Annotated in this window: 52 protein-coding genes and 1 tRNA gene (2 of these 53 only partly in view); 29 read left to right on the top strand and 24 right to left on the bottom strand. The window is 48.1% G+C overall.

The features are described 5' to 3' along the window. The 4 genes from aphA to R5268_RS02840 all read left to right on the top strand — a co-directional run. On the top strand, positions 1-441 hold the 3' portion of the coding sequence (gene aphA / locus R5268_RS02855) for an acid phosphatase AphA (protein ID WP_317418717.1). 273 nt of this gene lie to the left of the window's left edge; only the last 441 of its 714 coding nucleotides appear in the window; its start codon lies off the left edge, out of view; its stop codon occupies positions 439-441. A gap of 315 nt (positions 442-756) precedes the next feature. After that, a complete protein-coding gene (gene ldtD, locus R5268_RS02850; protein ID WP_182104900.1) occupies positions 757-2,490 on the top strand; it encodes a L,D-transpeptidase in 1,734 nt (577 codons plus the stop codon). 455 nt (positions 2,491-2,945) lie between these two features. Next, entirely contained in the window at positions 2,946-3,494 is a 549-nt protein-coding gene (locus R5268_RS02845) for a YcbK family protein (protein ID WP_046893857.1), read from the top strand. Between the two features lie 38 nt (positions 3,495-3,532). Further along, positions 3,533-4,180, top strand: a complete 648-nt coding sequence (locus tag R5268_RS02840) for an MBL fold metallo-hydrolase (protein WP_046893858.1) — start codon at positions 3,533-3,535, stop codon at positions 4,178-4,180. A gap of 48 nt (positions 4,181-4,228) precedes the next feature. Here the strand turns inward: R5268_RS02840 and R5268_RS02835 are convergent, their stop codons facing one another. From R5268_RS02835 to pncB, 5 genes are all read right to left on the bottom strand, one after another. Beyond that, positions 4,229-5,101, bottom strand: a complete 873-nt coding sequence (locus R5268_RS02835; protein ID WP_317418718.1) for a hypothetical protein — start codon at positions 5,099-5,101, stop codon at positions 4,229-4,231. An 89-nt stretch (positions 5,102-5,190) separates the two neighbouring features. Then, the gene (locus R5268_RS02830) at positions 5,191-6,381 is read right to left on the bottom strand and encodes an amino acid aminotransferase (protein ID WP_317418719.1); all 1,191 of its coding nucleotides are present in this window, start codon (positions 6,379-6,381) and stop codon (positions 5,191-5,193) included. Positions 6,382-6,618: 237 nt separating this feature from the next. Beyond that, positions 6,619-7,719, bottom strand: coding sequence for a porin (locus tag R5268_RS02825; RefSeq protein WP_182104902.1), 1,101 nt, complete (start codon positions 7,717-7,719; stop codon positions 6,619-6,621). A gap of 293 nt (positions 7,720-8,012) precedes the next feature. After that, positions 8,013-9,413, bottom strand: coding sequence for an asparagine--tRNA ligase (gene asnS, locus R5268_RS02820; RefSeq protein ID WP_046893862.1), 1,401 nt, complete (start codon positions 9,411-9,413; stop codon positions 8,013-8,015). A 225-nt stretch (positions 9,414-9,638) separates the two neighbouring features. Then, a complete protein-coding gene (pncB, locus tag R5268_RS02815) occupies positions 9,639-10,853 on the bottom strand; it encodes a nicotinate phosphoribosyltransferase (RefSeq protein ID WP_052926155.1) in 1,215 nt (404 codons plus the stop codon). 274 nt (positions 10,854-11,127) lie between these two features. Between pncB and pepN the strand changes: the two genes are divergently transcribed. From pepN to R5268_RS02795, 4 genes are all read left to right on the top strand, one after another. Further along, entirely contained in the window at positions 11,128-13,746 is a 2,619-nt protein-coding gene (gene pepN / locus R5268_RS02810) for an aminopeptidase N (protein ID WP_317418720.1), read from the top strand. Between the two features lie 301 nt (positions 13,747-14,047). Beyond that, positions 14,048-15,247: a TPM domain-containing protein gene (locus R5268_RS02805; RefSeq protein WP_317418721.1), complete on the top strand. Its 1,200-nt coding sequence runs from the start codon at positions 14,048-14,050 to the stop codon at positions 15,245-15,247. Between the two features lie 204 nt (positions 15,248-15,451). Continuing rightward, on the top strand, positions 15,452-16,462 hold the full coding sequence (gene pyrD, locus R5268_RS02800) for a quinone-dependent dihydroorotate dehydrogenase (protein ID WP_317418722.1): 1,011 nt from the start codon (positions 15,452-15,454) through the stop codon (positions 16,460-16,462). 187 nt (positions 16,463-16,649) lie between these two features. Beyond that, a complete protein-coding gene (locus tag R5268_RS02795; protein ID WP_046893867.1) occupies positions 16,650-17,195 on the top strand; it encodes a cell division protein ZapC in 546 nt (181 codons plus the stop codon). A 214-nt stretch (positions 17,196-17,409) separates the two neighbouring features. Here R5268_RS02795 and R5268_RS02790 read toward each other — a convergent pair whose 3' ends face one another. Then, entirely contained in the window at positions 17,410-18,480 is a 1,071-nt protein-coding gene (locus tag R5268_RS02790; protein ID WP_410795819.1) for an MOSC domain-containing protein, read from the bottom strand. A gap of 196 nt (positions 18,481-18,676) precedes the next feature. On the opposite strand from R5268_RS02790, the gene rlmKL reads away from it, so the two are divergent. The 6 genes from rlmKL to rmf all read left to right on the top strand — a co-directional run bounded on the left by rlmKL (position 18,677) and on the right by rmf (position 26,776). Beyond that, a complete protein-coding gene (rlmKL, locus tag R5268_RS02785) occupies positions 18,677-20,791 on the top strand; it encodes a bifunctional 23S rRNA (guanine(2069)-N(7))-methyltransferase RlmK/23S rRNA (guanine(2445)-N(2))-methyltransferase RlmL (RefSeq protein WP_317418782.1) in 2,115 nt (704 codons plus the stop codon). An 8-nt stretch (positions 20,792-20,799) separates the two neighbouring features. Then, a complete protein-coding gene (locus R5268_RS02780) occupies positions 20,800-22,719 on the top strand; it encodes an ABC transporter ATP-binding protein (RefSeq protein WP_317418724.1) in 1,920 nt (639 codons plus the stop codon). 33 nt (positions 22,720-22,752) lie between these two features. Beyond that, complete coding sequence (gene pqiA / locus R5268_RS02775) at positions 22,753-24,030, top strand: membrane integrity-associated transporter subunit PqiA (RefSeq protein WP_218455295.1); 1,278 nt, start codon at positions 22,753-22,755, stop codon at positions 24,028-24,030. Then, the gene (gene pqiB / locus R5268_RS02770) at positions 24,020-25,669 is read left to right on the top strand and encodes an intermembrane transport protein PqiB (protein WP_182104910.1); all 1,650 of its coding nucleotides are present in this window, start codon (positions 24,020-24,022) and stop codon (positions 25,667-25,669) included. Before pqiA ends, pqiB begins: the two co-directional genes overlap by 11 nt. Position 25,670: 1 nt before the next feature. After that, complete coding sequence (pqiC, locus tag R5268_RS02765; protein ID WP_046893873.1) at positions 25,671-26,261, top strand: membrane integrity-associated transporter subunit PqiC; 591 nt, start codon at positions 25,671-25,673, stop codon at positions 26,259-26,261. A gap of 347 nt (positions 26,262-26,608) precedes the next feature. After that, positions 26,609-26,776: a ribosome modulation factor gene (rmf, locus tag R5268_RS02760; protein WP_015422581.1), complete on the top strand. Its 168-nt coding sequence runs from the start codon at positions 26,609-26,611 to the stop codon at positions 26,774-26,776. Between the two features lie 234 nt (positions 26,777-27,010). On the opposite strand, the gene fabA is transcribed toward rmf, so the two are convergent. Together fabA and R5268_RS02750 are read right to left on the bottom strand one after the other, a co-directional pair. Beyond that, positions 27,011-27,529, bottom strand: coding sequence for a bifunctional 3-hydroxydecanoyl-ACP dehydratase/trans-2-decenoyl-ACP isomerase (gene fabA, locus R5268_RS02755; protein ID WP_107678256.1), 519 nt, complete (start codon positions 27,527-27,529; stop codon positions 27,011-27,013). An 86-nt stretch (positions 27,530-27,615) separates the two neighbouring features. Beyond that, positions 27,616-29,361, bottom strand: coding sequence for a Lon protease family protein (locus R5268_RS02750; protein WP_046893907.1), 1,746 nt, complete (start codon positions 29,359-29,361; stop codon positions 27,616-27,618). Positions 29,362-29,622: 261 nt separating this feature from the next. On the opposite strand from R5268_RS02750, the gene matP reads away from it, so the two are divergent. Continuing rightward, positions 29,623-30,081 carry a macrodomain Ter protein MatP gene (gene matP, locus R5268_RS02745; protein ID WP_182104912.1) on the top strand — a complete coding sequence of 153 codons (459 nt, stop codon included), beginning with the start codon at positions 29,623-29,625 and terminating at the stop codon, positions 30,079-30,081. A gap of 75 nt (positions 30,082-30,156) precedes the next feature. Here matP and ompA read toward each other — a convergent pair whose 3' ends face one another. Together ompA and sulA are read right to left on the bottom strand one after the other, a co-directional pair. Next, entirely contained in the window at positions 30,157-31,233 is a 1,077-nt protein-coding gene (gene ompA, locus R5268_RS02740; protein ID WP_046893876.1) for a porin OmpA, read from the bottom strand. A gap of 350 nt (positions 31,234-31,583) precedes the next feature. After that, positions 31,584-32,090 carry an SOS-induced cell division inhibitor SulA gene (gene sulA / locus R5268_RS02735; RefSeq protein WP_046893877.1) on the bottom strand — a complete coding sequence of 169 codons (507 nt, stop codon included), beginning with the start codon at positions 32,088-32,090 and terminating at the stop codon, positions 31,584-31,586. A gap of 224 nt (positions 32,091-32,314) precedes the next feature. Between sulA and R5268_RS02730 the strand changes: the two genes are divergently transcribed. Then, a complete protein-coding gene (locus R5268_RS02730) occupies positions 32,315-32,926 on the top strand; it encodes a TfoX/Sxy family DNA transformation protein (RefSeq protein WP_218455296.1) in 612 nt (203 codons plus the stop codon). 44 nt (positions 32,927-32,970) lie between these two features. On the opposite strand, the gene yccS is transcribed toward R5268_RS02730, so the two are convergent. Further along, a complete protein-coding gene (gene yccS, locus R5268_RS02725; protein WP_317418725.1) occupies positions 32,971-35,187 on the bottom strand; it encodes a YccS family putative transporter in 2,217 nt (738 codons plus the stop codon). 155 nt (positions 35,188-35,342) lie between these two features. Between yccS and helD the strand changes: the two genes are divergently transcribed. Further along, a complete protein-coding gene (gene helD, locus R5268_RS02720) occupies positions 35,343-37,397 on the top strand; it encodes a DNA helicase IV (protein ID WP_317418726.1) in 2,055 nt (684 codons plus the stop codon). A 44-nt stretch (positions 37,398-37,441) separates the two neighbouring features. Here the strand turns inward: helD and R5268_RS02715 are convergent, their stop codons facing one another. Then, positions 37,442-37,900, bottom strand: coding sequence for a methylglyoxal synthase (locus R5268_RS02715; RefSeq protein ID WP_046892717.1), 459 nt, complete (start codon positions 37,898-37,900; stop codon positions 37,442-37,444). A 131-nt stretch (positions 37,901-38,031) separates the two neighbouring features. On the opposite strand from R5268_RS02715, the gene R5268_RS02710 reads away from it, so the two are divergent. Next, positions 38,032-38,445: a CoA-binding protein gene (locus tag R5268_RS02710; protein ID WP_107678261.1), complete on the top strand. Its 414-nt coding sequence runs from the start codon at positions 38,032-38,034 to the stop codon at positions 38,443-38,445. Positions 38,446-38,490: 45 nt separating this feature from the next. Here the strand turns inward: R5268_RS02710 and hspQ are convergent, their stop codons facing one another. Then, positions 38,491-38,811, bottom strand: coding sequence for a heat shock protein HspQ (gene hspQ / locus R5268_RS02705; RefSeq protein WP_004235876.1), 321 nt, complete (start codon positions 38,809-38,811; stop codon positions 38,491-38,493). A 201-nt stretch (positions 38,812-39,012) separates the two neighbouring features. On the opposite strand from hspQ, the gene R5268_RS02700 reads away from it, so the two are divergent. Next, positions 39,013-39,291 carry an acylphosphatase gene (locus R5268_RS02700; RefSeq protein WP_107678262.1) on the top strand — a complete coding sequence of 93 codons (279 nt, stop codon included), beginning with the start codon at positions 39,013-39,015 and terminating at the stop codon, positions 39,289-39,291. Between the two features lie 7 nt (positions 39,292-39,298). Here the strand turns inward: R5268_RS02700 and R5268_RS02695 are convergent, their stop codons facing one another. After that, entirely contained in the window at positions 39,299-39,628 is a 330-nt protein-coding gene (locus R5268_RS02695; RefSeq protein WP_046892641.1) for a TusE/DsrC/DsvC family sulfur relay protein, read from the bottom strand. Between the two features lie 191 nt (positions 39,629-39,819). Here R5268_RS02695 and R5268_RS02690 point away from each other — a divergent pair. Then, positions 39,820-39,907: transfer RNA gene (locus R5268_RS02690), tRNA-Ser, on the top strand. A gap of 188 nt (positions 39,908-40,095) precedes the next feature. Here the strand turns inward: R5268_RS02690 and R5268_RS02685 are convergent. The 8 genes from R5268_RS02685 to R5268_RS02650 all read right to left on the bottom strand — a co-directional run bounded on the left by R5268_RS02685 (position 40,096) and on the right by R5268_RS02650 (position 49,776). Then, positions 40,096-40,806, bottom strand: coding sequence for a fimbrial protein (locus tag R5268_RS02685; RefSeq protein ID WP_218455300.1), 711 nt, complete (start codon positions 40,804-40,806; stop codon positions 40,096-40,098). A 281-nt stretch (positions 40,807-41,087) separates the two neighbouring features. Then, the gene (locus R5268_RS02680) at positions 41,088-43,619 is read right to left on the bottom strand and encodes a fimbria/pilus outer membrane usher protein (protein WP_317418727.1); all 2,532 of its coding nucleotides are present in this window, start codon (positions 43,617-43,619) and stop codon (positions 41,088-41,090) included. 42 nt (positions 43,620-43,661) lie between these two features. Next, positions 43,662-44,339: a molecular chaperone gene (locus R5268_RS02675; protein WP_317418728.1), complete on the bottom strand. Its 678-nt coding sequence runs from the start codon at positions 44,337-44,339 to the stop codon at positions 43,662-43,664. Between the two features lie 54 nt (positions 44,340-44,393). Further along, positions 44,394-44,930, bottom strand: coding sequence for a fimbrial protein (locus R5268_RS02670; RefSeq protein WP_052926143.1), 537 nt, complete (start codon positions 44,928-44,930; stop codon positions 44,394-44,396). Positions 44,931-45,603: 673 nt separating this feature from the next. After that, positions 45,604-46,791, bottom strand: a complete 1,188-nt coding sequence (locus tag R5268_RS02665; protein ID WP_247719175.1) for a hypothetical protein — start codon at positions 46,789-46,791, stop codon at positions 45,604-45,606. An 87-nt stretch (positions 46,792-46,878) separates the two neighbouring features. After that, positions 46,879-47,568, bottom strand: a complete 690-nt coding sequence (locus R5268_RS02660; protein ID WP_247715631.1) for an outer membrane lipoprotein-sorting protein — start codon at positions 47,566-47,568, stop codon at positions 46,879-46,881. Positions 47,569-47,701: 133 nt separating this feature from the next. After that, positions 47,702-49,087 carry an ABC transporter permease gene (locus R5268_RS02655; protein WP_107678268.1) on the bottom strand — a complete coding sequence of 462 codons (1,386 nt, stop codon included), beginning with the start codon at positions 49,085-49,087 and terminating at the stop codon, positions 47,702-47,704. After that, a complete protein-coding gene (locus R5268_RS02650) occupies positions 49,087-49,776 on the bottom strand; it encodes an ABC transporter ATP-binding protein (RefSeq protein WP_107678269.1) in 690 nt (229 codons plus the stop codon). Before R5268_RS02650 ends, R5268_RS02655 begins: the two co-directional genes overlap by 1 nt. Positions 49,777-50,282: 506 nt before the next feature. Here R5268_RS02650 and R5268_RS02645 point away from each other — a divergent pair. The 3 genes from R5268_RS02645 to R5268_RS02635 all read left to right on the top strand — a co-directional run bounded on the left by R5268_RS02645 (position 50,283) and on the right by R5268_RS02635 (position 52,443). Then, positions 50,283-50,978 carry a DUF554 domain-containing protein gene (locus tag R5268_RS02645; RefSeq protein WP_046892633.1) on the top strand — a complete coding sequence of 232 codons (696 nt, stop codon included), beginning with the start codon at positions 50,283-50,285 and terminating at the stop codon, positions 50,976-50,978. 233 nt (positions 50,979-51,211) lie between these two features. Beyond that, positions 51,212-52,144, top strand: coding sequence for a nucleoside recognition domain-containing protein (locus R5268_RS02640; protein ID WP_046892632.1), 933 nt, complete (start codon positions 51,212-51,214; stop codon positions 52,142-52,144). 17 nt (positions 52,145-52,161) lie between these two features. Then, positions 52,162-52,443, top strand: coding sequence for a GNAT family N-acetyltransferase (locus tag R5268_RS02635; RefSeq protein ID WP_052926140.1), 282 nt, complete (start codon positions 52,162-52,164; stop codon positions 52,441-52,443). 51 nt (positions 52,444-52,494) lie between these two features. Here R5268_RS02635 and R5268_RS02630 read toward each other — a convergent pair whose 3' ends face one another. Both R5268_RS02630 and R5268_RS02625 read right to left on the bottom strand, forming a co-directional pair. After that, positions 52,495-52,836, bottom strand: a complete 342-nt coding sequence (locus R5268_RS02630) for a DUF1869 domain-containing protein (RefSeq protein ID WP_317418730.1) — start codon at positions 52,834-52,836, stop codon at positions 52,495-52,497. A 7-nt stretch (positions 52,837-52,843) separates the two neighbouring features. Continuing rightward, positions 52,844-53,176: a DUF1971 domain-containing protein gene (locus R5268_RS02625; protein ID WP_107678273.1), complete on the bottom strand. Its 333-nt coding sequence runs from the start codon at positions 53,174-53,176 to the stop codon at positions 52,844-52,846. 136 nt (positions 53,177-53,312) lie between these two features. Between R5268_RS02625 and R5268_RS02620 the strand changes: the two genes are divergently transcribed. The 6 genes from R5268_RS02620 to R5268_RS02595 form a co-directional block, all read left to right on the top strand. Further along, positions 53,313-53,531 carry a hypothetical protein gene (locus R5268_RS02620; protein WP_317418731.1) on the top strand — a complete coding sequence of 73 codons (219 nt, stop codon included), beginning with the start codon at positions 53,313-53,315 and terminating at the stop codon, positions 53,529-53,531. 638 nt (positions 53,532-54,169) lie between these two features. Then, complete coding sequence (locus R5268_RS02615) at positions 54,170-54,490, top strand: helix-turn-helix domain-containing protein (RefSeq protein WP_052926138.1); 321 nt, start codon at positions 54,170-54,172, stop codon at positions 54,488-54,490. A 105-nt stretch (positions 54,491-54,595) separates the two neighbouring features. After that, positions 54,596-55,156: a type 1 fimbrial major subunit FimA gene (fimA, locus tag R5268_RS02610; protein ID WP_317418732.1), complete on the top strand. Its 561-nt coding sequence runs from the start codon at positions 54,596-54,598 to the stop codon at positions 55,154-55,156. Between the two features lie 84 nt (positions 55,157-55,240). Continuing rightward, positions 55,241-55,783: a fimbrial protein gene (locus R5268_RS02605; protein ID WP_182104927.1), complete on the top strand. Its 543-nt coding sequence runs from the start codon at positions 55,241-55,243 to the stop codon at positions 55,781-55,783. A gap of 52 nt (positions 55,784-55,835) precedes the next feature. Beyond that, positions 55,836-56,516: a fimbria/pilus periplasmic chaperone gene (locus R5268_RS02600; RefSeq protein WP_218455306.1), complete on the top strand. Its 681-nt coding sequence runs from the start codon at positions 55,836-55,838 to the stop codon at positions 56,514-56,516. 34 nt (positions 56,517-56,550) lie between these two features. Then, positions 56,551-57,671, top strand: the beginning of a protein-coding gene (locus R5268_RS02595) for a fimbrial biogenesis usher protein (protein WP_410795816.1). 1,513 nt of this gene lie beyond the right edge of the window; 1,121 of the gene's 2,634 nt are visible here — the first part of the coding sequence; it begins with the start codon at positions 56,551-56,553; its stop codon lies off the right edge, out of view.

Below are 57,671 nucleotides of genomic sequence, written 5' to 3'. Positions count from 1 at the left end.
GATTTCAGTTATCTGAAAAACCCGGAATTCTGGGAAAAAATGAATAATGAGTGGGATAAATTCAGCATGCCGAAAAAATCCGGTATGGATCTGGTGCAAATGCATCTGAAACGTGGCGACACCGTGTATTTCATCACCGGACGCAGCAAAACCAAAACAGAAACAGTGACTAAATATGTGCAGGAAGGGCTGCGTATCCCGGCAGATAAAATGAATCCGGTTATTTTTGCCGGTGATGAAGAAGGGCAGAATAATAAAGTCAGCTGGATGCGTGATCACAAACTGAAAATTTATTACGGTGATGCGGATGCGGATATTGCTGCTGCCCGTGAACTGAACATCCGGGGTATCCGGGTATTACGTGCATCAAATTCCTCTTATCAGCCACTGCCGAAAGCCGGTCAGTTCGGCGAAGAAGTGGTTATTAATTCCGAATATTAATTATCATCTTCCGGTCATATAACAACGCCGCCGGAGTGCGGCGTTGTTTGTCTCTGTTTATCTGTACAAAAAACAGCGAATGAGATGTATTTCAGATATTCTGCAACAGCTGTTTATGTAAATAGTGCAGTGTATTCATCTTAAAAAGGCGTATTTGCGCCTTTTTTCTACGATTTTTTCGTTATCCTATTTTCAATTATTCTCTGACAGGTAAAATCAGCAGGGAAGTCATTTACACGATGTATTTACTATACTGATCATAAGTATTAACAATTGTCCGGAACAGACATAATAAAAAAATAAGAGAGGGATGTTATGGTGACGGGAGTTAAAAAAGTTGTTCCCATTTACGCCATGATAGGAACACTGTTACTGACGCCGGTTTCGTGGGCTTCAACAGCTCCGGTAACGCATCTGACAGAAGCAGATGCCAAAGTGGAAAATCTGAAAGTATTTTCACAATCGCCTGAAAATACAGAAACGCAGCCCGCAGAACCGGTGGCCGGTGTGACTGCACTGCCCCTGAACGATGTCGCTGACAGTATCCGCCGTGAAGTCCCGGCGGCAACACCATTACTTTATACCGATACACTGACAAACATTTATGCGGAACATCAGCTGAAGCCGCTGTGGACCGATGAAAAAGCACGTCTGTCTCTGGAAAATCAGCTGGCGGAAGCCGCCCTTGCCGGATTTCAGCCGCAGTTTACTGCCTGGCTGAATGCACTGGCACAGCCGGATCTGACCCCGCTGGCACGGGATATGATTTTAACCGATGCCGCGCTGGGTTATCTCTATTACCTGGACAATGTCGGCACCAAAGGCGATAAATGGCTGTACGGCGCCCGGCCATTCACATTTTCGGCTGTCAGTGAACCATCACTGGCGCGGCTGAATACGGCGGCACATAACGGCACGCTGGCCGCATTTACCGACACGCTGCTGCCGGCGAATAAGATGTATCAGCCGATGCGTAAAGCGATGCTGGCGCAACTGGCCGACACCGCGCCGTGGCCGGAAATGGTGATTAACCGGACACTGCGCCCGGGCGAAAGTCATGAATCTGTCGGCGCACTGCGGGAAATCCTGCACCGTTTTAATCTGATCTCAGCCAATGACATGATGAGCGCCGGTGCAGCGTATGATAAAACGCTGGTGGCGGCGGTTAAGGAGTTTCAGTTACAGCACGGGCTGGAAGCCGATGGTGTCATCGGTAAACAGACCCGCGAATGGCTGAATAAGACACCGCAGATGCGGGCGGCAATAATGGCGGTGAATATTCAGCGTCTGCGTATCACGCCTGACAATCAGCCGACAGCTATCCTGGTGAATATTCCGGATTTCTCACTGTATTTCTATGTGGATAATAACCTGATTCTGGAATCCAGAACGATTGTCGGCCGTGCAGAACGCAAAACGCCGATTATGTCCAGCGCGCTGAATAATGTGGTGATCAATCCGCCGTGGACAGTACCGCCGACCATGAGCCGTCAGGATATTGTGCCGCGCGGCAGGGCTGACCCAAGCTATTTCAGCAGCCGGGGTTATACCATTTATAACGGATGGAGTAATAACGCGTCGGTGATCGACCCGTACAGTATTGACTGGAGTGTTATTACACCGTCAAACTTCCCGTACCGGATCACTCAGGCACCGGGGCCGTCCAACTCACTGGGCCGCTATAAATTCAATATGCCGAACTCAGAGGCGATTTATCTGCACGACACGCCGAATCACAGCCTGTTTAATAAAAATATGCGGGCTATCAGTTCCGGTTGCGTCCGGGTGAATAAAGCCAAAGATCTCGCGGCGATCCTTCTTGGTGATGCCGGCTGGAACGAAACCCGTGTGGATGGTGCACTGAAAGCGGGCAGTACCCGTTATGTCTCTATCCCGAACCGGATTCCGGTTTATCTCTATTATCAGACTGCCTGGGTCAATGCGGAGAATATCCCGCAATATCGTGCGGATATTTACCGCTACGATGACAGCAGTCTGAAAGGTATTGATAAATTAACGGATATCACACCGTTCCTGATAAAAAGCTGATCATATTAAGCCGCTTGTTTATTATCAATAAGCGGCTTTTTTCTTATATTAATATAATTAAAAATTAATGATCATTCGGTTTAAATAATTTCATGTATAACGTTGTACCTCCCATACTATTAATTAACTGAAAGTGATGACAGGGCATCGCCCGGCAAAGGCTTGCTGCGTGTGACATGGCGGATGTACACCTCTGATGTTCATAAATGTCGTCCGGATTTACTTTCTGAGTAAAAATATGCTTTTTTATTTGACTCCGGCGGTATGAATCGGTAAAAAATAGATGGTCAGTTTTGTTTATTGCTGTTTTTTCCCATTTCGACATAAATATTGAAATAACCTGACGGAAATTTACAGAAATAGACAAAACCGATCCGCTGCGGGTCTGAACGGTGAACACAATTATCGCTGTCCGGCCATGTTATATTTAATCAGATAAAGAGTGATTACCGTCAATGGATATAATTGATAACGACCGCCGTAAATGGCTGGGATTTGGTGCGGCGGCGCTGGGACTGGCTTTATTACCGAATCACGCTTTTGCATCCCTGACTACACCCCGGCCGAAGATTTTACGTTTTGAAAACCTCAATACCGGTGAATTTTTAAAAGCAGAATTTTTTGACGGTAAACGTTATAACCGCTCTGAACTGGCCCGCCTGAACAAACTGTTCCGCGATCACCGCAGCAATAAAGTCAAAACCATTGATCCGCATCTGTTTGACCAGATGTATCTGTTACAGGTCATGATGAACATTAATAAACCAATCCAGCTGGTTTCCGGGTATCGCTCACTGGTGACCAATAACCAGCTGCGTAAAACCACCTCCGGTGTGGCGAAGAAAAGCTATCACACCCGCGGCCAGGCGATGGATTTCCGCATTCCCGGTATTCAGTTAAGTCAGGTCCGCAAAGCGGCTATGAAAATGCGGGCAGGCGGTGTGGGATATTATCCGTCCAGTAATTTTGTTCATATGGATACAGGACCGGTCAGAACGTGGTAATCTGTTGTTATTACCCGCATTAACCGGAGTTTTGTGTCATGCAATATCATATTATTCCTGTCACCGGCTTTATGCAGAATTGCACCCTGATTTGGTGCGATGAAACAAAAGCCGCTGCCATTGTCGATCCCGGCGGTGAAGCACCGCGTCTCATCCGTGAAATTGAACAACGCGGCCTTAAACTGGAAAAAATTCTCCTGACGCACGGTCATTTTGATCATGTCGGCGCAACCGCTGATGTGGCAGAGCACTTTAATGTGCCGATCGTCGGTCCGCAAAAGGAAGATGCATTCTGGATCGACGGGCTGACTCAGCAGAGCCAGATGTTTGGTGTGGAGCCATGCCGTGCATTTACACCGGATCAGTGGCTGGAAGAGGGCGATAAAGTCACTGTCGGTAATATTGAACTGGATGTGCTGCATTGTCCCGGCCATACTCCCGGTCACGTGGTCTTTGTTGATAAGCAGGATAAACTGATTTCAATGGGGGATGTGCTGTTCAGAGGTGGTGTCGGCCGCAGTGACTTCCCGCGTGGTAATCATCAGGATCTGATCAGTTCGATTAAAGATAAAATTCTGCCGCTGGGCGATGAATACCGCTTTATTCCCGGTCACGGGCCGATGTCCACAGTCGGGGAAGAGCGTCGTACCAATCCGTTCTTACAGGACGAACCGCCGGTCTGGTGAGTAACATCATAGTAAAGATGAAAGGTGCCTGACGTTGTCAGGCATTTTTTATGAGCCGGGTTTCAGATAGCCATCAAAATACACTGCTGCTTTTTCAGCATCAATGCTGAGATTACCTTTCCAGCCCGCCCAGGGCATTTCCATATCCGAGCGGCCTTTTGTATTCTTCAGCTGATTCTCTGCGATAGTTATATCACCGAAGTCAGTCCACTGACTGAGAGACAGCGCCAGGAACTGATTCGGGATCACACCTGTTAATGCCAGTGACTGTAAGATCCCCCGCAGGGTATAGCGATCACCGGCTATCAGTTTCGATGTTTTAAGCCGCTTTTCGAACTGGCCGGGCGTTTCATCCTCCGGCGCGCTGCGCAGCATATCCAGTAACTGTCTGAATACCGCTTTATCCTGCTCTGTCGGCATGACCGGCTCTGTGGTCAGCAGATGACTCAGATTCAGATAAGCATACAGTGCGGTACTGCTGTATGCGTTTCCGTAATACAGGCAATACTGAAAATAGCTGTCATTAATATATTTGGCGGTATCGTGATCACTGCAAACCCAGCAACAGGCATATTGCGGTTTTTCAAGATAAGCATGTGCGGGCAGGGTATGCAGCTTATGGAAAGCACTTAATACTGAGCGTCCCCGCAGATAACTGCCGCCGACACCGGCAATAAACGCGGAGATACACCGTTCCCGGGTTAATGCTGTGTTGTTTTTCAGGCTGTGCAGACGGGCGATAATGTCATCATGGCTGCTGAAACTAACGATATTGTTCGCCTGCCAGCCGGATTGTGATAAAAGCGCCTGATCTTTTTCAGATAATGTCTGTGTATCATAAACAGAAACCTGCCGTTCGCCGTCATAACGGCCATTTTCATATTTATACAGCTTGCGTAAAACCCGCATTATTTTCTGCACAGGCAACCTTATATTATCAGGAACAGATAAAACAAAGCCCCCGGCCGGAAGCCGGGGGCTTTATCAGAAGCAGAATGTCTGCTGAGAAATTACAGTACCGCGACGATGGCTTCGCACAGCGGAACCATATTTTCCAGGGTCAGACCGGCAACGTTGATACGACCGGAGCTGACGGCATACACCGCATATTCATCACGCAGGCGTGCAACCTGTTCTTTGGTCAGGCCGCTGAAAGAGAACATACCGTTCTGGCGGATAATAAAGCTGAAGTCCTGCTTCGCGCCTTTTTCCTGAAGTGTGTTCACAAAGAGCTGGCGCATACGCTTGATACGCTCGCGCATGGTGGTCAGTTCCTGAATCCACTCTTCTTTCAGCTCCGGATCAGACAACACGGTTGTCACAACGGCACCACCGTGTGACGGCGGGTTAGAGTAGTTGGTACGGATCACAATTTTGATCTGGCTGAACGCACGATCTGCGGTATCCGGATCAGTCGCAACCAGGGTACAGGCACCGACACGCTCATTGTACATGCCGAAGTTTTTAGAATAAGAGCTGGCGACCAGCATCTCAGGATGGGATTTTGCGAAAATACGCAGCCCCTGAGCATCTTCATCCAGACCGGCGGCAAAGCCCTGATAAGCAAAGTCGAAGACCGGCAGAAGACCTTTTTCTTTTACCAGAACAGATAACTGAGCCCATTGTTCAGCAGTCGGGTCAATACCGGTCGGGTTATGGCAGCAGCCGTGCAGGAGGATCACATCACCGGCCTGTGCAGCTTCCAGGCTTGCCAGCATGCCACCGAAATCAAGTGCATGATTTTCGGCGTCATAGTAATCGTAACTGCAGATTTCCAGACCGGCACCGGCGAAGATACCGTTGTGGTTAGGCCAGGTCGGGTTGCTGATCCAGACACGTTTTGCGCTGGTCTGTTTAGCAATAAAATCAGCCGCGATACGCAGTGCACCTGTACCACCCGGTGCCTGTGCGGTACGGGCGCGTTTGGCGGTGATGATGTCACTGTTATCGCCAAACAGCAGTGCCTGGGTCACTGTACCGAATTCAGGTATCCCGGTGATAGGCAGGTAGTTTTTTGTGGTTTCATTATCCAGCAGATACTTTTCCGCTTTTTTAACACAGCTCAGTACCGGTGTTTTACCGGTTTCATCTTTATAAACACCAATACCTAAATTGATTTTGTTTTCACGTGGGTCCTGACGGAAGCTGTCAGCCAGACCTAAGATCGGGTCGGCAGGCGCGGCAGTAATATTCTCAAACATAGTTGTTGATCCCAATAGTATCTGATAGTGCGGATAAGAGGACTGTCACAAGGTTATCAGGTTAACTCCCTGTAAATCATTTGCCAACTGTTTACAGAAAAAAGACGAAGATCTTGTGAAGTGGGTGACGTCCTGTTGAGGTTTGCATGAAAATGCATCACAAAACGCGTTAAACAGATAACAAAAAACCCACGGCAAGCCGTGGGTTTTGGTATTCATATTCAGCGTAAAGCTAAATCAGAACTGGTAAGTCAGACCTAAACCAACAACATCACCGGTATTGATTTTGTTGCTGCGGGTGAAGTCGTCGTTGTCCAGCAGGTTGATTTTATAATCAATGACTGCAGACATGTTTTTGTTGAAGTAGTAGTAAGCACCCAGGTCGATGTATTTAACCAGGTCTTCGCTGCCTTTTGAACCGTTTTCCAGGTCTTTACCTTTAGACTGCAGGTAAGCGATGGATGGACGCAGACCGAAGTCGAACTGGTACTGTGCTACTAATTCGAAGTTCTGAGTTTTGTTAGCGATGGTGTTTGCTGAACCGTATTTGGTCATGTTACGGGTTTCACCGTACAGAGCGGCCAGGTATACGTTGTTAGCGTCGTATTTAGCACCGAAATCCCATGCTTCAGCACGTTTACCTTCAGCACCGAACAGGCCTTGCTGCTGTGGAATAGTACGTGCAGAGTTAGAGTAACCACCACCCAGAGTCACGCCCCAGCCCAGGTCGTAAGCGGTAGAGAAACCGTAACCGTCGCCGTTAGATTTAGCGCCATCTTGTTTTTCGATTGAGTTTTCGTCGTTAGCACCCTGGTACTGCAGAGCGAAGCTCAGGCCATCAACGTAACCGAACATATCGCTGTTGCGGTAAGTCAGCAGGTTGTGGTTACGACCGGTCATGAATACGTCGGTCTGTGCCATGGTGTCGCCACCGAACAGTGGCAGAACGTCGGTCCATGCTGCAGTGTCATATACCACACCGTAGTTACGGCCGTAGTCGATTGAACCGAATTCAGCGAATTTGAAACCAGCGTAAGCTAAACGTACTTTGTTTTTGTTTTCGCCTTCAGTACCGTTGGTTTTGATTTCGTTTTCGAAACGACCGAAACCGGTCAGTTGGTCAGTGATCTGAGTTTCACCTTTGATACCGAAACGAACGCGTGAATCGTCGCCATCTTCTTTGTCGCCGTTGTCATCAGACTTAGCGAACATGTGACGAACGTCAACTTTACCGTACAGGTCTACTTTGTTGCCGTCTTTGTTGTAGATTTCAGCCGCGTTTGCTGCACCAGCAACTAACAGAGCCGGGATAACCACTGCAAGAATATTGCGTTTCATTATTATTACCCTCATTGGTGTTATTCGGACACCTGCCACTGCCAGAAATAGTTCTGAAAAAAATTTGGAACTATTTATGAGAGTTTAGTGTCGTCTGTGTCGGCGACCAGTGTTCCATTGGTAAAATATTTTATCTACCCTGAAAGTGCTACAAAAACGAAGAATCTGTAACAAATGGAAAAAAAGTATTTCAAAATGTAAATAATTGGGAACTTTTTGAACAGTCAGAACCACAGGCATAAAAAAAACCGGCCTGATGGCCGGCTTTTTACATTCAATATTTTTGATGGAAATCAGAATGTGGCGCTGCGCGGGGTCCGCGGGAACGGGATGGTTTCACGGATATTTGAGACGCCCGTCACATATGACACCAGACGCTCAAAACCCAGACCGAAACCGGCGTGCGGCACAGTGCCGTAGCGGCGCAGATCACGGTACCACCAGTAATCTTCTTTGTTCATACCCAGTTCATCAAAGCGGGCATCGAGTTTGTCCAGACGCTCTTCACGCTGTGAACCCCCGATAATTTCACCGATTCCCGGTGCCAGGACGTCCATCGCGGCAACGGTTTTGCCATCTTCGTTTTCGCGCATATAGAATGCTTTGATCGCTTTCGGGTAGTTTTTAACGACCACAGGCGCTTTAAAGTGCTCTTCCGCCAGGTAGCGCTCGTGCTCAGAGGACATATCCACGCCCCAGTACACGTCGTTTTCAAAGGTTTTGCCGCAGTTTTCCAGGATTTTGATCGCGTCGGTGTAATCAACCTGTGCAAAATCGGAAGTGACAAAACGCTCCAGGCGTTCGATGGCTTCTTTATTAATACGCTCAGCAAAGAATTCGAGATCATCGCGGCGTTCTTCCAGAACGGCTTTGAAGACAAATTTCAGCATGGCTTCGGCCAGACCGGCCACGTCATCCAGGTTTGCAAATGCCACTTCCGGCTCAACCATCCAGAATTCCGCCAGGTGGCGGCTGGTGTTGGAGTTTTCCGCACGGAACGTCGGGCCGAAGGTGTAGATTTTGCTCAGTGCAGAGGCATAAGCTTCACCGTTCAGCTGACCGGATACGGTCAGGAATGCTTCCTGGCCGAAAAAGTCTTCACTGAAATCCACTTCGCCTTTATCGTTGCGCGGCAGATTGTGGAAATCCAGCGTGGAGACACGGAACATTTCACCGGCACCTTCGGTGTCAGAGGTGGTGATAAGCGGGGTGGATACCCAGAAGAAACCCTGCTCGTCGAAGAAACGGTGTAATGCCTGGGATAAAGTATGACGGACACGGGTAACCGCGCCAATCAGGTTGGTGCGCGGACGCAGGTGCGCCACTTCACGCAGGTACTCGACAGAGTGACGTTTTGCCGCCATCGGGTAGGTATCCGGATCATCAACCATACCGACAACACGAACCTGTGTGGCATGGATTTCAAAACTTTGTCCCTGACCCGGGGAAGCAACCACTTTCCCGGTAACTTCAACAGAACAGCCCGCCGTTAAATGAAGCACTTCATCATTATAATTAGGTAAATTATTTTCGATGACGGCCTGTACCGGATTAAAGCAGGAACCGTCGTAGACGGCGAGGAATGAGATCCCGGCTTTTGAATCTCTCCTTGTACGGACCCAACCCTGTACTGTGACTTCGCTGTCAACAGGTACACGGCCTTGCAGTACATCGACCACAGGCGCTATGCTCATAGTTGAAACTCTCTCTTCTTATATATAGGTCTGTTACACGCGTTACCCGCCATCTTCTGAGATGTGAGTAACAGAATAGTCATCAGTTGCCGTCAAACGGGCAATCTCACTATGTTACTTGCTCACTGTCAGGAAACAAGCAGAAATTGGGGGTCAGAAGCCCGAAAAACAGAAAAAATAACCGTCTTTTTCTGTTCTCCGGGGGTAACTGTATAAAAGAAAGGATCAGCAGGCGCGCTGAACGTGGGGAATATCAAAAGCGCGGCGCAATTTATCGACAAACTCATCATCTTCACAGATGGTTTTGCCGGGGCTGTCAGAGAGTTTGGCGACCGGTTTCCCGTTACATTCCACCAGCTTGATAACAATATTCAGCGGCTCGACATCCGGGATATTGCAGGTCAGGCGGGTGCCGATACCGAACACCAGGTTGATCCGGTCACAGAAATGGGCATAGAGCGCGAGGGCTTTGCGGAAATCCAGGTTATCGGAGAAGACCAGCGTTTTGCTCATCGGATCGATACCCAGCTTTTCATAGTGAGCAATCGCTTTTTCACCCCATTCAACCGGATCCCCGGAATCGTGGCGCAGACCCTGATAAGCACGGGCAAACGGGACATCGAAATCGCGCAGGAAGGCATCCATGGTGATGCAGTCTGTCAGTGCAACACCCAGCTGATCCGGATATTCATCAAGCCAGGTCTGGAGAGCGGCGCGCTGGCTGTTGGCCAGTTCCGCACTGATCTGCTGATGTGCCTGGAACCATTCGTGTGCCTGGGTACCGACCGGCTCCAGATCGAGTTTTTCTGCCAGCAGGTAATTACTGGTGCCGACCAGATACGGGAAATGTTGTTTCAGTTCCGTGACAATCGCTTTCTGGACATCATAAGAGAAACGGCGGCGGGTGCCGAAGTCCATCAGTTTAAAGCGGCTGAGGTCGATCCCTGCCTGTTCCGCATCCTGATAAAAGCGTGTCACCAGTTCGCGCAGACGGATAACGGCATCTTCCGGTGTTACCTGCGGTGATTCATGGCGGTGAACGAGTTCACTGATCAGCGCCAGCAGCGGGACTTCCCACAGGATAACCTCCACCCACGGGCCGCTGATACGGATAGCCAGCTGACCGTTGCTGTCACAGCGGATATTCACCTGTGACGGATCAAACCGGAACTGACGGAACCAGGCCAGGTAATCTGCCGAAAAGAACGGCAGGCGGGCCAGATAGTTGTACTCGTCATCACTGACTGACAGCTCTGCCATCATTGCCACCCGCCGGCGCAGTTCATCTGCGTACTGTCCCAGCAGTTTGTTGCTCCGGCAGCGGAATTCCGCGACAACCGGAATTGAGCGGTAATGATGGAACACTGCCTGCTGCATGTGCAGCTTATACGCATCGGTATCCAGCAGTGATGTGATAATTGGGGTTGCTTCTGAATTCATGGCGCTTTCAGCATCCTCACGGAGCAATCAACCTAAACAGGTTATAGCTTACTATTATCTGCGTATAGTAACACGTTATTTCCCCTGTGCGCGATGTTCAGCGGGGAATCACATTATTTGTTAACATTTTATTCATATTTGAGGTTGTACCACCCCGCGGGGAAATAAGGGCGTATCACAAACTGCTAAAATTTCGTTTACCACGGCGCCTGAATTATGAGAGCCTAAGAACAGCGTAATTGTAATCATTTAATAAAACAGTGAAGAGAAAACCATGACACAACAGCGGCAGGCGAAGTATCGTCAGGACTATCAGGCTCCTGACTATACCATTACCCATATTGATCTTGATTTTGCGCTCGACCCGCAGACGACAGTGGTGACTGCCGTCAGTCAGGTGAAGCGCCTGAATGACAGTGCCTCAGAGCTGGTTCTTGCCGGTGAGGGGCTGACACTGAAGCAGCTGACCATTGACGGCAAAGTCTGGTCAGATTACCGCGAAGCGTCCGGTTCGCTGCACATTCAGAATGTGCCTGAACAATTTACTCTGCAAATCATTAATGAAATCAGCCCGGCGGAAAATACCGCTCTTGAGGGGCTGTATGTGTCCGGTGACGCACTCTGCACACAGTGCGAGGCAGAAGGCTTCCGTCATATTACGTATTACCTTGACCGCCCGGATGTGCTGGCGCGTTACAGCACCCGTATCACGGCGGATAAAGCCCGCTATCCGTATCTGTTATCCAACGGTAACCGGATTGATGCCGGGGAATCCGGGGATAAACACTGGGTAAAATGGGAAGATCCGTTCCCGAAACCAAGCTATCTGTTCGCCCTGGTGGCCGGTGATTTTGACGTGCTGCGCGATACCTTTATCACCCGCAGCGGCCGTGATGTGGCGCTGGAACTGTTTGTCGATAAAGGCAACCTTGATCGCGCCGGCTGGGCGATGACCTCCCTGAAAAATGCCATGAAATGGGACGAGGAGCGCTTTGGTTTCGAGTATGACCTCGATATCTATATGATTGTGGCGGTTGATTTCTTTAATATGGGCGCTATGGAGAACAAAGGGCTGAACGTCTTTAACTCCAAATATGTGCTGGCGAAGAATGAAACGGCGACAGACAAAGACTATCTCGGGATTGAATCTGTTATCGGTCATGAATATTTCCATAACTGGACCGGTAACCGCATCACCTGTCGTGACTGGTTCCAGCTCAGCCTGAAAGAGGGGCTGACCGTTTTCCGTGATCAGGAGTTCAGTTCTGATCTCGGTTCGCGTCCGGTTAACCGGATCAATAATGTCCGTGTTATGCGCGCGGCGCAGTTTGCCGAGGATGCCGGTCCGATGGCGCACCCGATCCGTCCGGACAAAGTCATTGAGATGAATAACTTCTATACACTGACCGTGTATGAGAAGGGTTCTGAAGTGATCCGCATGATCCACACCCTGCTCGGTGAAGAGCAGTTCCAGGCCGGGATGCAGCTTTATGTCCACCGTCATGACGGCAGCGCCGCGACCTGCGATGATTTTGTGCAGGCGATGGAAGATGCATCGAATGTCGATCTCACTCTGTTCCGCCGCTGGTACAGCCAGTCCGGCACACCGCTGGTGACTGTACGTAACAGTTATGATGCGGATAAAAAACAGTATCAGCTGCATGTGACCCAGATGACCCCGCCGACACCGGATCAGCAGGACAAACAGCCGCTGCACATTCCGTTTGATATTGAACTGTACGGCCGCAACGGTGATGTGATCCCGCTGCGCCATGAAGGGGAGCCGGTTCATTCAGTACTGAATATTACCCGTGATGAACAAACCTTCACGTTTGATGATGTCAGTGAAAAACCGGTGCCGTCGCTGTTCCGCGAATTTTCCGCGCCGGTGAAAGTGGATTATCCGTATACGGATGCACAACTGGCATTCCTGATGCAGCATGCCCGCAATGAATTTGCCCGCTGGGATGCCGCACAGTCTCTGCTGGCATTACATATAAAGGAAAACATCCGCCGTTATCAGGCCGGTGAAGACTTACAGTTACCGGAAGCGGTGACAGACGCTTTCCGCGCGGTACTGCTGGATGAGCAGATTGATCCGGCACTGGCGGCTCAGATTCTGACACTGCCGTCAGAAACCGAGGTTGCGGAGTGGTTCCCGGTCGCGGACCCGGATGCGGTCAATGCCGTCATGACCTTTATCGCAGATACATTTGCCCGTGAACTGGCAGACGAACTGTATGCGGTGTATGTCAGCATGAAAACCGGGGCATACAAAATCGACCATGCGGATATTGCAAAACGCGATCTGCGTAATGTCTGCCTGGGCTATCTGGCGCTGGATGAAGACGCCGCGCAGGCGGATAAGCTTGTGTCACAGCAGTATACACAGGCCGATAATATGACCGATTCCCTGGCTGCACTGACGGCGGCCGTGAAAGCGGCGCTGCCGTGCCGCGATAAACTGCTGGCGGATTATGACAACAAATGGCACCGGGATGGTCTGGTGATGGATAAGTGGTTTATTCTTCAGGCCACCCGTCCGGATGCGGATGTGCTGGATAATGTGAAATCACTGCTCAGCCACCGTTCCTTTACCATGGCGAACCCGAACCGGGTGCGTTCACTGGTTGGTGCATTTGTGATGAATAACCCGAAAGCGTTCCATGATAAGTCAGGTAAAGGTTATGAATTCCTGGCGGAGATCCTCTGTGATCTGAACAGCCGTAACCCGCAGGTGGCATCACGTCTGATCGAGCCGCTGATCCGCCTGAAACGTTATGACGATAACCGTCAGAGCAAAATGCGTGATGCACTGCTGCGTCTGAAAGGGCTGGATAATCTGTCCGGTGATCTGTTTGAGAAAATCACCAAAGCACTGGATGAGAACTGATCGGTGAGATGTCTCCGGGGAAATTTTTTACCCCGGGGAAGATCCGGATAACGGGCAAAATAAAAAGACGCTGTAAATATGTCCCTATACGCTCAGGCGCGTCATCCATGACGCGCATGCTTTTTATTTCTCTGCCCGCCATCCGGATGATTGCATCGGCATTGCTACAGACAAAACACCTCTCCGGAGGTGTTTTTTTTTGCACTGCAATACATTGTCACAGTAACAGAGCGTTATTTTTAACCATATACGGTAAACTCAGATTAATTGACGACCTGTATATAAAAGAAAGGATTTCGGGATGAGAAATAACATAAACCGGTTCAGTGGCTGGTTACAGGGAGTATTCTCCCTGTTTTTGTTGCTTTTTGCGGTAACAGCGGTTGCTCAGACGGAGACATTTCCCCGCATGCAGGGTGCGGTCACTGATACCGCCGGGTTACTGACAGCCGGTGAACGCAGCAGCATTGAACAGAAACTGAATTCCCTGCGGGAACGGACCGGTGCTCAGATTGCAGTACTGACCGTGAAGACGACCGGATCACGTGATATTGAAAGCTACGCAGAGAAAGTCTTTAACCAGTGGCGGCTGGGGCGTATCAGTATTGATGATGGTATTTTATTGCTGGTGGCTGCGGATGATCGCGCGATGCGGATTGAGGTCGGGTACGGGCTGGAAGGAGCGGTCAGTGATGCGGCGGCAAACCGTATCCTTAATGATTATTTCATTCCCAATTTTAAAATGGGAAATTATGCCGGTGGTATTAATGATACCGTTGATGCCCTGATTGCCAAAGTCCGTAATGAACCGCTGCCACCAGTCACCACTCCGGCATTCTTTATCGCCAAACAGGCAGAGCCCGTCGGCTGGATCGATATTGTCCTCGGTGTGGTACTGGCGGCGAGTGCGTATCTGTGGGTGGCTTTCCTGTATGGCATGGTGAAGCGTTTTAAACTGAAAGCCGCGATCCCGATCGCCATTATTCTTTATCTGACCTGGTACGCCGGCGGCTTTAATAACCCGGCCGGAAACGGTATCCATTTCGGGGAAGATTTTCTCTACACAGAATTACCGCGCTGGAGTCAGTTCCTGTTCCTGAAAATTCTGCCGTTCTGGCTGGTTATCGTCCTCACTTTCACGATGTTTATCGCAGTCGTTTTCCTGTTTCTGCTCTGCCTGGGCGGGGCAATCTGGCTGATCGGAAAAGTGGTGAAAACACCGAAAATGCGTATGGCCATCGGCTTCGGTGCTTTCGGTACGCTTTTCGGGTTTATTTTCGGTTTGTCATTCGGCGGAAGCCTGATTTTTGCGCTGCTGTGCGGGGGCGGATTAGGTCTGTTTATGGGCATCGGCAACTATCTCGGCATTGTTAAATCCGGTGGTGGCGGAGGTGGTCGTGGTGGTCGCGGCGGTGGCGGTGGTTACAGCGGCAGCAGCAGTCGCTCCTCATCCGGTGGCGGCGGACGCAGCGGCGGCGGCGGGGCATCCGGGCGCTGGTAGTCTGAGAATCAATGACGCACAGAAAATGTGCGTCATTTACTGCGTAAAAAAGCCGTGCAGAACGGACGCATTTCACCTATTATAGCCGCCTGAGATAGGCTCCCGCTGTTTCAGCTATGATTCACGACCTATTTTGTTACAGAGAAATTGCCCGGTACGGCGTGTTGTGCCGAAAACACATATCTATAGCAAAAGGTATTTAAGATGTATTATCCGCTAGTCAGGAAGGCCCTGTTCCGCCTTGATCCGGAACGCGCCCACGAGTTCACCTTTCACCAGCTTAAACGTCTTTCCCGCTCTCCTTTCCGTTTTCTTATTCAGCAGCATGTCGCCACCAAACCCGTTCAGTGCATGGGACTCTCATTTAAAAACCCGCTCGGATTAGCCGCCGGTCTTGATAAAGATGGTGAATGTATTGAAGTGTTCGATGCAATGGGTTTTGGTTTTGTTGAGGTCGGTACGGTCACACCAAAACCACAGCCGGGGAATGATAAACCACGTCTGTTCCGTATTGTGGAAGCTGAGGGGTTAATTAACCGGATGGGATTTAATAATCTCGGGGTTGATAACCTGGTTGAGAATATTAAACAGGCCCGTTTCGGGGGCATCCTGGGCATTAATATCGGTAAAAATAAAGATACGCCGGTTGAGCAGGGTAAAGATGACTATCTGATTTGTATGGATAAAGTATATACCCACGCCGGGTATATCGCAGTTAATATCTCATCACCGAATACACCGGGATTACGGACACTGCAATACGGCGATATGCTGGATGATCTGTTGTCAGCAATAAAAATAAAGCAGCAGGAGTTGCATCAGAAGCACGGAAAATATGTGCCGGTCGCGGTAAAAATTGCCCCTGATTTAACAGAAGAAGAATTAATTCAGGTTGCTGACAGCCTGGTTCGTCATAATATTGATGGTGTGATTGCCACGAATACCACATTGGATCGCTCATTAGTGCAGGGATTAAATCACTGTAATGAAACCGGCGGATTAAGCGGTCGTCCGGTACAGAATAAGAGCACCGAAATTATTCGTTTATTATCGAAAGAGCTTAACGGTAAATTACCGGTTATCGGTGTCGGCGGAATTGATTCCCTCGTTGCTGCCCGGGAAAAAATGGAAGCGGGTGCATCATTAATCCAAATCTATTCAGGATTTATCTACCACGGGCCCAAATTAATTAAAAATATTGTAAATTACCTGTAATTTTCACTATTATTCCTGTCAGGGGGTTTATTTTTCCCCCTGTTTCTTCTATATTTTCAGATGTTGCCTGAGAAATTGTCACCGGCAGGCAATGCACGTTAAAGCAAAAAATCATTTTTAATTATTTTATTTAATGTGTAGTGAAAATATGAATCGCTAATCAGGTATTAGCCGGGAATGTGATCAGATGAAAATAAAACCTGACGATCAATGGCAGTGGTATTACGATGATACGCATGAGCGTATTATGCTGGATCTTGCCAACGGAATGGTATTCCGCTCCCATTTTGCACCACGCCTGCTGGCACCGTATGCCCGGTGTCACAGCCCGTTTTCTGTTGATGATGCCGCGTTATTTTTTATCTTTGAAGAACAGATTAAAAAATTAAATATTCCGGCACAGCAGTGTGCTGAATTAACACTGAATGCGTTAATTGCGTCGCGTTTTTTAAAGCCGCAAATGCCGAAGAGCTGGTATTTTTCATTGTTTTGCGCAATGACGAAACCGGAACAAGGGCAGCTGGTTGAAGTGGTGGCGGATAACAACCGTCAGCGCAGTAACTTTATTGTGGCGGAAGCAGGGGACAGTGCCAGTTTATGTCTGCTGGTTGATCCGGTACTTGAATTACACGATCGGAACATGTGTTTTTGTGATCCGATAAAGATCATGAATGATCGTTTATTACCGAGAACCCCGGTAACACGGAGTTTATTAATGGGCAGAGCAGTTTGATCCTGCCACGGTAAATGATCATTATCAGGATCGGTTGACGTTATATAACTCCCGGATGATCCTTATTATTAATACGTGATCGATTCAGTCACCGGACGTTATAAACAGATTACGCCAAAAAAATACCCCCGGTGGTTTATCTGCCGGGGGTATTTTTTACCGGTTATCTGTGACGGCCGGTTATCTGTGGCGGTCGGTTATCCGTGACGGTCGGTTATCCGTGACGAATAGTAATATTGGTTTTCGGAATGCAACTGCACGCCAGAATCTCCCCGTTCTCTTTTACCGCTCCTGCTTTCAGCGGCGTAACCTCACCGGAGACCAGCGTGACCCTGCAGCAGCCGCAGACACCGGCACGGCATGAATAAGGGATACTGACCTGATGACCTTCCAGCTGCTCCAGCAGGACATGCTGATTATTCACCGGATATAATTTTCCGTTAAACGTCAGTTCAAGCTCAGCTTCCGGTTGTGCGGGAACGGCCTGTACTTTCTCAACGTCCTGTTCCTGATACTGACGCGGTTCCTGTGTTTCCAGGATGGTTACCGTATCACCTGTCTGAATCACCCCGGTATTGCGGGCAATGGCATTCATACCGAAATCGACATCATCATTATCCGCGGCCTTCCGGAAGGTTTGCAGGGTATGGAACGGTTCCATTTCCGGATGTTTAATCCCTTTATCGGTACTGACGGTAGTGAGAATGCAGCGGCTGCACGGCTTTTTCAGATCAAACACCACATCGCCGACCTGAATGGTTTTCCAGCGATCTTCCGCAAATGCTTCTGCGCCGGTGACAATAATGTTGCCGCGGAACTGCTCAATTTTAATACCGGCACCGCAGCGGCGCTGTACCTCGCGGAAAGAGGCTTCGTTAACCACCAGGTAAGGATAACCGTCGGCAAACGACACCGCCGTATCCGGGAATTTTTTCACCCGGCGGGTGGACTGCGGGCTGAGCCAGCGCAACTGTACCGGGATATCAAAGAACTGACACAGCCACTGATTGATTTTTTCCGGTGCGAGCAGCGAGGTGAAATGATTTCCCCAGACTTCGCACGGCAGGTGATCGGGACGGAAATCCTCAAACAAAATGGTGGCACTGCTGCCGTCAGGGCTGCGCAGGCAGATCCCGTTACTCAGCAGTACCGGGGTAAACAGCACCATCTGCGGATAACGGCGGGCGGTGATAAATTTTCCGGTTTCATCCGTTATCATAAAATTGCGGTCAAAGCTCAGACCAGTTTCCCCGGCATGGCTTTGTGACTGGCGGATGCCCTTCATTGACTTCACAGGAAAGGTATATAAACGGGAAAGTGTGATAGGTGTTGTCGTCATTGTTATCCGTTCTTTTCGTTATTATCAGTAATACCACAATGGCATCCCGGTTTATCCGGAAAAAGGTGAGCGTCAATTTTATGATTTACCGCCCGGATCCGCTATAATGCGCTCCAATTTTTTATTTCAACGGTAAACCATGATGAACGCGTATTTTGCCAGCACCGCCCGCGGGCTCGAAGAACTCTTAAAAAATGAATTAGCGACACTGGGCGCTGAGGATCTCAGTATTACGCAGGGTGGCGTTCACTTCCGGGCGCAGCCGCGTACGATGTACACGTGTCTGATGTGGAGTCGTCTGGCATCCCGTATTTTATTACCGCTGAATGAGTTTAATGTCTATAGTGACATGGATCTTTATCTCGCGGTGCAGTCCATTGACTGGCCTTCAGTATTCTCCGCTGACAAGACATTTGCCGTGCATTTCAACGGTACCAATGATGAGATCCGCAACAGTCAGTACGGCGCACTGAAAGTCAAAGATGCTATCGTTGACAGCTTTACCCGCAAAACCGGCACGCGTCCGGATGTGGCAAAACAGCAGCCGGATATCCGCATCAACGTCTATCTCAATAAAGAGAAAGTCTCGCTGGCGATCGATCTGAGCGGGGATTCCCTGCATATCCGCGGTTACCGCGAACTCGCCGGTCAGGCGCCGCTGAAAGAGAACCTGGCGGCGGCGATTATTCTGCGCTCCGGCTGGCAGAAAGAGACACCGATGGTCGATCCGATGTGCGGCTCAGGAACCCTGCTGATTGAGGCGGCAATGATAGCCTCCGATTGTGCGCCGGGCCTGAACCGTCACCACTGGGGCTTTGAAGCCTGGGGCAACCATGACAGAGCAGTCTGGGAATCTGTCCGTGCCGAAGCACGCGAACGCGCCAATGCCGGCCTGGTCAGTGCAACCGCCCGTTTCTTCGGTTCTGATACTGATAAACGTGTGCTGGATATGGCCCGCGCTAACGCCCGCCGCGCCGGTGTCGATAAACTGATCACTTTCCAGCAGAAAGATGCCACCAAACTGGAAAATCCGCTGCCGGACGGCCCGAAAGGCACCATTATTTCCAACCCTCCGTACGGCGAGCGTCTGGAGAGTGAACCGGCTCTGATTGCCCTGCACAGTGTGTTCGGCCGGGTGGTGAAAACCCGTTTCCCGGGCTGGCGTCTGTCATTATTCAGTGCCTCTCCGGAACTGCTCAGCAGCCTGCAACTGCGTGCAGAACGTGAATTTAAGGCGAAAAACGGCCCGCTGGACTGTGTGCAGAAAAACTATCAGTTAAGTGAAACACCACCGGCAACAGCGCAGGATATCGGGGCGGATTTCGCTAACCGTCTGCGCAAGAATGAAAAGAAATTAGCAAAATGGGCGAAGCAGGAAGGCGTTGACTGTTATCGCCTTTATGATGCCGATCTGCCTGAGTATAATGTCGCGGTTGACCGTTATGCGGATTATGTGGTGGTGCAGGAATATGCGCCGCCGAAAACGGTTGATCCGAACAAAGCACGTCAGCGCCTGTTTGATGTGATCAGCGCGACACTGGCCGTGCTGGAGTTACCGGCGCACAAGCTGATTCTGAAAACCCGCCAGCGCCAGAAAGGCAAACAGCAGTATGAAAAACTGGCGGAGAAGCAGAACAGCTTTCTGGTGAAAGAGTATAACGCACAGTTATGGGTTAACCTGACTGATTACCTGGATACCGGCCTGTTCCTTGATCACCGTCTTGCCCGCAAAATGCTGGGACAGATGAGCAAAGGCAAAGACTTCCTCAATCTGTTTGCCTACACCGGCTCGGCAACGGTTCACGCCGGTCTCGGCGGTGCGCGCACCACTACGTCTGTGGATATGTCACGTACCTATCTGGAGTGGGCGGAGCGCAATCTGCAGAGCAACGGCCTGAGCGGCAGACAGCACCGCTTAATTCAGGCTGATTGCCTGAGCTGGCTGGCACAGACACCGGAACAGTTTGATCTGATCTTTATCGATCCGCCGACGTTCTCCAACTCCAAACGGATGGAGGACACCTTTGATGTGCAGCGTGATCACATCGACCTGATGAAACATCTGAAACGTATGCTGCGCCGCGGCGGCACCCTGATGTTCTCCAACAACAAACGCGGCTTTAAATTAGATCAGGACGGTATGGATGCACTGGGGCTGGTTGCTCAGGAAATCACCGCCAAAACACAGTCACAGGATTTTGCCCGTAACCGTCAGATCCATAACTGCTGGCTTATCCGCCATGCAGGCGAGGAATAACAGAAATTATGTCGTTGATTAATATGGCGGGCGCCTGGCTCGCATTCAGTGATGCTCCGCTGCTGGAAAATGCGGAGATGCATATCGAAGAAAATGAGCGTGTCTGTCTGGTCGGCCGCAACGGCGCGGGGAAATCCACGCTGATGCGGGTACTGACCAAAGAACAGCCGCTGGATGATGGTACGGTTATTTATGAGCAGGATCTGATTGTTGCCCGTCTGCAGCAGGACCCGCCGCGTGACGTGGAAGGCACTGTATTTGACTTTGTCGCCGAAGGGGTGGCAGAGCAGGCTCAGCATATCAAAGCATATCATCAGATCTCAAAACTGGTGGAAAGTGATCCGAGTGATAAAAATCTGTCAAAAATGGCAGAATTACAGGAGATCCTGGACACACAAAACTTATGGCTTCTCGACAGCCGGATCGCCGATGTGATTGCCCATCTGGAATTACCGGCGGATGAAAAACTGTCCGCACTTTCCGGCGGCTGGCTGCGTAAGGCAGCACTCGGACGCGCACTGGTCAGCGGGCCGAAAGTACTGTTTCTGGATGAACCGACCAACCACCTGGATATCGAAACTATCCAGTGGCTGGAAGGGTTTCTGAAAAATTTCAGCGGCAGTATCGTCTTTATTTCCCATGACCGTTCATTCATCCGCAATATGGCGACACGGATTATCGATCTGGATCGCGGAAAATTAGCCTCCTGGCCGGGCAGCTATGATGATTATCTGGTGGCCAAAGAGGAAGCGCTGCGCGTCGAAGAGATGCAGAACGCGGAATTCGACCGTAAACTGGCGCAGGAAGAAGTGTGGATACGTCAGGGTATCAAAGCCCGCCGTACCCGCAACGAAGGACGCGTCCGCGCCCTGAAAGCACTGCGCAATGAACGTGCGGAACGCCGCGAAGTGATGGGCAAAGCGAAAATGCAGGTGGAAGAGGCGACCCGCTCCGGCAAAATCGTCTTTGAAATTGATGATATCAGCTATGGTATTGACGGTAAGAATCTGGTCAGCCATTTCAGTGCTCAGGTGAACCGGGGAGACAAAATTGCTCTCGTCGGCCCGAACGGCTGCGGTAAAACCACACTGCTGAAACTGATGCTCGGCGATTTACAGCCGGACGACGGCAGTGTGCATATCGGTACCAAACTGGAAGTTGCCTATTTCGACCAGCACCGTGCGGCGCTGGATCCGGACAAAACGGTGATGGATAACCTGGCGGAAGGCAAACAGGAAGTGCTGGTTAACGGCAAACCGCGTCATGTACTCGGCTATCTGCAGGAGTTCCTGTTCCATCCGAAACGCGCGAGAACCCCGGTACGGGCACTGTCCGGCGGGGAGCGTAACCGTCTGCTGCTGGCCAGATTGTTCCTGAAACCGAGCAACCTGCTGATCCTCGATGAACCGACCAACGACCTTGATGTCGAAACACTGGAACTGCTGGAAGAGCTGGTGGATAACTATCAGGGCACTGTTCTGCTGGTCAGCCATGACCGTCAGTTTGTTGATAACTGTGTAACCGAATGCTGGATTTTTGAAGGCGACGGTAATATCGGACGTTATGTCGGCGGCTACTTTGATGCACAGCAGCAGCGCGCACAGGTTCAGTCGCTGAAAGCGCCGGCGGAAAAAACGGTAAAACCGCAGGCGGCGGAAGAAAAACGTAAAGATAACATTAAAAAAGCAAATACATCTGCAAAATTAAGTTATAAATTACAGCGGGAACTTGAACAATTACCGTCATTGCTGGAATCCCTCGATGAGGACATTCAGCAACTGCAAAGTCAGGTCAGTGCGCCTGATTTCTTTAATAAGCCGCATGATGAAACAGACAGCGTACTGAAACAGCTGGCAGAAAAAGAGCATGCGCTGGAAGAGGCGTTTGAGCGCTGGCAGACGCTGGAAGCAATGCAGAGCGGGAACTGATCCCGCCTGTGATTTTGGAGAAATAACGAAACAGTGTGCGCTCATCATTCACATGATTCAGTCACGGTGCTGTGTCCGCAGTGCGACCTCGTAGTGGAAATCCCGGAGCTGGAACGGGGAACCAAGGCAGAGTGTCCGCGCTGTCATACACACCTGGCCGCCCGCTGGCGTGAACCGCGCCGCCAGCCGCTGATGTATGCACTCAGCGGCCTGGTGATGTTTGTGCTCGCCGGGATGTTTCCGTTTGTCTCGATGAAAGTGGCGGGTATCGAAAGCGAAATCACGCTTTATCAGATACCGGCTGTGATGTTCGGGGATAACTACGGCGAACTGGCACTGTTTTTTATGGGATTTGTGCTGGCGGTTCCGGCATTCTGCCTGTTTGCCATTACATTACTGTGCAGCGGTATCCGCCTGCCGCGCCAGCTGGCCATTCCGGTCACGCGGTTGCTGTTCCGGCTGCGGGCCTGGTGTATGGCGGAGATTTTTCTTGCCGGTGTGCTGGTCAGTTTTGTCAAACTGATGGCTTACGGGGACATCGGGCTGGGTGTCAGTTTCCTGCCTTACTGTCTGTTCTGTGTGATGCAGGTGCGGGCATTCCAGTGCCTGGATAAACACTGGGTCTGGCAGCGCATTGCACCGCGTCCGCCGCTGCCGGTTGCGCTGGAAGCCGGAAAAGGCGGATTGTGTCAGGGTGTGCGGTTGTGCGGCACCTGCCAGGCGATTCTGCCGGCAGATATGCATCAGTGCCCGCGCTGCAGCAGCCGGGGTCATGCCCGCCGGCCAAACAGCTTACAACTGACCCTGGCACTGTTGTTTACCTCCGTGATTTTATATATTCCGGCAAATCTGCTGCCTATCATGATCACCGAATCGCTCGGCAGTGATTTCGGCTCGACCATTATGGCCGGGGTGATTCTCCTGTGGGGGGATGGCTCTTATCCGGTGGCGATGGTGATTTTTATCGCCAGTATTATGGTGCCGAGCCTGAAAATGCTGGCTATCGGCTGGCTGTGTCTGGATGCCAAAGGCCACGGCTGGCGTGATCCCGGCCGGATGCACTTTATTTATGAAATCGTGGAATTTGTCGGACGCTGGTCCATGATTGATGTGTTTGTGATAGCCGTACTGGCAGCACTGGTGCGGATGGGGCGTCTGATGAGCATCTATCCGGATATTGGTGTGATTTTATTTGCGATGGTGGTCATTCTGACAATGATTGCCGCCGAAATGTTCGACCCGCGTCTGACGTGGGATCGGCTTGAAAAAAAACGGGCGGAGAGTGCTAAGGAGCCTCAGGTTGAACGATAAAACTGATGATTTGACAGAAGCGAAGGTCAGCAAACTGAAAAGCTGGTCACCGGTCTGGATAATTCCCATCGTCACGGTACTGATTGGTGCCTGGATTCTTATCAGCCACTTTCGCGGACAGGGACCGGAAATTACCCTGATCACCTATAACGCCGAAGGGGTCGAAGCCGGTAAAACCAAAATTAAAAGCCGCAGCGTGGATGTCGGTGTGGTCGAAAGCGTTATGCTGGATCAGAGCTACAGCCGCGTGATTATCAAGGCGCGTCTGAATGCTGAGATGAAAGATGTTCTGCGTAAAGATACTGTTTTCTGGGTGGTGAAACCGACAGTCGGCCGTGAAGGTGTTTCCGGACTGGGAACACTGCTGTCAGGGGCTTATATCCAGGTACAGCCTGCCAATACCGGCGGCGAACGTCATGAATTTGAATTGCTCGACTCACCGCCGCTGGCCTCTCCGGATGCCAAAGGTATTCGCGTGATATTAACCAGTCAGCAGGCCGGACAGCTGAATCCGGGGGATGCGGTGCTGTTCCGCGGCTACCGTGTCGGTTCCGTGGAAACGGCAGAGTTTAATCTTGATGAACGCGAGATGCAGTATGAACTCTTTATCAACGCGCCTTATGACAAACTGGTGACCACTAACGCCCGCTTCTGGAAAGACAGCGGCATTGCCTTTGATATGTCCTCACAGGGCGTGAGTGTCCAGGTCGGTTCGCTCTCCACGCTGTTCAGCGGCGGTGTCAGCTTTGACGTACCGGAAGGCTGGCAGCCGGGTGAGGAAGTAAATCCGAAAACCCTGTTTAAGCTGTTTGATAATCAGAAGAGCACACAAAACTCACTGTATACCCAGTATAAAAGTTATCTGCTGTTCTTCTCTGACTCCGTACGCGGCCTGTCTCCGGGCGCGCCGGTGGAATTCCGTGGTATCCGTCTCGGGACAGTGGCACAGGTTCCGTTTTATGCCAAAGGGCTGGGACAGTCATTTGATCAGGATTTCCGTATCCCTGTACTGATCCATATCGAACCTGAGCGTTTTGAGAAAGACGTGGGTAAAAATTTCAAACTGACACAGGAACTGGAAACGGCATTACAGCAGGGCCTGCGGGCCTCACTGAAATCCGGCAATTTACTGACCGGGGCACTGTATGTCGACCTGGATTTCTATCCTGATCAGCCGGCCTGGAAAGCACCGATGACGGTTGCGGATTATGAAGTCCTGCCGACCACCAGCGGCGGCCTGGTGCAGTTGCAGCAGAAAGTGCTGGCAGCGCTGGATAAAATCAACGGTATGCCGATTGAACCGATGATGAAACAGGCGACGGAAACACTGCGCGCCAGCGAAAAAACCATCGCGGAAGCACAGAAAACGCTGTCTGAGCTGAATGTGCTGCTCGGCAGCAAAGAGTTCAAAGCTCTGCCGAAAGATATGCAGGCAACACTGCGTGAACTGAACCGCAGCATGCAGGGCATCCAGCCGGGCTCACCGGCGTACAATAAACTGGTGGATGATATGCAGCGCCTGGATCAGGTTCTGCGTGAGTTGCAGCCGGTATTGCGTACCCTGAATAATAAGAGCAACGCACTGGTCTTTGAAGCCGCGCCGCAGGCGGACCCGCAACCTAAGAAGGCGAAGAATTAAGATGAAAAAACTGACAAAAGCACTGGCATTTCTGGGCGTTTTTGTACTGGCGGGGTGCAGCAGCACCCCGGTAAAACAGTATTATCAGTTGCCGGTGGCGGCGGCTGCTGACAGCAGCAGTACGCAGACGGGCTTCCGCAGTACCGGCAGTGACAACCGCCATCCGCAGTTATGGATTCAGCGCATCACGCTCGGGGACGTTCTGGGAAATGCCGGGATTGTCTATCAGACCAGTGATGTGGAATACAACATCGGCAGCACCAACCTGTGGGCCGGGCCGCTGGAACAGCAGTTGCTGGAGGCGATGACAGCGCAGCTCAGCCAGGCACTGCCGGACCGGCTGGTCTCCGTACAGCCGCTGGAAACCAAACCGGATACCCTGACCGTTACGGTGACCGGGTTCCACGGCCGCTATGACGGCAAAGTGATTGTGGCGGGCAGCTGGATTTATACCCACGGAGATGCGGTGATCCGCCATCCGTTTAATCTGGTACTGGAACAGGCCGAAAACGGCTATCCGGCGCTGGTACGTACGCTGGGTGAGGGCTGGGCACAGGTATCACAGTCTGTGGCTGACGAATTGCGTAAGTAATCTGTTATTCACTCTCTGCACAGGTCGTGCAGAGAGTGAATTATCATCAAAATGACAAATTTGTGACACATGCCACATTACTCCGGTTAATCTGCTGATCGCAAAAATGATTTTTTTCCCGCCTGATAGATCCTTCTGACCGCCTTTACTGTCCGCAGAAAACTAATAATCTGATTACGCAGGTAAAATAACAGCCCTGTTTTTATTGTGTATTTTTATGCAAAGCGGGACTGACACGCCCTGAATCTTCTTTACTTGCAAACTCAGCCCCGAAAGCGTATTCCTGTTATGGGTTGAATGAAAATCAACCTGTTTACAGCACTGAATAACATGAGGGAAGTAACGGCATGAAAAGACAAAAGCGTGATCGTTTAGCCAGAGCATTAACCAAAGGTTATCAGGCGGGTATTTTAGGACGTTCTAAAGAGAGTTGCCCGTATCTTAAAATTGACGAACGTTCTCATTGGTTGGGAGGCTGGCGCGAGGCCATCGATAAAAGGGCGGTCATTGCGTAACCGGGTTTAAAGGATAAAAAACTGCATCGGTTACGATGCAGTTTCAGGTCGTTGACAAACCCGCAGGGGGTGGCGACGACCGACAGAGGTTGTAAAAATAAACCAGGAAAATCAATTTATTGATTTTCGGCTGATAACACAAAGCAGGAAAAACCACGTTTTATCCTGCTTTGTCAGCAATCTCAAACCTCCGCATGCGGAGGTTTTTTACGGATAACACCACGGAAAGAAAGATTAAAACGCGCTGGTGTCTTTGAAAAGACCCACTTTCAATTCTGATGCGGTGTAAATCAGTTTATCATCAACAAAGACTTCACCGTCACCGATACCCATGATCAGCTTACGGTTGATCACACGCTTGAGGTGGATGCGGTAGGTGACCTTTTTCGAAGTCGGCAGAACCTGGCCGGTAAATTTCACTTCACCCACGCCCAGTGCACGGCCTTTGCCTTCACCGCCCAGCCAGCCGAGATAGAAACCGACTAACTGCCACATGGCATCGAGACCCAGACAGCCCGGCATTACCGGGTCGTTGACGAAATGGCAACCGAAAAACCACAGCTCAGGTTTGATATCCAGCTCAGCTTCGATATAGCCTTTATCAAAATGACCACCGGTTTCGCTCATTTTAATGACGCGATCCATCATCAGCATATTGCCGGACGGCAGTGGTGGTCCGTTTTCACCAAAGAGTTCACCCCGTCCTGAGGCTTCAAGTTCTTGCTTTGTGTAGGATTCTTGTTTTGCGACCATAACTCAATCTTTGCCTTGTTTAACAGATAGGCTACACAATAGCTTACACTTGTACGCTGAACAAGTCCGATCAGATAAAAAATGTGCTATTTCCACCAGCGGGAAAACCACGAACTTCTCGGTTTATCCTGATTATTTGCCAGGAAAATCCGATCCTGAATTATAGCTAACAAGTGTTCTCCGGACGGATTACTTTCTTCTTCATAATACGGCATATTCATCAGGTGTGAGGCTGCCTGTGAAACATGAGCTGCCGTCCATATATGGAATTCACCCTGACGTACCGCATTAACCACATCATCTGCCAGCACCAGATGACGCTCATTTGAGGACGGGATAATCACACCCTGCTTACCGGTCAGCCCTCTGGCCTGACACAGACGGAAGAAGCCTTCGATTTTCTCATTCACGCCGCCGATGGCCTGCACAAACCCGAACTGATCGACAGAGCCGGTTACTGCAATCTGCTGGTCAACCGGCTGCCAGGAGAGGGCACTGATCAGCGCGCACAGTTCCGCCAGTGAGGCACTGTCACCATCCACTTCGCCATAGGATTGTTCAAACACCACGGAGGTGGAGAACGGGAACGGCTGCTCCAGTTTGAGTTCGGCAATCAGATAAGCCTGCATAATCATCATGCCTTTGGCGTGAATATTGCCGCCAAGCTCTGATTTACGTTCGACATCAACAAACTCACCATCACCGATATGTGCCACACAAGTGATACGCGAAGGTTCACCGGTCGCGTCCGGGTGTCCCGGATACTGGAGAACGGATAAACCGTTGATCTGGCCGACAGTACTGCCCTGGGTCTGGATATAAACCTGACCCTGAAGAATTTCATCCAGCCCGCGGTCGGCCAGATAGCCGTGCCGCCAGCTGCGGTTATCTTTAATTTTGCGCAGAGCTTCCGCGGTGATGGTCTCTGCGGGCAGCAGAGTCGCGGCATCGCGCAGCAGAGTCGTCAGCCATGTCAGGTCGAGCGGCAAGGCTTTTTTATCTTCCTGAAAACGCATGCCCTGACAGAGCAGCTCATACCAGCCGTCAGCACTGAGCGGCGGCAGCTGATTCTGTTTCAGCAGGCCGTTGATAAACTGACACCAGGTAGTCAGCTGATCCGTTTCTTCCAGCTGATAATCAAATTCATATTCACCATAAAGGGCTTCTTCGCTCAGTTCCGGTTCGGACAGCATAAACTCATCCAGGCTCAGGCGATCACCAACCACGATGACACGCAGGTCGAGCGGCATACTGTCAGCCGGGAACGGCAGCGGATGTTGTTCTGAGTGTGCAAGCCAGTCAAAGCGCTGTGCGCAGACCATCTGCTTTAAGCGCAGCCACATCAGCGGCTGTGCGAGCAGACTGCGCAGTGACATGATCAGAAAGCCGCCATTGACCTGATGAATAATGCCGGGCTGCAACTGAACGTGCTGGTGATGGGTATAGACCTGGCCGAACAATTGCTCAGGCTCTGTCCAGTCACAGACAGCAAACGGCTGTACAGCACTGAAATGGCCGTTATCCGCAGGGGTAAAGACAAACCTGTGATTATCAAAGTGGTATTCACCGCCCATGGTGTGTTTCTGCCGGACTTTGACTTCCGGCGGCAGTAACTGCGCTATCGTATCCAGATAGCACTCACTTTCGTCACTTTTCACCAGCATAAAACGGCGTTTTGCCGCCGGATGACTGAAAAGTGACAAACTTTCCTGTAAGCGCGGCTGCACGATATCCGCCTGCCGGGCAGGCAGTTCAGATGCGGTTTCCAGGAGGGTGCGGTAACTGTTTTCATCAGGCAGTAATGCCTGCCAGGTCAACTGTTTAATATTCACTCGGTATTGTCTGCTTTTTGATAATGTCGGATTTAATTGTTGCGGCAGGATCTGGTGCTCTCCGCAGTGTGCGGTTATCAGCACCGCCTTTGAATAGTAACGAAAATAGCGGGACATTGTAGCGCGTAAGCAGGCCGGATAGCTATCCTCGCGGCGTTTATTTTTACCCGTGCTGACAGGAAAGAATTGTGCCGGGGGGCGGTTTTTTACAGGGAATATTGCTATGCTTATGTCAGTGTTACCCTGTCACCGAGAAAAATCATGAAATATCAGCAACTAGAGAATCTTGAATGTGGCTGGAAGTGGGCTTATCTGGTCAAAAAATACCGTGAAGGTGAAGCGATTACCCGTTATACGGAAAAAAGCCGGGAAGAGGAGGTGGTGGCGCAGTTACTGAAACTGGAATCACATCCGGCGAAAGTCACCGGCTGGATACAAAAGCATATGTCTCCGGCACTGGTGAACAGAATGAGCCAGACTATCCGTGCGCGGCGCAAGCGTCATTTTAATGCTGAACAGCAGCATACCCGTAAAAAATCGGTTGATCTGGAATTTCTGGTCTGGCAGCGGTTGTCTGCCTTATCACAGCGGCGGGGCAGTACGCTGTCGGAAACGATTGTGCAGTTACTGGAAGATGCGGAGCGCAAAGAAAAGTACGCGACGAAGATGACATCGCTGAAAGAAGATTTGCAAAGCCTGCTGGGAACGGACAAAAAATAAACCCCATCCGGAGATGGGGTTTATATAATTCATTGCATTGTGCAAACGAATCGCATCATGCAACCGAATCAGAACTTACTGAGCAGGCTGAGAAACTTGTTCAGTTACACCCTGGATTTCGATTTCAACACGACGGTCTGGTGCCAGACATTCGATCAGAGCAGCGCGCTGTTTGATGTTGTCACATTTGTTGCCAGTGACAGGATCTTCTTTACCGCGGCCTTCTGCACGGATGCTGCCGGCAGGGATGCCTTTAGCTACCAGGTAATCTACAACGCTCTGTGCACGTTTCTGAGACAGTGGCAGGTTGTAGTTCTGTGAACCGATGCGGTCAGTGTAACCGATAACCAGGACGTTGCCCTGAGTCGGATCGATTGACGCCAGTTCGTTGAACAGCTGGTTCAGAGCTTCCTGACCTTCAGCTTTCAGAGTAGATTTGTTGAAGTTGAACAGAACGTCTGAACGCAGGGTGAAACGTTTGTTCTCAACAACTGGTGCAACAACCGGAGCTGGTTCTGCAACTGGTGCAGCAACTTCATCCTGGCCGAAACGGTAAGCAACACCAACGCTCAGCATGCCGTTATCCGGACGTGCCATAGTTGATTCAACATCACCGATGTTGTTGATCCACTGATACTCTAAACGAGCTGCGATATCACGGGTGATTGCATACTCAGTACCCAGTGCGAACAGCGGGGAAACACCGGTATCGTTGTCTTTATAACGAACACCGTTGTGAGATGCTGTTGCATCTGCGCGCCATACCATTGCACCCAGACGGGTATAAACGTCTAAGTCATCCATTACCGGATAGCTCAGTTTGGTAGTCAGCTGAACACCCTGTGCTTTGAATGCGCCGTTGTTACCGTCGCCTTTGTAAGGCATACGACCTAACCAGTCATAACCTAATTCAAAGCCCATGTACTGGTTATGCTGGAAACCAACATATGCACCAGCGCCGAGCTGATCTTTATGAGTAGGACCAGTATTACCTAAGTTTTCACCACCGAAAACGTTACCGGTACCGGTATTCTGATACTGGGACCAACCTAATTTACCACCGGCATACCAGGTATTGTCTTTTGGAGCTGCCTGCGCAACGCTTGCGAAAGCTGCCACTGCCACTGCTACTGCGATAGCTGTCTTTTTCATTTTACGCCTCGTTATCATCCAAATTGGCTCTGGCTTAAATAGCCTTATTTTTGCCTTTGGTTTTTAAAAATAGTCAGGGATTATGTGCACTATTTAGCAAATAGCTCCCAACAGGGAATTTTAAGCACTACCTTAACGGTGTAAAGTCTACAGCGAACTTTAAAAGTTACAAGCCTGTCCGGCAGAATTCGACTAAAAAAATGTAAAAAACTGTACTGATTCATAAACATACAAAATAGTCAATTTCTTTGGATATTTGACTTAACGCGTTGAAATAGTGCAATTTTATTAATGAAGCAGAGCAAATGATACGGGCTTGTAAAAAAGACTGAGAATATTCTTAATTTTCCTCAATGATAAGGGAAAGAATGAATTTGTAAGGTATTCAGTTGTCGTGCGACAGGGGTATTCGCATGATGCCATTCCCGGGGACGCATAATAAAGCCGAGACAACTGCCCTGTTCCGCAGCGCGCTGTAACCGGATATTTTCCTGCTCAGTCAGCACCGGCAGCCAGCCCAGAACCACACTGTAATTACCGCTGGCCAGTGCTTTCTCCATTGCGGCAACACTGTTGATTTCCTGAATACGGGACAACTGCATTACTTTATCACCCGGCAGATGGTTCTGGGATAACCAGCTGCGGTTAAGTTTTGCCCCCGGTGAGAGCCATAACAGCCAGCGGGATTCCCCGGCAAGCTGACGTAATAAAGGAAGCAGAATATGAGTCAGAACGATATCATTATTGCGATAAACCAGTTCGCTGACCATTCCGTCCTGACGGCTTTCCCCCGCAGGAGCGGGTGACACGGATGCCGGTGTTACAGGGAAGTATTCCCGGGTTGCCTGCTGGCGCATAGTTAACCTCACATAGTGATACTGTATATGTATACAGTATAATCCAATTTCGCTCAGATCAAGTAAATTTTTTCCATACAACTCGCAAAATTCAGGTTTGCCGGACACAAATACGAATTTATCGTTGGCAATCGGGGAAACATTCCTTATTTTGTGGCGACAGCTGAGCTCAGTCAGGGAATGACACAACGATACGTTTAACCTGCTTTCAAAGGACTGATAATATGAAGGATTATTTGAAATTGTCAGATGTTCAGTTTGATCGTCTTCAACACAGCACACAACCGTTCGGCCGTATACGTCTGAAATCACAATTCGGGTGTATGGGATTATCCATCGACCGGGTCACTTTCGCGCTGATAGCCAACAGCCAGCTCTGGCTGAAAAGTACAGAAGCCACCCGGGAATTATTCTGCCGGCTGGATCTGAGCGACCGGTTCACTTATCCCAAGCGGATCCTGCCGATGCGGATTAATTATTACCGTGTACCGGATGCGGTATGGCAGTGTCCCCAGCAGTGTGAGTTCCTTTTTTACCAGACCTACCTGCATGCCCGGGCGCATGCACAGTCACGGCAGCAGTTGCCGTCACGGATTAAAGATCTGCCTAATGTGGACAGGGCCCTGGAACGCCGCTTGTGGCAGGCGGGTATCCGCCGGGTGGATGATCTCTATCTGCTGGGGGCCAAAGCCAGTTTCCTGAAGGTCAAAGCCCGGCCGCAGAATGAGCTGAAATTACTGTTCGCCATCGCGGGGGCGATTGAGGGGTGTCACAGTGCAGTATTGCCGAAGGCACTGCGTGAGGATCTTATCCACTGGCACGGCAGGCTGAATTAACCGGTATGGCCATCCCGGGGAATGTTACCGTCCCCGGGCCGGGATTATCCGTTCTGCGTATCATCCGCCGCAATGTTTTTTTTGCGGCGGAACCGTCCGGTGGCCGGCGGCAGAGCTTGCTCTTTGTCATTTATCTGCCGGATAAGCCCGGTAATGTCCGGTGTCAGACCGAGTAACAGACGGATTTGTTCCAGTACCAACTGCTCGGTACTGTGGTTATCACCGGTACATTTATCCAGACGCTGTGCCAGTGCATCCGCAATCGCCTGAATCCGCAACTCTTCCCGGTGTCCTTTTTGCAGAGCTGTCTCGATATAACGGATGGCGTCGTTCAGCAGACGCAGAATAGTGTCATCCGTGAGTTTGGTCCGGTGGGCACCGAGAGCGGAAATATAACTGAGCAGCGTATGGTTCAGGCAGAGCAGGCGGAATGCTTCATCCTGTGATGTGCGGTAGCTGCTCGGCTCTGAGGATATATTGGCCACAACAGAGGCAAATTCCCCGTCGCTGATATGCGCATCGCGGCGGGCAACCCGGTATTCCAGGCTGTCACTTTTGCCGTTGTAATACTGTTGCAGTATTTGTTCCAGATAGCGGCCGTTTGCCTGCATGGTACGGTCAATGACCAGCGGGAGCTGACGGTATTTCCAGTCCGGCCAGATATAACTGACCGCAAACCAGGCGAGCCCGCAACCGATTATGGTATCAATAATGCGGTGAATCGCGATATCAAACCCCTCGCCCAGCAGGTTGAAACTGAACAGCACCAGCAGGGTGATAAATATCGTTGCCTGGGCATACTGACTGGTACGGAACACAAAGAACATCAGTCCGGACAGTACCATCAGAATAAGCTGTCCTTCATAAGAAGGCACAAAATACATGACCGGCAGGCCGATCAGTATCCCCGCCAGTGTCCCGGTGATACGCAGCATCAGGCGGCGTCGTGTGGCGCTGTAGTTAGGCTGGCAGACAAACAGACTGGTCAGCATAATCCAATAACCGCGGGTTAAATCAAAGGTCAGAATGATAGCGTAACCGGCACACAGCAGCAGTGACATCCGGATGGCGTGGCGGAACAGGGCTGAACGCGGTGTCAGGTTCTGCCGGACACGTGCCCAGATATCACGCAGTCCCTGTAAGTTTTCGTTGGACAGCCGGGCATCTTCCTGCATCTTTTCAGCCGGCAACTGAGTCTGCTCCGCAGTCAGACCTTTCAGCTGGGAATCGACCCCGCGCAGGTTGGTCAGCAGATGGCGCAGTGCCATGACACTGCTGTTGCCGGGTTTTTGCTGTTCCAGCAGATTCAGGGAGTTTTCCAGATAAGAGAACGTCCGTTCAAAGCGCGGATTATGATGATATTTTCGGCGCTGCAAAATGGCCTGTGCCACCGCGGCGCAGGCATGTCCCTGCATTGTCATCAGCCGCTGGAAACGGAACATGATATCGCTGTAGCGCAGTTCGTTACTTAAATTCTGATACTGGATATGGGATGAACTCGCCCGCTCATGAATATCCTGGGCGACAAAGTAATAATGAAGCGCATGGCGGGTACTGCGCTGCCCGCGATCGCCTTTGAGACGGGAGAACAGCGTGGTTTTCGCCTGATGCATGGCGTCGGTCAGCGCACTGTTTGCCATGGCCAGTTCAAAAACAGATTGCTGATAATCTTCTTCGATATCCGGATCAAACAGGTTGGCTTTTGCCTCCAGATAGCCGGAGAGCTGCATATAATAGCGGGCAAGGTTATCCTGAAGGGGGCGGACAGGAAAAAACAGATGCCCGGTCAGGGTCAGCAGGTTGTACCAGACCGCCCCTGTCAGCAGTAACAGCGGTTGCTGATACCAGTCATCAAACAGGTTTTTTCCCAGCATCGTGTAAATGGCGATCAGCAGTGCCCCGAAAGCAATGGTGGCGTAACGCTGACCGAGCGCTCCCAGCAGAATAAACCCGCTGGTTGATACGGCCAGCCCGGCCATAAACAGGAGATGGTGGTCATACAGCAGTTCAATTGACGCAGAGGCGACAAAGAAAGAGATCAGCGTGATAAACAGATTACGCAGGCGTCCGGCAAGCCGGTCATCGAGGTCTGTCAGTGCGGCGGCCACCATCCCGAGCGTCAGGGCGATAGTGACTTTCGGCGGCATGTGCAGCAGCCACGGCACCAGAGTGGTACCGGTCAGCGCAATCAGAATGCGGAAATAGTAAAGAAAATTACTGTTATAAATATACCGGCTGAAGCCGGAAAACGCTGCAAGCACAATAACCTCAATGAGTCAGAATACCCTTAACGGGAATTTGGCAGTAAACTAATGACATCTTTACTGTAATATGGCAATGGTATGGCGCTGGCATACGTTTTACCACATCTGGTTTTATCACATATTGATTTCAATCTTGTAACGGTGCGGAACACATGGAATTAAAATCAACACAAATGGGGCAGACACTGGCCCGGCATCCTTACAACCGCGTGCGGTTACTCAACGCAGGTATCGAAGTCAGCGGGGCAAAACACCGGTATGTTATTCCTTTCAATGAGTTAATCAATATCCAATGTAAACGCGGCATTGTCTGGGGTGAACTGGAGTTTGAACTGCCGGATGAGCAGGTTGTGCGTCTGCATGGTACTCAGTGGCAGGAAACTCAGGCGTTTTATCAGTATGTTACTGATATCTGGTCGCGCTGGAGTGACGAAATGAGTGTGGTCAGCGCAGGCGTGCTGGATAAACAGGTCAGTGAAATTAACGCGGTTATTCAGGCCGATCGCTGGCTGACACAGCCGGAAAGTCAGAAACTGCATGACAGTATTCTGCGTACCTTTGCGGCACTGCCGCTGCCCCGTGCCCGTCTGACCGGTTTTGATAACTGCGCGCCGTCATATCAGTTTTGTCTGGACTGGCTCACTCATACAGATGAAAAACGCCGTCAGCGTAACCGGGAATGGACAGAACAATGCCTCGAAACGTATGCGGATTTCTTTGCCAATATTGAATCCTCCCCGCTGAATACCTCGCAGTGTGAGGCGGTGGTCAACGGTGAACCATCCGTGCTGGTGCTGGCCGGAGCAGGGAGCGGCAAAACATCGGTGCTGGTGGCGCGGGCGGGCTGGCTGCTGCGCCGTCAGCAGGCGTTACCGGAACAGATCCTGATGCTGGCTTTCGGGCGGCAGGCGGCGGATGAAATGAATGAGCGTATTCAGCGCTGTCTGCATACGGAAGATATCCGCAGCAAAACGTTTCATGCTCTGGCGCTGCATATTATCCGCGAGGCATCCAATAAATCGCCGGTGATCAGTGAGCTGGAAAGCGATACGGCTGCCCGTCATGAACTGATTAAATCGGTCTGGCAGACTCAGTGCCGTGAGAAAAAAGCGCAGGCAAAAGGCTGGTGTGAACTTATCACCGGCAGTATGAACTGGCGGGTGGATGAGGGCGAATACTGGGAAGATGACAGCCTGTGCCGCCGCATCGTGCCGAGAATTGATCGCTGGCTGAGCCTGATGCGCATGAACGGCGGCAGCCAGAAAGTGATGATTGAATCCGCACCGCCGGATATCGCTGCGGAATTCACAAAGCAAATCAAACTGATGGCTCCGTTTTTAAAAGCCTGGAAAACGGCTCTGAAAGAAGAGGGAGCGACAGACTTCTCCGGGCTTATCCATCAGGCGGTGAATCTGATTGAGAAAGGGCGGTTTATTTCGCCGTGGAAAGCAGTGCTGGTGGATGAATTCCAGGATATCTCTCCGCTGCGGGCAAAACTGATCCACGCGTTGCGGGCCCAGAATCCGCAAACCACATTATTTGCTGTCGGTGATGACTGGCAGGCGATTTACCGTTTCAGTGGCGCGGAACTGACGCTGACCACCGATTTCAGTGCTGTTTTCGGCGATGGCGGCCGGTGTGCGCTGGATACCACATACCGGTTTAACAGCCGTATCGGTGAAATCGCCAACGGCTTTATTCAGTGCAATCCGCAACAACTGAATAAACCGCTTAACAGCCTGACGAAAGGGGATAAGAAAGCCGTTCTGTTACTGCCGGACAATCAGCTGGAGGCACTGCTGAATAAAATGAGCGGCTATGTGACAGAAGCGGAAACGATCCTGATTCTGGCACGTTATCACCATCTGAAACCGGATATTCTGTCGCTGGCCGCAACCCGCTGGCCGCATCTTACTATCCGCTTTATGACTATACATGCCTCAAAAGGGCAGCAGGCGGATTATGTCATTATTACCGGGCTGACGGATGAACGGGACGGTTTCCCCGCAGCTGCGCGGGAATCGGTGATTGAACAGGGACTGCTGCCGCGGGAAGAGGAATTTATGCACGCCGAGGAGCGCCGCCTGATGTATGTGGCACTGACACGGGCGAAAAAACAGGTCTGGCTGCTGTATGACAAAGACTCGCCGTCCTGTTTTGCGGAAGAACTGGCGGATATGGGTGTCAGCCGGGTGAAAAAGCCCTGAACGGGGAAGATGCGGCGGGGGAGGTTCACCGCCGCCACACGCGGTTACTGAGTCCGCTCACTTAAATAGCGGTTGTAATCCGGAATAACAATATCCACATCATTATCGAAATCCGGTGAGTGAATAATAAAATCGGCGGTGGACATATTGGTCGCCACCGGGATATTCCAGACGGTCGCCAGACGCAGCAGGGCTTTTACATCCGGATCATGCGGTACCGCATTGAGCGGATCCCAGAAGAAAATCAGCACATCAATTTTCCCTTCCGCAATCATTGACCCTATCTGCTGATCCCCGCCCATCGGGCCGCTCAGCATACCGGTGATTTCAAGTCCTGTTTCGCGGCTGATAAGCTTGCCGGTCGTACCGGTGGCGAACAGTTCGTGGCTCTCTAATTTAGCCTGATTGCGCTTAACCCAGTCCAGTAATTTGGATTTATAGTGATCGTGTGCCACAAGGGCGATTTTTTTATGCCTGGTCAGTACTCGGGTGGTTGATTCCATAACGCTCTCTTTTCCGGCGAATAAAATGTTATTCAATAACATAAGCGAAAAAAAAGGTTCCGCCAACAGGTGATTTTCAATTCAGTATGCTATAACTCAGATTGTTGTGCAGGATGACAAAAGAGGCTTATATGAATGACGCATTTCTGACCGGTATTCTTCAGCAGGTAAAAACGATTGCCGTGGCCGGTGCGAGTGATAAACCGGACCGCCCTGTTTATCATGTGATGGAATATCTGCTGGGGCAGGGATACCGGGTAATTCCGGTGAATCCGAAACTGGCGGGAAAAACGCTGATAGGTCAGCTGGTCTATGCCACGCTGGCTGATATTCCGGAGCCGGTGGATATGGTGGATGTTTTTCGTAACGCAGATGCGGCGCCGGGTATTGCAGAGGAAGCGATCGCGGTGAAAGCAAAAGTGCTGTGGCTGCAGCAGGGAATCGTCAGCAGTGAGGCGAAAACACTGGCGGAAAACGCCGGGCTGCTGTTTGTTGAGGATCGTTGTCCGAAAATTGAGATCCCGCGTCTGGGGCTGGAAAAATAAGCAAAAATAAAGCCCCGGCATGTGAGTGGCGGGGCTCTTCGTGTATTAATTGCGCAACCGGGGAGACTGTAACTGGTTGCGGATGGACTCAGCCAGCTCATCCATAGTGATGTTATCAGGGTGGTCTTCATCCATCTCATAAGTGATCTGGGCTTCTGCCAGATAGCTATGGATAGGTTCACCGTTATCGTCTTCCATCACGACGTGGTACCAGGGCGCAGAGCGCAGGTTCATATTGGATGCGATATCGTCCTCTTCCGGCTGATCCAGTGAGTATTCAGCATCAATATCAACAATCACGCCCAGGTAGCCAAGCAGCTTATGGCGGACTTGTTGTCCGATACCGAACTTACTTGAAATCATCATAATCACCTCCGAAGAAACTTGCTCTGTTACTAATATGGGGGGTACTGATGACAGATTCAATCCCTTAACAGATTGTTGTTTCCTATCACTGCAATCAGCAACAGCTGACAATTTCAGGTTATCGGGGTGCAGGGAAAATTACAACCGGCGGACAGCGATACAGATTAAAATAGTGCTATTTTCAGAAAAAGGAGCGATATCATGAAGACAGGACGACATTTTACCGTATACGGACGCGTTCAGGGCGTGGGTTTTCGCTATCAAACGTTTTATTGGGCAAAACGCCACGATGTGACCGGTTTTGTCCGTAACCGTCAGGACGGCAGCGTGGAAATTGAAGCGTATGGCGATGAAAGTGTGCTTGACGCGATGACCGCGTGGCTGGAGGCAGGCGGGCCGCCGGGGGCGAAAGTCACGGATATTATCGCAACCCCCTGTGATTACAGGGAAGTTGCAGTATTCCGTGTCCGCCACGAATAAACGGCGGTCAGATACACTTCACCGGTTTCGGCAGTCCGGCCAGTTTTGTCGCCTGTTTGGCGGGGCCTTTCGGAAACAGGCGGTACAGATAACGGCTGTTCCCGCGCTCCTCGCCATACTTCTGTGTGATCGCTTTTACCAGCATACGGATAGCCGGTGAGGTATTAAATTCCAGATAAAAATCCCGCACAAAGCGGATAACTTCCCAGTGCTGTTCTGTCAGGATAATCTCTTCCTGTTCAGCCAGCAGCGGCACCATCGACTCCTGCCAGTCCTGTACATTGAGTAAATAGCCGTGGGGATCAGTGGCGATTTCACGCCCTTCAAACACAAACATAATCTGAACCTGCTGAAAATGAGAATGAAAATGTAGCAAAAATCTGCGGCTACCCCAAGCACCAGAAGAAAGAAACCGGCGGTTGTGATGATAAAATCAGCTAACACATTGAGAAATGACTAAATTTCCGTCATTCGGACTATCCGGGACTTTACAAGGCGCCGGGAGGAGACTATAGTGCTCGTCATTGCGGAGGGGTGGCCGAGCGGCTTAAGGCAGCGGTCTTGAAAACCGCCGACGGGAAACCGTCCGAGAGTTCGAATCTCTCCTCCTCCGCCATCTCCACTTTCTGTAATCCCCCCCTGAAATCTTTTAATCCCTGATAAATCAAGTCTTACAAGAAAATCGCTTTCTTCTGAACGCTGTTGTTATCTTTCTGTATCTTTATAATCAGCCTGTTATTTTGTCTGTTTCTGTTAACGAACAACGATAATCTGAATATAGCCTTTATTCGCGATGAGGCTGGTTTAATTGAATTTAAGGGTATATTCAACAGATCCTTTAAATGCACCGGGGGTGATATCTCTGGTCAGCTTATAAAGGCGCGCAACCAGCTGAGGCTCAAAATGATTCGTCATATCGCCCAGTTCTGTTTCAGTCTGATGTGTTATTTGCTGTCCGTTACTGAAGAGCATAAATCCTATCCCCGGGTTATCCGATGCGATTATTGATTGTCCGGGATCAGCATAGTCACTGGTACTGTTTAATTTCATCGTTACAGTTTTATTTATCCTGCTGTCTGTGCAGCTCAGTGATAACGTATTATCAGCTGAGAACGAGGTTAATCCTGTATTGGCGGGTAACTCACTGGTATCTATTGCACTGAATTTAAAATAAACATTTTTATTATTGATAACGCAGTTGTCTGCTGGATCAATATTGGCTGACAGCGTCAGTCTCATGACAGTTTCATTGTGGCTGTTTTTTATACTGCCGATTTGTGCAGAGGATAATGATAATGGCCGTGGATTATCTGTTGCTGCATAAATAGTAATCACTGAACCGGGCAACTGCCCCGGTTGTCCGGTAACGGATAATTTTTTACCCTGTGCAGTAAAGCTGACATTTTTATCTGACTGAATTGAGTACGCATATTCATCGTTCAGATAATATGCCGGAACACCATTGATATCTTTAAAGTGGCGCGCCGGTGCATTGCTGCGTGGTTCATTAGCCATTAATATAAAATCACCGGCTTGCGGATTATCACAAACAGATATTTTTTCGCCCTGAAAAATCTGAGTACCCAATACTTTATTTACTGTGATTTTTTCTTCAGTTCGTATCTGTATATGAGCGCTTTTGTCTATATCAGTCTTTGATTTTATATCACATTCATTTGCACTGACCGGTAATGTGAAAAAGAGAATGGCAGGGAAAATACAACAATAAGTCATCTTAAACATGATAATAACCTTCTTATATTCAGAGGTAATGTACGGAGTAAACAGCCGATACGTTACCGGCATGTTTCATCAAAAATATAAAGACCATTCACTTTCTTTTTACTGCTTATGTCATAAGTAAACCGGCACTGATATTGATTTTTATTACCCCAGACTACCTGTATTTCATCTGATTCCGGCGCACCGGATAAATAAACACGACCGTAGTTACTGACATAATACCGTTCCTCACTTCCGTTCAGCGTGGCATATGCACCAAACGGTAATGTATTTCCGGCAGTATCATGCAGAGTGACCAGCATCTTTTGACCAATCTGAGTTGAATAATCCGCCAGAACAATAGCGCCGCGTGTCGGATAAACTTCTTTCAGCGGGGTATCCACTTCTGCATTATCCGGCAGTGAATATTGATTCAGGCGTATGATATTGCTGCGGTACGGAATAAGATTGGGTGTAACCGCCAGACCAAAATAGTTTGTTCGGGCTCCTGATTCATTTTCTGTGGTGATCCCCTGCGCCCCCGGCGTATATATCAGAGCATTTGTTTCCCCCAGCGGACGGGTTGCTGCGATACCATATTCACTCATGATCAGAGAACCGCTGGCGCCGTAACTGTACTGACGGTTATCTTTCTGATATGAGTAGCCGGCATTTAAATCACCGTATGCGTGTTTGTAGGTACCGTATGCGCTGCCATAATTTCCGTGTCCGCGATTACCGTATCCCTGTTGTACATTCCATGACAAACTGCGGTCGTCAAATGCCAGGCCACCAACCCCTGCGTAATTATCTGTATCTCCGTTTTTGTTAGTGGACATACCATAGTTTATCCAGTTTTCTTTATATTTCCCTGTAAGAGGTATACTGATATTCATTGATAATACGTGATCGTTATTTTTATCCCGGATATTATTGTCAGTATAGTTATTTAGTGTGTTTTTATAAAAGGTATAGTTCATATTCAGGCTGAAATAACGGAATGAATTGCTGTATCCTATATTATAGGATTCAACTTTCTGTTCATTATTATCGTAACTATGATACGTCTGATATGAACTGGTTGCACTAATTTGTCCCGCAGATGCCGGTAATTGCTGTGTTAATGTAACATCAAACTGATTTTTCCGGCGCGAATAAGATTGGTTATCCGGTGTATTCCGGCAGAAATCAAACATATCCTGCATAGTGAGATAGTCGCCGCGCATATAGCGATACCCCAGAAATGTAATATTGGTGCCGTATGAATTCAGTCCTTTCGAATAACGGAGGCGGAATGCCTGTCCGTTCAGGGCGCTGGTGTGTTCTGGTGTTGCATGTGTCGCGGTAACATCAGCACTGACTGCGCCTAAATCAGGTATATTAATCCCCGCCCCCATATCATATGCCCGGTAACGGGAGGAAGCCTGAATACCGCCGAATAGCGTAATATTGTCGGTCAGGCCATAAAAAGCATCTGTCTGTAAAAAATGATGCTTATTATTATCTTTATTTTTTTCTGACGGACGATACTGTCCGCCGGTTAAGCTGTATTCGAGGTGTCCTTTGCGCTTAAGAAAATCAAGGACAGAAAACGGAACAATAAAACGCTGAATACTGCCGTCAATTCCTGTCTGTAAAACATCCAGGTTATCACCGTTATTTAACGGGACAACATCAGTAATCTCATAAGGGCCTGCCGGAACATTGGTCCGGTAGATAACCCTGCCGTTCTGGGAAACTTCAATCGCGGAATCAACGGATGCTGTACCGGAAATGGCGGGAGCATAAACGCCGGCATAATCCGGGTACATCTGATTATCAGACCACATCTTTACCCCGCGGAAAGGTATGGCTTCAAATACCTGTGAATCTGAGTAATTATCACCAAATAAAAGGCGGCTTTTGAGTGTCCGTAACGGACGTTCAATATAATTAAGTTGTGTTTCCCAATGCTGACTGCCGTCAGATTCCCTGTTCCATATCCCGTAATTACGGTAGCGCCAGGCACCGGCATTAATCCCGGAACGAAGATTCAGATAAAGCGTATTATCAGTCTGATTATATTTGGTGTTTTTCTGGTTCCGGCCGGATAAATTATAATCAGCAAATCCCGCAGAGATCCCGTCATCCCACCGCTGTTCAATGAGTTTATCCAATATCTGATTATCAAGGGCAATCTGCGGAACTGACACAATAAGCCGGTTTTCAGATGGTATGAAGCGGTATGAGGTGTCAGGGATATTACCCGGGGCATAACACTGTCCGCTGTGATTATCGCTGAGATAGTTATCTGCTTTTATACCGTACTGAATCAACAGAGTATCAGGTAAACAGGGGACTAATTCTTCTGAGTTATCATCTGACGCTGTAAAAACTATGTCCCTGGTGTCGACATAATTGTCATTAATAAAAATATCAACATGGTAAGTTCCCGGCAGGTAAGCGGATTTCCTGAAAGGTGTTAAATCAACAGAAAGGCGTTTACCTGACGGATCGGTCACGAATGCCGGTTCAAAATAATCTTCTGCGTAAACAAGATCTGCGGAAGATAAAAGTGATAACAATATCAGGACAGAAAGGTGGTTGTGTTTGGCAGAAGCTGGCATAACATTATCCCTGTATTCAATATACTCTGTGATTCTCAGGTATCAGATGATGACTGAAAACGTATTTAATTTTCCAAGGTCATCAATTAATATATATTCAAGATTTCCGTTTTTATTATTTCCCGGTAAATCAAGAGATACCTCAGTCTCTGGTTCGATATAACCCGGATTTTTAATGTTTTTATTATTTATTGATATTTTACTAATGTTAATGAAGTATTTTGTCGGGTTTTTTATTTTAAGTGCGTTACCTGATTTTTTTATGATTATTTTTTCGAATGCCTGATTGATTGATTCTCCGGACAGTGATTCCGGTCTGTAAATAATTTTAATCCTGTTGTTTAAAGCAAAACTCAGTGAGTTATTATCAAGATTGCTTTTTTTAACGGAAGGAATAAATTTCACATTAAGCCAGTAAAGCGTTTCTCTGTCCTGAGGTAAGTCTTTCGTGATTACAATACGTAATGCGTTGGATGTGTTTGCATTCAGTTTGAACAGCGGTGGCGTTAATGCAATATCGTCTGTAGGTACTTCAGATTTATCCAGAACCCAGCTTTGAATAAGATAATTATTATCTTCTCTGTTATGCACATTCACGGAGCCTTCGTTACGGCCATTTTCTATAACAACGCGGGTAGAGCCAAGTAAAATACCTGCATATGAAAACTGTGATAATGATATGAAAATCATGATGATTATTAATTTAATGTGTTTCATCATATACCTGCTATTTGTATAAAACAGGGTGAATGAATATTCACCCCGGAATTAACTTTATGAATATGTGATTGTATAAGTCAATGTACCGTCAGCTTTACCTTCTGTGACTTTATTTTCTTTCTGAAGATAATAAGTCATGAATTTAAAAGTAGCGGAACCATCCCGGCCAACTTGTAAATCATAATTATCAGAACCATCTAAATTAAAATAACGGCCGGGATCATTATCACGTTTTAATGCGATACCAACACCGGAGGCAGAACCTGTCTGTTCTTTAAGTGCGAGAACACTTTTATCGCCACCGGCATGTTTTTCACCAATCAAACGTAACTGAGCATTGCCTGAACAGTTAGTTAAAGTCAGGTTAACATCGTTATCACCTTTAACCGCTGTACCGGTGCCGGTAAATTTTGAAACCTCATGACGACCCAGATAAACATTTAAATCTTTGCCGCCATTGACTTCACATGTTGCAGCACCAATAAAACCGGTAAAGTTAATTGTCCCTGTTGATTGTTGTGGTGCAGCCATTGCACCGGATGTTAATAACAGAGCACTCAGAGATGGTAATAATATCTTTGTTAATTTCATATTACATTCCTTTCGTAGTTGATAGTGAAGTTGATAAATACGAAAGCATAATTCTGCTATATAAAAATATATAAACAGAATGCGACAAAATATCCCGGATAAAAATATCTGGCATTGTTTTTAAATAAGTATTTTTAAATAACTATTTTTAATAGCAGAAATATTTAATGTGTACGTATTTATCGTTAGCAATTATAGCGCTGTAAAATGATGTAATGCAATAATAAAAGATTTTGTTTTGGTGTTTGATTCTGATTATTGGCTTTATAGTGGGTGTTTTTATCTGAAAAATGGCATGTAAATGGTGGAAGTATCTACTGATAAGTACTGTGGTGGGTTTATGTCCCGATGGGTGGTGTGCTGTTTTTTTCATGAATACAGAATGCGGGTTTTTTCCTGATTTTAGTATTATATATAAAAATTGATGTGAAATCAGAGATAAAATATCAATAAAACAGAATGTAAATACTACTTTTAAGGGTAGGTGTTTGTACTGAGGTGAAAAATAAATTGATATTATTTTTCATAAAAAACAGACTGATGAAAAAATAATGCATATATCGGGGATATCTGACTTATTTGGGACGGGAAACAAGAACAGTGTGATGATGTTTCTGTTGTCATCACAGACACTGCTCTTATCAGATTAAAGTCCCGGAATCCGTTCCGGGGGTTAAAAATAATAGTTGAGTGATAACTGCCAGCGCTGTTCCGGCGTGATTTCATACCCTTTTTTTTCATTCAGTGAATAGGTTTTCTGCCACTGCAAAGCAACATCTGCCGGTCCCATATGATGGCGGACTTCAGCGAAACCTATATTTTTACTTTTCTGCAAATCCCGTTGCAGGATCAGATTAAGATCATATTGGTCAATGATATCTTTATGATAAGCCTGAAATAATACCGATCGTTTTGATGCCATCACATCCTGCATATTACTGCTCAGGCCGGATTGTGCTATCGCAGCCGGAGGCAGGCGGGAGAGCTTTTGAGATGCCTTTTCATTATCTGCGCTGCCGTCATAATGTCCTTCCAGACGCAGTGTCAGATTACTGTCAGAACTCCAGGTTATACCGGCAGCTGTGCGATTACGCCATTTATCTTCCTGCTGACCGTCCGGTAATGCATTTTGCCATGTCAGCGGCTGCCGCCCGCCGGCCCACTCGGCGTATACCAGTGTTGAGCGGCTGAGGACGCGGGAAATATTCAGGCCGAACTGAGGCGAGCGTCCGGATTCCTGAAAATATAAAATCTGCGGATTAAAATTTTCCCCGAATTTGTAGCTCGCGGATAACAACAAGCGATCCCGCGGGTTACCGGCAGCCCAGTCCGGGCTGAAAGCGGCATTATTTGGCTTATCTCCCAGTTTCGGGGCGATGATAGCGGTGACAGATGCTTTATCCCAGCCTTGCTGGAGGCGTATCATGACGTTACCCAGTCTGTTTGTCCGCAGACTTTCAGGATCAGCGGAAACGACAGAACGTACGGTATTTTTGCCCAGAAAATCAGTCGGGTTATACCCCAGAGCAACCCCGTAGCGGGTATTGATACGACCGGTTTCCACAATGGTATCCGAGGCTGCTTTGTAGCTGATATAGGCTTCACGAAGCGTATTTACATTACCGCTATGGCCCAGCGCGCCGTAAAAGCGGGCATCAGTCCGGTTGGATACGACAACCCTGGCCTTATCTGAAAAGACCGGGGTATCCAGACGCATATCCAGTGACAGGCGCTGAATATTTTTACCTGCTTCATTGATGGTTCCGGCTATTTCAGCCGCCATGGACAGTGTATGGCTTTTGACTTCCTCAAATACCGTATTATCAGCGATTTCCAGTGCCTGAAGGACGGAGTCTTCCATAGCGGCGGCCGGACTGGCCCGTAAAAGGCTATATCCGGCCAGGCAGAATATACCGGCAATTCTGCAAGCAGAGCGGTTCAGCATGAATCAGTTATCCCGGATATGAGGTAAAAAATCACGCTGGAACCAGGATGCAGGAACATCACTCCATTCAAATTGCTGGTTGCGGATCACGGTCACCAGCTGTGAATTAATACCGTCAATAATCACCGCTTCAGTCGGTCTTTCCCCGTCTAATACCGAATCATAACGGCGATAATACGTGGTTTTCAGCAGACTTCCGTTTAAGGCGTAAAATTCGGCTTTATGGCTTTTAAAGCTGGTTTTATCTACCCATAATTCCATGGCAGGATAAGCGGCGTCAGGGTTTGTTGCCGTTAAATGAAGACGGTAGCAGTCACGATCCTGTTTATCACCATCTTTGATGGTTTCCTCCGCGACCAGAGACGCACTGTAATCCGCAGCCCAGTTTGCCGTCACCACATCACCGTTAGAGGCCTGACCCAATAATCTCTGCTGCGGGGAAATAGGAACACTGGCCTTACTGTTAGGATCATACATCCACAGGTCACGCCCGCTTTTTAATGTTAATTTTCCGGCATCACGCTGCGGGCTGATAAAACGTAATAAACTGTGATACTGCCCGCCGTTTTCATCCGGACGCGAATACAGTTTCAGCTCACTTTTTTCATGCTGCTGGCCGTTTTTATAGCTGATCAGCGTTGTCACCAGACTGAACGCGCGGGGCGGATTCCGGACATCGTCACTTTTTTTCAAAATATCCTGAGCATTTGTTTCAGCCATTGCCGGGGCTGTCTCTGATAATATGCATAACGCACACAGCGATATTAACCATGTTTTTTTAACTGTCATTTTTAGTTACGTCCTGTTAGCTGATTTATGATGGCGGTTATATGTATCGTAATGCCTCAACAATTGAGACATTGGCGGCTCTCCGTGACGGCCACCAGGAAGATACGACGGCGGCCACCATCAGTGTTCCCACCACACTGGCTATCATGACGAATTCTCCCCATATTTTTATCCGGACAGGAATCGGCGCTATAACTCCCGGCGGCTGCCATGTCAGGCCGGAAATATTGATAACAGCAGCCACGAGCAGTGCAGAAGCTACACCCGCCACCGAGCCGATAACCCCCAGCAATATTCCTTCATTAAGAAAAAGATTCCGGATATCACGCTGTTTTAACCCGACGGCCCTCAGAGTGCCGATTTCAGTTGTTCTTTCGAGTACGGCCATACTCATGGTATTTCCGATAGTAAACAACGTAATACAGAGAATAATGACGAGCAGAAAATTGAATAACTTTCCGAACATAGCCAGAATCTGGTTATACAGCGGCTGTAACTGCATGAAGTCGAGTATGGCCAGCGGCACATCCGCAGATGTGAGTGCCGGTAATTGCTGTAATCGTTCTCTGGCTTCATCCATCTGATCAGAATGGTTCAGTTGCAGAACAATGGCTGTCACCCCGTGGTCGCCGTTACCGTATAAAAGCTGTTGTGCCTGATTTAAATGCACATTCACATAATTGTCGTCCAGCTCACGGGCTGCCTGCGGCTGAATACCGGTGACTTTCATCCTCACGATATTCGGGGCTCCGCCTGCGGATGCCGCCAGTAACTCGATATATTTTCCGGAATCCGGTTTACGTTCTGACCGGGTATCCTGTACCAGCTGAGCGAGATCATCCGGGAGTGATTCTGCTTCGTTATTCACCCGGCTGTTATCTGCGGATACGGTATCTTCCGGTTCATCCAGTTTCAGCAGGCGGCTTAGTCCCTTTCCTGTTAATCCTGCATCCGGCACTGATTTATCCGGAATATTACGGATATTGATACCTTTACCCAATTGGTATTCATCCCACTGACCTAATATTTTCTGGCTGTCAGACTCTGTTCCGTATATTAAAACCGGTCTTGATGTTCCGGCAGAATAATTACTGGCAATACCATTTATCAGAAGAATGGGCGCACTGATGTTAATCATTTTGCTTAACTCAGGATCAGCCGAAATGGCATCAATAATTTCCTGGTAATTATGAATACTGTATTTTTGAGGATTCGCCATTCCCTCACTGAAATAATCTCTGTGCTGAATCTGAAGATGACCGATATCACGGACAAAGGTTGTTCTCAGGCTGTATTCAATAGAATGATTATAGCCCCCGAATAACAGAATACTGATTGCACCAATAATAATGGCACACAATGTGGAACAGGTCCGCCGCCGGTTACGGAGAAGATTACGCAAAGCAAGTTTGAATGTTTGCATCAGCCGCTGACTCCCGGCTTGCTGGTAACTATTCCGTCACTGATCAGAAAAATATTATCGGCCTGCTCAATGACCATCGGGTCATGAGAGGAAAAAACAACGGATGTTTTATATTCTGTCTGTAACGTTCTCAGTAACTGCAAAACTGACTCGCTTGTTTTACTGTCCAGGTTTGCTGTCGGTTCATCGGCAAGAACCAGTTTCGGCTGATGAATCAGTGCCCGTGCAATTGCCACGCGCTGACGCTGACCGCCGGAAAGCTGGTTGGGCAATGAATTTAATTTACTGTCCATTCCGATACATTCCAGCATATGTGTTACTTCACGGCGGCGTTGTGCTGGTGGCATACGGCGGAGGATCAACGGAATTTCAATGTTTTCATACGCTGTTAATACAGGGATCAGGTTAAAATTCTGAAAAATGAACCCCAGATTTTGCTGTCTGAATGTACTTCTCTGATTATCATTCATATTATTCATTTTTTGTCCGGAGATGATTATTTCTCCGTTATCCGGTGTATCCAGCCCGCCGATAAGATTCAGCAATGTGGTTTTTCCGCTGCCTGATTTTCCGGACAAAACAGTAAAACATTGTGGTGATATATTAATGTTAATATCTCTGAGAGCGGTTTCACGAATTTTCCCCAGGTAATAACTTTTATTAACATCTTTTATTTTTACTGCGTACATTTACAAATATCCCTGTAATATCAAACTGTAAAATTTAATCTGCGATAAGGTATCTCACATTGTAAATACCAAATACTGGAATGTTCTTATAATGAACCGCGTAGCAATACGTAATAATAGTGATAAGGTAAAAATACGATATATAAAATAATATATTGGTATATTTATCTATATGCAGAATTAATTAAATAAACCTGAACAAATGATGTTATAAGCCACCAGGTTCAGCAGATAGCTTTTGAGAAAACCATATATTTGTTTCTGTTATTCAGCCGGAATAGCGTTAAGCGGAAATTATCCGGTCTCCGGTGTCATCCGGGTTTTCCTGCGTGCTATGAAAGCGTAACCGGCATCGGTCAGGCTTACAGGCTGCGGCCTTATGTAACGTGAGAGTCAATACACGATTTTTTTGTTTTGTTGCGCCTGTTTTGCTGACAGGTACACGTACGGTATTGAACCGGTTCCGTATAATAATGAGATTCAAATAAAAACAGCAGGAGTCAGTTTTGGTTACCGGACCTTTTATTAATGCCGCCGCGGTACTGATTGGCGGAATTGCCGGAGCAGGGTTAAGCCACCGGCTGCCGGAACGTATCCGGACATCGATGCCGTCAGTATTCGGGCTGGCATCACTCGGGATTGGGGTTTTACTGATTATCAAATGTGCCAATATGCCGGTGATGGTGTTATCGGTGCTGCTCGGGGCGGTTATCGGTGAGCTGTGTTGTCTGGAAAATAAAATCAATACCGTCGCCGGTAAAGTAAAAATGTGGCTTCCGGCGCGGGGCGGAGCACAGGAAAGTTTTATTGAAAACTATGTGGTGCTGATTTTTCTGTTCTGTGTCAGCGGTACCGGAATTTTCGGGGCGATGCATGAAGGAATGACCGGTGACCCGACCGTGTTATTGACCAAAGCCTTTATGGACTTTTTCACAGCGATGATATTTGCCTGTTCACTGGGTATTGCGGTGTCGGTTATAGCTGCGCCGATGCTGATTATTCAGCTTATGCTGGCGGGCGGAGGCGTATTATTAATGCCGTTTACCACACCGGCAATGATGGCGGATTTCACTGCGGCGGGCGGGGTATTATTAATTGCGACCGGGCTTCGGATCTGCGGTATTAAACTGTTTGCGGTGATTAATCTGCTTCCGGCACTGGTATTGGTGATGCCAATGTCGCTGCTCTGGTCATATTTCTGAATAATGTGATAAATCAGCCGGATCGAAACAGCGGGTAACCGCATACTGTCATACAGGGTTATTATTTGGTCATTCATCCCGCAGGATGACGTCCGGCTGAAAAAAATATCCGAAAATACAGGATTGGATATATTTATCTGCTTTATTTGAGATAATCCGAGAAATTGAATTACTTCTGAAGTATCAGGGTTATAATCCGGAAAACCTATTCCGTTATTTTCTGTATTCATTTCATGGATGTTATCAGTATTATCATTTCAGCGGGTAAAGCATCCGTTGATGTCGCGCTTTATACCTTATTACCGATTATGGTCGTCATGCTGATCATAATGAAATATCTCTCTGTCAGGGGCGTACTCGATGTGATTGTCCGCTGGCTGGCACCGCTGCTTAAACCCTTCGGCTTAACCGGGATGAGTGCATTTGCACTGATCCAGATAAATTTTGTCAGTTTTGCCGCGCCGCTGGCGACACTCGCGATTATGGATAAACGGGGTGTATCTGATCGCCATATGGCCGCAACGCTGGCGATGTGTTTTGCCATGGGGCAGGGGAATGTGTTTTATCCGCTGATGCCGTTCGGCCTGCACTGGACAACCTCTATTATTATTTCGATCGCCGGAGGATTGTGTGCGGCAGCGTTTACCTGGTATGTCACCGGGCGGCGTTTATCGGCGGCAGAGACTGCCGGTTCAGAACCGCTGCCGGATGCGGAGCAGAATAATCAGGGGATTCTGGCAGTGATCAACAGCGCGGGGGCGGATGCTATCCGTCTGGCACTCGGCGCCATTCCGATGCTGATCCTGTCATTATCCATTGTAGGATTAATGCAGGCCGCCGGGGTCATTGAATGGCTGCATCATATTCTGATGCCGGTGCTCAATATTCTGCATATTCCGGACAGCTTTGTTCTGCCTGCTCTGGTGAAATGTGTGGCCGGGGGAACCGCGTATTTCGGGGTGATTTCTGACCTGGTACAACAGGGCGCGGTAACTGCCAACCAGATTAATGCGTCTGCCGGATTACTGATCCAGACATTTGATTTACCGGGCATCGGAATCTTCCTCGGTATCAGTTCGCGGTTTGTCCGTTTATTTCGTTATGTGATCCCGGCAGCACTGATCGGTATTCTCATCCGCTCGGTTTTGCATATAGTATTATTTTAAGCCGGAGGAGATAAGTGATGGATATTCGTGAAGATGAAACCAGTTTTTATATTCTTTCTGAGGACGGCAAACGCCGGATAGCGGAGATTACCTTTGTGTATACCGGGGATAATCTGGCGATTATTGACCATACCATGGTCGATGACAGTCTGCGCGGGCAGAAAGTCGGTAATAAGCTGGTCGCGGCAGTGGTTGAGAAAATGCGCCGTGAAAACCGGAAAATTATTCCGCTTTGTCCGTTTGCCAAAAGTGTATTTGATAAAACCAGAGAGTATGACGATATCCGCCACGCCGGGTAATACGCTCTTCGTGAGGGGAAACCGCTTTCCCCTCACAGAACGGATAAACGCTTACCATCCGCAGATATTGGTTTCTTCATCCATATCATAGCCGCGGATAATATTAATCAGATCTTTGACGATTTGCGCTGCATTTTCCGGGTCGGCCAGCACCGCGGCGGAATCCACGTCTTTATCCACTGAAACACCATTATTGCTATTGGTCATGGTGACCATCAGTGCCGCATCATTAATTTTTTCTTTACCCTCTAATTCACTGACCAGCAATGCAATTTCTTCTGCTGCAATCTCAGGAATATATAATTTTTTCGGATTAAGAAAGCGTTTTTCCGCTGTCAGATGATTACGTTCATTACTCAGTGTTAATAAAAAGCCTTTATTTTCGTCGTTCATGATTGTGTTACTCCTCGGTCAGAATCTCTGGGGCGACATAAAAATCGACATTAAACACAGTATCGTCAGTAGCTGCTTCTATCCGGTGCCAGGTTTCCGGCGGAAAGACACCGAACTGTCCGGCTTCGATCACCAGGGTATCGGCCGGCTCAGGGCTGGTTTCATCCGCATAGGAATAGTAAATAATCGTGCCCTGCATAACAGAGAGTTTAGGGTAAACGCCCTGACGTGTTCCTTTATCGAGATGCCTTTGCCAGATAGACTTCGGTGCTGTTTCTTTGGTCCAGAGCGGAGTGCTCCGGACATGGATGTAGTTTGTCGGGATAATGATGCGATCCATCTGTGCTCTCCTGAAACCAAACAAATGATTAAGATATAATCTTAAAATATTTTTCAAATTTTAAAAGGTATTTTAGATGCAACTTTGATAAAAAGCACAAATTACCCGTTGGCGATAAAAAATCCGGCGGGGAGCTATGTTTGCCAATGTCATGTCCGCCAATGCTATGTCCACCAATGCCATACCTGCCAATACCGTGCCCGTAATACCATACCTGTTAATTACACATGTTGATTACATGGTTATTAGTGTGTTTGCATTCCAGCCCGGGGATGGTGGCACGGGAATAATACATATTAGCGGCGCAGATAAATTTTACGTTGTATTAGTATTATTAATTATTAAAACAATGTGAATCATATTGGTTAATTATTGTGATGCTATTAAGTGAAAAATAAAAAAGTATAAATCTGCGTGATGAGACTTATTCTTAATTAAAATACGATTATATCTGACGCAAAAACAGATATATTACTCAATATCTAATCTCACCCGGACAAAATAACAACAATAAAGGATATAATTACATATTATGAATAAATTGATTAAAAAATATCAGTGTGAATAATATTTTATGTTGCGTATCGGTTATCGCATGGTTTTATTTATCTAATTTAAATCAGGAACAAACAATATTGAAATAATTAATTGTTAATTGCTATTTTTCAGGATGTAAAATCTGTTATCTCTTAAATTTATAGTTTTAACACTTGTAAGCAAATGTTTCAGTTTGTGTTTTGGGTGTTTTTTTAACTATATGATATTAAAAGACTAATTATGGCTTTATTGATTTTAGATAATTATTAGTTATTGGATTAATACAATTCAATAGACAAAAACTATCAGTTGTGGGCATTAAAGGCGTAAATAACTATTGGATTAAAATGTTTGAATCTCAGTATTATTAGTCGCAGGTAAATAAAAAATGCATCATCGCATTTACTAACATGGGTATTTACAGAATTTATATTATCTAAAGCACAAGGTATTTTTATGCAATCATTAGACACTGTGCGATTTTTTGTCGAATATGACGCCAACCGCTATTTGGGGGCTTTGTTACGACTGAGAAGGAAAGAATTAGGTATAAGCGGACAGGAATTATCCGCAACACTCAACATCAGTCAACAGCAAATATCACGTTATGAGAACGGACTGACAAATTTTAACATCGTTATCCTTTTTCGATTTTTTTCTTCACTAAAAATGAGTCCGGAAGAAGTTGTCAGGATATTTAATGAACTGGGATTGTTTTACTCTGATTTGAATATGAGTAAATACCACCGATTAAAAACAAAGGAGGAAGGCCGGTAATATAACAATATGGAGCAAATAATTCTTTTGCAGGCTAAGTCACCTGCCTGTCGTCAATAATAATATTTTAATAGTAAATAAAATTAACAATGAGGAATAAAGCGTATGTTGAATAAACAACGTTTAGTTATGTCTGTGGTTGCTCTCACCGTATTATCAGCAAGTCAGTTCAGCATGGCGGCGACAACGGTTACCGGCGGCACTGTTCACTTTACCGGACGAATTGTGAACGCGGCATGTGCTGTCAGTGCTGACTCTACCGATCAGACGGTCAATATGGGGCAGTACCGCACTGCATTTTTTGATGCCAAGGGGAAAAAATCCGGTGATGTACCGTTTTCTATTAAATTAGAAGACTGTGATACCAGTGTATCAACCAAGGCATCTGTTTCATTTTCCGGATTATCTTCCGCAGATGATCCGACGGCATTGCAGACCAGTAATATCGGCGGAGGTTCAGCCGGGGCCGCCAAAGGTGTTGGTATTCAGATCGCAGACCATCTGGGACAGGTGCTGAAACCGGACGGTTCTGTTTTCTCAACGGCACAAAATTTAGTGGATGGCGTGAGTGTCCTGAATTTTTCCGCAAACTATATTTCAACGCAGGCCTCAGTAACACCGGGCGGCGCGGATGCGGATGCTACTTTCACAATGCAGTACCAATAAAACCGCCTTTTATTGCCGAACCCGTTAGCGCGTTATCAGTGGCCCGGGTGACCGGGTCACTGTTTGCCGATTGGAGTGAGATAAATGCATAAATTAATCAGCACGGTATTTTTATTGTGCGGTTTTTCTGCCGGTGCTTATGCCGGAAATAATACCCATACCATTATTGACGGGGGAATGGTGCATTTAAGAGGCGGGTTAGTGGAAGCCGGATGTACCCTTTCAACAAACAGCGAAAATGATGTTATTGATATGGGTGAATTCAGAACCAATCAGTTTAAGGGGACCGGCAGTTATTCAGGAAATATTCCGTTTAAATTGATAATAACTAATTGCAGCACTGCGGTAAGCAGCAAAGTGGGGCTTTCTGTCTTTGGTTATATTAATGAACAAGATCCGCAAATAATTAAACTTGAAAATAGTGATGAAACGGCCAAAGGTGTGGGGATAGCTATTCTGGATAGTGACGGCGATATTATCATTCCTGATAATATACCATCAAAATGGATCAACTTTCACGAAGGTGAAAATACATTACATTTTAATGCCAGATACAGAGCAACGGATATGCAGGTAACCGGCGGAAAAGCCAATGCATCAGTATGGTTTCATTTAACATATAAATAATAATTAAATACTCTCTGCGGGGATTTAAATAATGTACAGGTCAGCATTCAATATGAGAAAAATATTATTTTCTTTTATCATCGCATTACTTTTTCCGGCGGTGGCATCGGCAGGCGGAATTGCACTGGGTGCAACCCGGATTATTTATCCGATGGAGGCAAAACAGGTGTCTCTGGCCGTCACGAATACCGATGAGAAAAACCGGTTTTTGATTCAGTCCTGGATAGATGATGCCTCTGATCAAAAAACAAAGGAATTTACGGTTACACCCCCTTTATTTGTCAGTAAACCAAAAAGTGAAAATACGATAAAAATTATTAATACAGGTGCAAATTTACCCAAAGACAGAGAGAGTTTATTCTGGCTGAACAGTAAAGCGATCCCGTCCGTCGACCGTGAACAGATAGCAGACAAAAACGTACTTCAGATAGCCGTTCTGGCCAGGATTAAAATGTTTGTCCGCCCGGAAGGTCTGCCGGTAAAGGTGGGGGATGCATATAAAATGCTTAAGTTTAATAAGGTCAGCGGGGGTATAAATGTCACTAACCCGTCACCCTATTATCTGACGGTGGTAAATATGAAAATGGCTGATCAAAAGATAGAGAGCTTTATGATCGCACCGTTCGCTGAAAAAATAATTAATACAGAAAAACCGGTTGCCGGCGGGATATCGTATCAGACCATTAATGACTATGGTGCTAATACACCGGTAATCAGCGTTAATTCATATTAATCATTATTATCTTATTTTATACGGAGCGCATTTTATGCAGAAGTTAACTCTGCTGAAAGGATTGCCATGCTTTAAATTTAACAAGATAATGTTAATGCTTTCATGTGCAATGATAACAGGCAATATAGCCATTATTAAAAGCAGCTATGCCGGTGAGTTTTTTAACCCTGCATTCTTGTCTGATAATGGTAATGAGGTTGCTGATCTGAGCCGTTTTGATAAAGGTCTGGGACAGGCCGCGGGTGAATACCGGGTTGAGGTTTTTCTCAACGGTGAGTATGTGGCAACGCAGGATATCTTATTTGTCAGTACTGAAAAAGACGGAAAAATAAAACCGGGCGGTGATGATACCGGCTTAATACCCTGTTTAACCACTGACTGGTTCAAAAAATACAATATTGATATCAGTAATGCCATATTACTGAATGACCGTTGTGTGGATTTTCAATCAACATATGATAAATCACAGGCCCGTTTTGATTTTGAAGATCAGAAACTGTATATAGAAATCCCGCAGGCGTCGTTTATTAATAATATCCGGGGATATATTCCGCCGTCAGAATGGCAGGACGGTATTAATGCTCTGTTACTGAACTATGGTTTTACCGGCAGCCACAGTAAAGATACAAAAAATGATGAGAGATATAATAACTATTTTTTAAATCTGGACAGCGGCGTTAACCTTGGCTCCTGGCAACTGAGAAACGCCAGTACCTGGAATTACACATCTGACCGGCGCACAGATAACAGTCAGTGGAATAATATCCGTACTTATGTGCAGAAAGCAATCATTCCGCTGAAAAGCCAGCTGACAATCGGTGACAGCTTTACGGAAAATGATATTTTCGACAGTGTGGGTTTCAGAGGGGTAAAACTGGCGTCTGACGATAATATGCTGCCGGACAGTATGCGGGGTTTTGCGCCGACAGTCAGAGGTGTTGCCAACAGTAATGCACAGGTTACTATCCGTCAGAATGGCTATGTTATATATCAGTCATATGTTTCACCCGGCGCGTTTGAAATAAAAGATCTGTATGCAACGTCCAGCAGCGGTAATTTAGATGTCACGGTTAAAGAAAATAACGGCACAATCACGCAGTTTACCGTGCCGTATTCTGCTGTACCGATGTTACAGCGTGAAGGCCGGACAAAATA

Source organism: Morganella sp. BCCO 40_0007, from assembly GCF_032989665.1.
GTDB classification, from domain to species: Bacteria; Pseudomonadota; Gammaproteobacteria; order Enterobacterales; family Enterobacteriaceae; genus Morganella; species Morganella sibonii.
This window is presented reverse-complemented; position numbering and strand designations above follow the sequence as displayed.

Bases quoted from the DNA above. Each gene is read 5' to 3' on its own strand.
- R5268_RS02640 (WP_046892632.1), top strand. From the start codon at position 51,212: ATGGATGTTATCAGTATTATCATTTCAGCGGGTAAAGCATCCGTTGAT.
- helD (WP_317418726.1), top strand. From the start codon at position 35,343: ATGGAATTAAAATCAACACAAATGGGGCAGACACTGGCCCGGCATCCT.
- R5268_RS02795 (WP_046893867.1), top strand. From the start codon at position 16,650: ATGAAAATAAAACCTGACGATCAATGGCAGTGGTATTACGATGATACG.
- R5268_RS02830 (WP_317418719.1), bottom strand. From the start codon at position 6,381: ATGTTTGAGAATATTACTGCCGCGCCTGCCGACCCGATCTTAGGTCTG.
- R5268_RS02600 (WP_218455306.1), top strand. From the start codon at position 55,836: ATGAGAAAAATATTATTTTCTTTTATCATCGCATTACTTTTTCCGGCG.
- R5268_RS02630 (WP_317418730.1), bottom strand. From the start codon at position 52,836: ATGAACGACGAAAATAAAGGCTTTTTATTAACACTGAGTAATGAACGT.
- pncB (WP_052926155.1), bottom strand. From the start codon at position 10,853: ATGAATTCAGAAGCAACCCCAATTATCACATCACTGCTGGATACCGAT.
- sulA (WP_046893877.1), bottom strand. From the start codon at position 32,090: ATGCGCCAGCAGGCAACCCGGGAATACTTCCCTGTAACACCGGCATCC.
- pqiC (WP_046893873.1), top strand. From the start codon at position 25,671: ATGAAAAAACTGACAAAAGCACTGGCATTTCTGGGCGTTTTTGTACTG.
- R5268_RS02825 (WP_182104902.1), bottom strand. From the start codon at position 7,719: ATGAAACGCAATATTCTTGCAGTGGTTATCCCGGCTCTGTTAGTTGCT.
- R5268_RS02790 (WP_410795819.1), bottom strand. From the start codon at position 18,480: ATGAAGGGCATCCGCCAGTCACAAAGCCATGCCGGGGAAACTGGTCTG.
- R5268_RS02625 (WP_107678273.1), bottom strand. From the start codon at position 53,176: ATGGATCGCATCATTATCCCGACAAACTACATCCATGTCCGGAGCACT.
- R5268_RS02665 (WP_247719175.1), bottom strand. From the start codon at position 46,791: ATGGAAGACTCCGTCCTTCAGGCACTGGAAATCGCTGATAATACGGTA.
- fabA (WP_107678256.1), bottom strand. From the start codon at position 27,529: ATGGTCGCAAAACAAGAATCCTACACAAAGCAAGAACTTGAAGCCTCA.
- R5268_RS02680 (WP_317418727.1), bottom strand. From the start codon at position 43,619: ATGCCAGCTTCTGCCAAACACAACCACCTTTCTGTCCTGATATTGTTA.
- R5268_RS02710 (WP_107678261.1), top strand. From the start codon at position 38,032: ATGAATGACGCATTTCTGACCGGTATTCTTCAGCAGGTAAAAACGATT.
- R5268_RS02845 (WP_046893857.1), top strand. From the start codon at position 2,946: ATGGATATAATTGATAACGACCGCCGTAAATGGCTGGGATTTGGTGCG.
- matP (WP_182104912.1), top strand. From the start codon at position 29,623: ATGAAATATCAGCAACTAGAGAATCTTGAATGTGGCTGGAAGTGGGCT.
- R5268_RS02700 (WP_107678262.1), top strand. From the start codon at position 39,013: ATGAAGACAGGACGACATTTTACCGTATACGGACGCGTTCAGGGCGTG.
- fimA (WP_317418732.1), top strand. From the start codon at position 54,596: ATGTTGAATAAACAACGTTTAGTTATGTCTGTGGTTGCTCTCACCGTA.
- R5268_RS02805 (WP_317418721.1), top strand. From the start codon at position 14,048: ATGAGAAATAACATAAACCGGTTCAGTGGCTGGTTACAGGGAGTATTC.
- ldtD (WP_182104900.1), top strand. From the start codon at position 757: ATGGTGACGGGAGTTAAAAAAGTTGTTCCCATTTACGCCATGATAGGA.
- R5268_RS02695 (WP_046892641.1), bottom strand. From the start codon at position 39,628: ATGTTTGTGTTTGAAGGGCGTGAAATCGCCACTGATCCCCACGGCTAT.
- R5268_RS02780 (WP_317418724.1), top strand. From the start codon at position 20,800: ATGTCGTTGATTAATATGGCGGGCGCCTGGCTCGCATTCAGTGATGCT.
- R5268_RS02715 (WP_046892717.1), bottom strand. From the start codon at position 37,900: ATGGAATCAACCACCCGAGTACTGACCAGGCATAAAAAAATCGCCCTT.
- ompA (WP_046893876.1), bottom strand. From the start codon at position 31,233: ATGAAAAAGACAGCTATCGCAGTAGCAGTGGCAGTGGCAGCTTTCGCA.
- R5268_RS02840 (WP_046893858.1), top strand. From the start codon at position 3,533: ATGCAATATCATATTATTCCTGTCACCGGCTTTATGCAGAATTGCACC.
- R5268_RS02635 (WP_052926140.1), top strand. From the start codon at position 52,162: ATGGATATTCGTGAAGATGAAACCAGTTTTTATATTCTTTCTGAGGAC.
- R5268_RS02685 (WP_218455300.1), bottom strand. From the start codon at position 40,806: ATGGCTAATGAACCACGCAGCAATGCACCGGCGCGCCACTTTAAAGAT.
- R5268_RS02650 (WP_107678269.1), bottom strand. From the start codon at position 49,776: ATGTACGCAGTAAAAATAAAAGATGTTAATAAAAGTTATTACCTGGGG.
- pepN (WP_317418720.1), top strand. From the start codon at position 11,128: ATGACACAACAGCGGCAGGCGAAGTATCGTCAGGACTATCAGGCTCCT.
- R5268_RS02615 (WP_052926138.1), top strand. From the start codon at position 54,170: ATGCAATCATTAGACACTGTGCGATTTTTTGTCGAATATGACGCCAAC.
- R5268_RS02670 (WP_052926143.1), bottom strand. From the start codon at position 44,930: ATGAAATTAACAAAGATATTATTACCATCTCTGAGTGCTCTGTTATTA.
- pyrD (WP_317418722.1), top strand. From the start codon at position 15,452: ATGTATTATCCGCTAGTCAGGAAGGCCCTGTTCCGCCTTGATCCGGAA.
- R5268_RS02620 (WP_317418731.1), top strand. From the start codon at position 53,313: ATGTTTGCCAATGTCATGTCCGCCAATGCTATGTCCACCAATGCCATA.
- rlmKL (WP_317418782.1), top strand. From the start codon at position 18,677: ATGAACGCGTATTTTGCCAGCACCGCCCGCGGGCTCGAAGAACTCTTA.
- R5268_RS02675 (WP_317418728.1), bottom strand. From the start codon at position 44,339: ATGATGAAACACATTAAATTAATAATCATCATGATTTTCATATCATTA.
- rmf (WP_015422581.1), top strand. From the start codon at position 26,609: ATGAAAAGACAAAAGCGTGATCGTTTAGCCAGAGCATTAACCAAAGGT.
- R5268_RS02730 (WP_218455296.1), top strand. From the start codon at position 32,315: ATGAAGGATTATTTGAAATTGTCAGATGTTCAGTTTGATCGTCTTCAA.
- asnS (WP_046893862.1), bottom strand. From the start codon at position 9,413: ATGAGCATAGCGCCTGTGGTCGATGTACTGCAAGGCCGTGTACCTGTT.
- hspQ (WP_004235876.1), bottom strand. From the start codon at position 38,811: ATGATGATTTCAAGTAAGTTCGGTATCGGACAACAAGTCCGCCATAAG.
- R5268_RS02655 (WP_107678268.1), bottom strand. From the start codon at position 49,087: ATGCAAACATTCAAACTTGCTTTGCGTAATCTTCTCCGTAACCGGCGG.
- R5268_RS02605 (WP_182104927.1), top strand. From the start codon at position 55,241: ATGCATAAATTAATCAGCACGGTATTTTTATTGTGCGGTTTTTCTGCC.